At 72.8% G+C, this 56541-nt stretch carries 52 protein-coding genes and 1 pseudogene (2 of these 53 only partly in view); 25 read left to right on the top strand and 28 right to left on the bottom strand.

Features of this window, described 5'->3' with window-relative positions; genetic code table 11:
* The 6 genes from HD593_RS24370 to HD593_RS24345 all read left to right on the top strand — a co-directional run.
* A protein-coding gene (locus HD593_RS24370; protein ID WP_185104426.1) for a sugar ABC transporter substrate-binding protein crosses the window boundary here: on the top strand, window positions 1-766 show its 3' portion. The gene continues 488 nt to the left of window position 1, outside the view; only the last 766 of its 1254 coding nucleotides appear in the window; the start codon falls outside the window, past its left edge; it ends in the stop codon at window positions 764-766.
* Between the two features lie 11 nt (window positions 767-777).
* Entirely contained in the window at window positions 778-1713 is a 936-nt protein-coding gene (locus HD593_RS24365; protein WP_185104425.1) for a carbohydrate ABC transporter permease, read from the top strand.
* Complete coding sequence (locus HD593_RS24360; protein ID WP_185104424.1) at window positions 1710-2519, top strand: carbohydrate ABC transporter permease; 810 nt, start codon at window positions 1710-1712, stop codon at window positions 2517-2519. The genes HD593_RS24365 and HD593_RS24360 overlap by 4 nt, the downstream gene beginning before the upstream one ends.
* A 19-nt stretch (window positions 2520-2538) precedes the next feature.
* Window positions 2539-4446 carry a glycoside hydrolase family 127 protein gene (locus HD593_RS24355; RefSeq protein ID WP_185104423.1) on the top strand — a complete coding sequence of 636 codons (1908 nt, stop codon included), beginning with the start codon at window positions 2539-2541 and terminating at the stop codon, window positions 4444-4446.
* A 1-nt stretch (window position 4447) separates the two neighbouring features.
* Window positions 4448-6148, top strand: coding sequence for a carbohydrate-binding protein (locus HD593_RS24350; protein ID WP_185104422.1), 1701 nt, complete (start codon window positions 4448-4450; stop codon window positions 6146-6148).
* Between the two features lie 172 nt (window positions 6149-6320).
* Window positions 6321-8360: a DNA/RNA non-specific endonuclease gene (locus HD593_RS24345; protein WP_185104421.1), complete on the top strand. Its 2040-nt coding sequence runs from the start codon at window positions 6321-6323 to the stop codon at window positions 8358-8360.
* 282 nt (window positions 8361-8642) lie between these two features.
* Here HD593_RS24345 and HD593_RS24340 read toward each other — a convergent pair whose 3' ends face one another.
* The 4 genes from HD593_RS24340 to HD593_RS24325 form a co-directional block, all read right to left on the bottom strand.
* Complete coding sequence (locus tag HD593_RS24340; RefSeq protein ID WP_185104420.1) at window positions 8643-9212, bottom strand: dihydrofolate reductase family protein; 570 nt, start codon at window positions 9210-9212, stop codon at window positions 8643-8645.
* Window positions 9213-9328: 116 nt separating this feature from the next.
* A complete protein-coding gene (locus tag HD593_RS24335; protein ID WP_221524927.1) occupies window positions 9329-10261 on the bottom strand; it encodes an arginase family protein in 933 nt (310 codons plus the stop codon).
* Window positions 10262-10277: 16 nt separating this feature from the next.
* Entirely contained in the window at window positions 10278-13364 is a 3087-nt protein-coding gene (locus HD593_RS24330) for a tetratricopeptide repeat protein (RefSeq protein ID WP_185104419.1), read from the bottom strand.
* Window positions 13361-13789 (bottom strand): hypothetical protein, encoded by a 429-nt coding sequence (locus HD593_RS24325; protein WP_185104418.1) that lies wholly within the window; start codon window positions 13787-13789, stop codon window positions 13361-13363. The genes HD593_RS24330 and HD593_RS24325 overlap by 4 nt, the downstream gene beginning before the upstream one ends.
* Window positions 13790-14056: 267 nt before the next feature.
* Between HD593_RS24325 and HD593_RS24320 the strand changes: the two genes are divergently transcribed.
* Window positions 14057-14626 (top strand): class I SAM-dependent methyltransferase, encoded by a 570-nt coding sequence (locus HD593_RS24320; protein WP_312903671.1) that lies wholly within the window; start codon window positions 14057-14059, stop codon window positions 14624-14626.
* Window positions 14627-14658: 32 nt separating this feature from the next.
* Here the strand turns inward: HD593_RS24320 and HD593_RS24315 are convergent, their stop codons facing one another.
* Window positions 14659-14892, bottom strand: coding sequence for a hypothetical protein (locus HD593_RS24315; protein ID WP_185104417.1), 234 nt, complete (start codon window positions 14890-14892; stop codon window positions 14659-14661).
* On the opposite strand from HD593_RS24315, the pseudogene HD593_RS65155 reads away from it, so the two are divergent.
* Window positions 14881-14931, top strand: a pseudogene (locus tag HD593_RS65155) (hypothetical protein); the annotation flags it as partial. The gene HD593_RS24315 and the pseudogene HD593_RS65155 sit on opposite strands and share 12 nt — an antisense overlap.
* A 76-nt stretch (window positions 14932-15007) precedes the next feature.
* Complete coding sequence (locus HD593_RS61670) at window positions 15008-15196, top strand: hypothetical protein (RefSeq protein WP_246546703.1); 189 nt, start codon at window positions 15008-15010, stop codon at window positions 15194-15196.
* A gap of 327 nt (window positions 15197-15523) precedes the next feature.
* Here HD593_RS61670 and HD593_RS24305 read toward each other — a convergent pair whose 3' ends face one another.
* The 5 genes from HD593_RS24305 to HD593_RS24285 all read right to left on the bottom strand — a co-directional run bounded on the left by HD593_RS24305 (window position 15524) and on the right by HD593_RS24285 (window position 19485).
* Window positions 15524-16054 carry a DoxX family protein gene (locus HD593_RS24305; RefSeq protein ID WP_185104415.1) on the bottom strand — a complete coding sequence of 177 codons (531 nt, stop codon included), beginning with the start codon at window positions 16052-16054 and terminating at the stop codon, window positions 15524-15526.
* Window positions 16055-16266: 212 nt separating this feature from the next.
* Entirely contained in the window at window positions 16267-17622 is a 1356-nt protein-coding gene (locus HD593_RS24300; protein WP_312903669.1) for an RNA polymerase sigma factor, read from the bottom strand.
* Window positions 17619-17954: a YciI family protein gene (locus tag HD593_RS24295; protein WP_185104414.1), complete on the bottom strand. Its 336-nt coding sequence runs from the start codon at window positions 17952-17954 to the stop codon at window positions 17619-17621. Before HD593_RS24295 ends, HD593_RS24300 begins: the two co-directional genes overlap by 4 nt.
* A 107-nt stretch (window positions 17955-18061) precedes the next feature.
* Entirely contained in the window at window positions 18062-18919 is an 858-nt protein-coding gene (locus HD593_RS24290) for an MOSC domain-containing protein (protein ID WP_185104413.1), read from the bottom strand.
* Window positions 18920-19026: 107 nt separating this feature from the next.
* On the bottom strand, window positions 19027-19485 hold the full coding sequence (locus HD593_RS24285; protein WP_185104412.1) for a GNAT family N-acetyltransferase: 459 nt from the start codon (window positions 19483-19485) through the stop codon (window positions 19027-19029).
* A gap of 410 nt (window positions 19486-19895) precedes the next feature.
* Here HD593_RS24285 and HD593_RS24280 point away from each other — a divergent pair, with 410 nt between their 5' ends.
* On the top strand, window positions 19896-22628 hold the full coding sequence (locus HD593_RS24280) for a multicopper oxidase domain-containing protein (protein WP_185104411.1): 2733 nt from the start codon (window positions 19896-19898) through the stop codon (window positions 22626-22628).
* Between the two features lie 28 nt (window positions 22629-22656).
* On the opposite strand, the gene HD593_RS61665 is transcribed toward HD593_RS24280, so the two are convergent.
* Window positions 22657-22824 (bottom strand): hypothetical protein, encoded by a 168-nt coding sequence (locus HD593_RS61665; protein ID WP_246546702.1) that lies wholly within the window; start codon window positions 22822-22824, stop codon window positions 22657-22659.
* 325 nt (window positions 22825-23149) lie between these two features.
* Between HD593_RS61665 and HD593_RS24270 the strand changes: the two genes are divergently transcribed.
* Window positions 23150-23833 (top strand): CBS domain-containing protein, encoded by a 684-nt coding sequence (locus HD593_RS24270; protein WP_185104410.1) that lies wholly within the window; start codon window positions 23150-23152, stop codon window positions 23831-23833.
* 188 nt (window positions 23834-24021) lie between these two features.
* On the top strand, window positions 24022-24678 hold the full coding sequence (locus tag HD593_RS24265; protein ID WP_185104409.1) for a helix-turn-helix domain-containing protein: 657 nt from the start codon (window positions 24022-24024) through the stop codon (window positions 24676-24678).
* On the opposite strand, the gene HD593_RS24260 is transcribed toward HD593_RS24265, so the two are convergent.
* Window positions 24666-25325 (bottom strand): TetR/AcrR family transcriptional regulator, encoded by a 660-nt coding sequence (locus tag HD593_RS24260; protein ID WP_312903667.1) that lies wholly within the window; start codon window positions 25323-25325, stop codon window positions 24666-24668. The two genes, HD593_RS24265 and HD593_RS24260, sit on opposite strands and share 13 nt — an antisense overlap.
* Before the next feature lie 48 nt (window positions 25326-25373).
* On the opposite strand from HD593_RS24260, the gene HD593_RS24255 reads away from it, so the two are divergent.
* Window positions 25374-26327, top strand: coding sequence for a hypothetical protein (locus HD593_RS24255; RefSeq protein WP_185104407.1), 954 nt, complete (start codon window positions 25374-25376; stop codon window positions 26325-26327).
* A gap of 100 nt (window positions 26328-26427) precedes the next feature.
* On the opposite strand, the gene HD593_RS24250 is transcribed toward HD593_RS24255, so the two are convergent.
* On the bottom strand, window positions 26428-27768 hold the full coding sequence (locus HD593_RS24250) for a hypothetical protein (RefSeq protein ID WP_185104406.1): 1341 nt from the start codon (window positions 27766-27768) through the stop codon (window positions 26428-26430).
* Between the two features lie 320 nt (window positions 27769-28088).
* On the opposite strand from HD593_RS24250, the gene HD593_RS24245 reads away from it, so the two are divergent.
* Complete coding sequence (locus HD593_RS24245; RefSeq protein WP_246546700.1) at window positions 28089-29168, top strand: hypothetical protein; 1080 nt, start codon at window positions 28089-28091, stop codon at window positions 29166-29168.
* Between the two features lie 223 nt (window positions 29169-29391).
* Here HD593_RS24245 and HD593_RS24240 read toward each other — a convergent pair whose 3' ends face one another.
* From HD593_RS24240 to HD593_RS24220, 5 genes are read right to left on the bottom strand one after another with little or no spacing between them, the layout of a single operon-like run.
* Window positions 29392-31500: a beta-galactosidase gene (locus tag HD593_RS24240; RefSeq protein WP_221524926.1), complete on the bottom strand. Its 2109-nt coding sequence runs from the start codon at window positions 31498-31500 to the stop codon at window positions 29392-29394.
* A 26-nt stretch (window positions 31501-31526) separates the two neighbouring features.
* Window positions 31527-32429 carry a carbohydrate ABC transporter permease gene (locus tag HD593_RS24235; RefSeq protein WP_185104404.1) on the bottom strand — a complete coding sequence of 301 codons (903 nt, stop codon included), beginning with the start codon at window positions 32427-32429 and terminating at the stop codon, window positions 31527-31529.
* A complete protein-coding gene (locus tag HD593_RS24230) occupies window positions 32426-33310 on the bottom strand; it encodes a carbohydrate ABC transporter permease (RefSeq protein ID WP_312903665.1) in 885 nt (294 codons plus the stop codon). Before HD593_RS24230 ends, HD593_RS24235 begins: the two co-directional genes overlap by 4 nt.
* Window positions 33307-34668, bottom strand: a complete 1362-nt coding sequence (locus tag HD593_RS24225; protein WP_221524925.1) for an ABC transporter substrate-binding protein — start codon at window positions 34666-34668, stop codon at window positions 33307-33309. Before HD593_RS24225 ends, HD593_RS24230 begins: the two co-directional genes overlap by 4 nt.
* Complete coding sequence (locus HD593_RS24220) at window positions 34665-35690, bottom strand: LacI family DNA-binding transcriptional regulator (RefSeq protein ID WP_185104403.1); 1026 nt, start codon at window positions 35688-35690, stop codon at window positions 34665-34667. Before HD593_RS24220 ends, HD593_RS24225 begins: the two co-directional genes overlap by 4 nt.
* A 229-nt stretch (window positions 35691-35919) precedes the next feature.
* On the opposite strand from HD593_RS24220, the gene HD593_RS64460 reads away from it, so the two are divergent.
* Window positions 35920-36900 (top strand): helix-turn-helix domain-containing protein, encoded by a 981-nt coding sequence (locus tag HD593_RS64460; protein WP_185104402.1) that lies wholly within the window; start codon window positions 35920-35922, stop codon window positions 36898-36900.
* Here HD593_RS64460 and HD593_RS24210 read toward each other — a convergent pair.
* Together HD593_RS24210 and HD593_RS24205 are read right to left on the bottom strand one after the other, a co-directional pair.
* Window positions 36890-37075 carry a hypothetical protein gene (locus tag HD593_RS24210; RefSeq protein WP_185104401.1) on the bottom strand — a complete coding sequence of 62 codons (186 nt, stop codon included), beginning with the start codon at window positions 37073-37075 and terminating at the stop codon, window positions 36890-36892. The two genes, HD593_RS64460 and HD593_RS24210, sit on opposite strands and share 11 nt — an antisense overlap.
* Window positions 37076-37320: 245 nt before the next feature.
* Window positions 37321-37818 (bottom strand): MarR family winged helix-turn-helix transcriptional regulator, encoded by a 498-nt coding sequence (locus HD593_RS24205; protein WP_185104400.1) that lies wholly within the window; start codon window positions 37816-37818, stop codon window positions 37321-37323.
* A 69-nt stretch (window positions 37819-37887) separates the two neighbouring features.
* On the opposite strand from HD593_RS24205, the gene HD593_RS24200 reads away from it, so the two are divergent.
* The 4 genes from HD593_RS24200 (at window position 37888) to HD593_RS24185 (ending at window position 41900) form a co-directional block, all read left to right on the top strand.
* Entirely contained in the window at window positions 37888-39222 is a 1335-nt protein-coding gene (locus tag HD593_RS24200) for an FAD-dependent oxidoreductase (RefSeq protein WP_221524924.1), read from the top strand.
* A gap of 100 nt (window positions 39223-39322) precedes the next feature.
* On the top strand, window positions 39323-40177 hold the full coding sequence (locus HD593_RS24195) for an aldo/keto reductase (RefSeq protein ID WP_185104398.1): 855 nt from the start codon (window positions 39323-39325) through the stop codon (window positions 40175-40177).
* 107 nt (window positions 40178-40284) lie between these two features.
* A complete protein-coding gene (locus tag HD593_RS24190) occupies window positions 40285-40803 on the top strand; it encodes a SigE family RNA polymerase sigma factor (RefSeq protein ID WP_185104397.1) in 519 nt (172 codons plus the stop codon).
* Entirely contained in the window at window positions 40800-41900 is a 1101-nt protein-coding gene (locus HD593_RS24185; RefSeq protein ID WP_185104396.1) for a TolB-like translocation protein, read from the top strand. Before HD593_RS24190 ends, HD593_RS24185 begins: the two co-directional genes overlap by 4 nt.
* A 112-nt stretch (window positions 41901-42012) precedes the next feature.
* Here the strand turns inward: HD593_RS24185 and HD593_RS24180 are convergent, their stop codons facing one another.
* The 5 genes from HD593_RS24180 to HD593_RS24160 form a co-directional block, all read right to left on the bottom strand.
* On the bottom strand, window positions 42013-43167 hold the full coding sequence (locus HD593_RS24180; protein ID WP_185104395.1) for a tyrosine-type recombinase/integrase: 1155 nt from the start codon (window positions 43165-43167) through the stop codon (window positions 42013-42015).
* A 2-nt stretch (window positions 43168-43169) separates the two neighbouring features.
* Window positions 43170-43328, bottom strand: a complete 159-nt coding sequence (locus HD593_RS24175) for a hypothetical protein (RefSeq protein ID WP_185104394.1) — start codon at window positions 43326-43328, stop codon at window positions 43170-43172.
* Window positions 43329-43434: 106 nt separating this feature from the next.
* On the bottom strand, window positions 43435-44031 hold the full coding sequence (locus HD593_RS24170; RefSeq protein WP_185104393.1) for a DUF1707 SHOCT-like domain-containing protein: 597 nt from the start codon (window positions 44029-44031) through the stop codon (window positions 43435-43437).
* A 66-nt stretch (window positions 44032-44097) separates the two neighbouring features.
* Window positions 44098-44880, bottom strand: coding sequence for a glycerophosphodiester phosphodiesterase (locus HD593_RS24165; protein ID WP_185104392.1), 783 nt, complete (start codon window positions 44878-44880; stop codon window positions 44098-44100).
* Between the two features lie 81 nt (window positions 44881-44961).
* Window positions 44962-46161 carry an MFS transporter gene (locus HD593_RS24160; protein ID WP_185104391.1) on the bottom strand — a complete coding sequence of 400 codons (1200 nt, stop codon included), beginning with the start codon at window positions 46159-46161 and terminating at the stop codon, window positions 44962-44964.
* Window positions 46162-46233: 72 nt separating this feature from the next.
* On the opposite strand from HD593_RS24160, the gene HD593_RS24155 reads away from it, so the two are divergent.
* The 4 genes from HD593_RS24155 to HD593_RS24140 are packed head-to-tail and all read left to right on the top strand — an operon-like array spanning window position 46234 to window position 52153.
* The gene (locus tag HD593_RS24155) at window positions 46234-47205 is read left to right on the top strand and encodes a GlxA family transcriptional regulator (RefSeq protein ID WP_185104390.1); all 972 of its coding nucleotides are present in this window, start codon (window positions 46234-46236) and stop codon (window positions 47203-47205) included.
* 42 nt (window positions 47206-47247) lie between these two features.
* The gene (locus tag HD593_RS24150) at window positions 47248-48444 is read left to right on the top strand and encodes a carboxylate-amine ligase (RefSeq protein ID WP_312903663.1); all 1197 of its coding nucleotides are present in this window, start codon (window positions 47248-47250) and stop codon (window positions 48442-48444) included.
* 11 nt (window positions 48445-48455) lie between these two features.
* Complete coding sequence (locus HD593_RS24145; protein WP_185104389.1) at window positions 48456-50243, top strand: N-acetylglutaminylglutamine amidotransferase; 1788 nt, start codon at window positions 48456-48458, stop codon at window positions 50241-50243.
* Window positions 50240-52153 (top strand): S9 family peptidase, encoded by a 1914-nt coding sequence (locus HD593_RS24140; RefSeq protein ID WP_312903661.1) that lies wholly within the window; start codon window positions 50240-50242, stop codon window positions 52151-52153. Before HD593_RS24145 ends, HD593_RS24140 begins: the two co-directional genes overlap by 4 nt.
* Window positions 52154-52212: 59 nt before the next feature.
* Here the strand turns inward: HD593_RS24140 and HD593_RS24135 are convergent, their stop codons facing one another.
* The 3 genes from HD593_RS24135 to HD593_RS24125 form a co-directional block, all read right to left on the bottom strand.
* Window positions 52213-52902, bottom strand: a complete 690-nt coding sequence (locus HD593_RS24135) for a DUF899 domain-containing protein (protein WP_185104388.1) — start codon at window positions 52900-52902, stop codon at window positions 52213-52215.
* Window positions 52903-52985: 83 nt separating this feature from the next.
* A complete protein-coding gene (locus tag HD593_RS24130; RefSeq protein WP_185104387.1) occupies window positions 52986-53966 on the bottom strand; it encodes an LLM class flavin-dependent oxidoreductase in 981 nt (326 codons plus the stop codon).
* A gap of 36 nt (window positions 53967-54002) precedes the next feature.
* Window positions 54003-54944 (bottom strand): RNA polymerase sigma-70 factor, encoded by a 942-nt coding sequence (locus tag HD593_RS24125; protein ID WP_185104386.1) that lies wholly within the window; start codon window positions 54942-54944, stop codon window positions 54003-54005.
* 170 nt (window positions 54945-55114) lie between these two features.
* On the opposite strand from HD593_RS24125, the gene HD593_RS24120 reads away from it, so the two are divergent.
* Entirely contained in the window at window positions 55115-55960 is an 846-nt protein-coding gene (locus HD593_RS24120; RefSeq protein ID WP_185104385.1) for an SDR family NAD(P)-dependent oxidoreductase, read from the top strand.
* 56 nt (window positions 55961-56016) lie between these two features.
* A protein-coding gene (locus HD593_RS24115; protein WP_185104384.1) for a sulfite exporter TauE/SafE family protein crosses the window boundary here: on the top strand, window positions 56017-56541 show its 5' portion. The gene runs 261 nt beyond the window's last position; 525 of the gene's 786 nt are visible here — the first part of the coding sequence; it begins with the start codon at window positions 56017-56019; its stop codon lies beyond the right edge, outside the window.

Raw genomic sequence — 56541 nt, 5'->3', positions numbered from 1 at the left:
CGTGGATCCCGCGACGATCAAGGACTGGGCGTCGCTGAACGCGGCGCTGAAGAAGGTCAAGGCCGCGGGCAAGAAGCCGATCACGTTCGCCGCGATCGGCACCGAGGAGGGCTCGTTCCAGTTCCTGCCCTGGTTCTGGGGCGCCGGCGCGCAGCTCACCCAGCTCGACTCGCCCCAGGCCGTCGAGGCCCTGCAGCTGTGGAGCTCCTGGCTCAAGGACGGCCTCGCACCGAACTCGGTGATCAGCAACTCCCAGAACACCACCTGGGAGGAGTTCCTGACCGGCGACTTCGCCTTCGCCGAGAACGGCACCTGGCAGATCAACAGCGCCGCCAAGGCGGACTTCCCGACCGGCATCGTGCAGATCCCCGGCAAGGACGGCGGGACCGCCGCCACGCCCACGGGCGGCGAGTTCATCACCGTCCCGGTGCAGAAGGACACCAAGCGGTACGACGTCACCAAGAAGATCCTCGAGTGCATGACCACGCCCGAGGGCCTGGTCGAGACCGGCACGACCTTCGCGTACTACATCCCCTCCACCGCCGACGGCCAGCAGGCCATCCTGGCCAAGGAGCCGGACCTGAAGCCGTGGGTGGCGGCCGTCCAGTCGGCCAAGGGCCGTACCAGCGACAACCTCGGCACCAAGTACCCGAAGATCTCCGAGGCCCTGTGGACCGGCGTGCAGAAGGCGCTGAGCGGCGCGGCGAGCCCGGCCGACGCGCTCAAGGACGCCCAGGCGCAGGCCCAGCAGGCCATCGGCGACTGATCGGACTCTTCATGGCTTCGATTCGCACGGCCGGGGCGCTCTCGCGCCCCGCGCACCGGGCGGCGCGGCGGCCCCTCCGGTGGACGACGCTGGCCTTCCTGGCGCCGCTGATCGTCTACCTGCTGCTGTTCTACGCCTATCCGCTCTACCGCAACATCGAGCTCAGCCTGCACGACTACACGCCCCGCGCCTTCATCCAGGGCAACCCGGAGTTCACCGGCCTGGAGAACTACGCCACGATCCTGTCCGACGACGCGTTCCTGCACGCGCTGGGCAACACGGCGCTGTTCACCCTGGGCTCCATCGCCGTGCAGTACGCGCTCGGCCTGGCCCTGGCGGTCTTCTTCCATCGCAGTTTCCGGCTGTCGGCGGTGCTGCGCGCGATGTTCCTGGTGCCGTGGCTGCTGCCGCTGATCGTCTCGGCCTCGACCTGGTCGTGGATGCTCAACAGCGACAACGGGATCGTCAACGCGGCCCTGCAGGCGTTCGGGATCGGCCAGATCAACTGGCTGACCTCGCCGGACACCTCGCTGCTGGCGGTCACGATCGCCAACATCTGGCTCGGCGTCCCGTTCAACCTGGTCATCCTGTACGCCGGGCTGCAGAACATCCCGGCCACCCTGTACGAGGCCGCCGGGCTGGACGGCGCCAACGGCTGGCAGCGGTTCTGGCGCATCACGTTCCCGCTGCTGCGGCCGGTGTCGGCGATCACGCTGCTGCTCGGCCTGATCTACACGCTCAAGGTCGTCGACATCATCTGGATCATGACCAGGGGCGGCCCGGCCGACGCCTCCACGACCCTGGCGATCTGGTCCTACCGGGAGGCGTTCGGCACCGGGCAGCCCGACTTCTCCCCCGCGGCGGCGGTCGGCAACCTGCTCATCCTCATCGCCTTCGCCGCCGGGCTCGTGCACGTGCGCCTGCAGCGCGGGGAGGAGCGGACATGAGGACCTGGTGGAAGACCGCGCTCGGCATCGTCCTGGTGGCGGTGATGCTCTTCCCGGTCTACTGGATGGTCAACGTCTCGCTCACGAGGACGAGCGACATGCGGGCCGACCCGCCCCACTGGTTCCCCTGGAACCCCACGTTCGAGGGGTACGCCGCGGCGTTCGGCCAGCAACTGCCGGCCCTGGCCACCAGCCTGTTCATCGGGCTCGGCACGGTCGTGCTCACGCTGGCGGTGTCGCTGCCCGCCGGGTACGCGCTGGCCAAGCTGCGGCCGCGCGGCGGCCGGGCGATCGACTTCCTGCTGCTGGTCGCGCAGATGATCCCCGCGGTCGTCATGGCCATGGGCTTCTACGCGATCTACATCAGGCTGGGCCTGCTCAACACCGTTCCCGGGCTCATCGTGGCCGACTCGACGCTCGCCGTGCCGTTCGGGGTGCTGCTGTTCCGGGCGTTCATGGCGGGCATCCCGGGCGAGCTGCTGTCGGCGGCGCAGATCGACGGGGCGACGACGTGGCGGACGTTCCGCTCGATCATCCTGCCGCTGAGCCGCAACTCGGTGATCACCGTGTCGCTGTTCACGTTCCTGTGGGCGTGGTCGGACTTCATCTTCGCCTCCACGCTCAACCGCAACAGCGACGTCATCCCCATCACGCTCGGCATCTTCCGCTACATCGGCAACAACACCACCCAATGGAACTCGATCATGGCGACCGCCGTGATCGCGTCCATCCCCGCGGCCTTCCTGCTGATCCTCGCCCAGCGCTACATCGCCGCCGGGGTCACCGCGGGCGCCGTGAAGGACTGACAAGAAAGGTTCTCGCCCTATGAGCAGCCCCGTGCTGCCCTCCCACGGCCGGGTGCGCCCGCTCGGGCTCGCCCAGGTCTCCCTCACCGGCGGCTTCTGGCACGAGAGGCAGGCCGTGAATGCGTCGGCCACGCTCGCCCACTGCGAGTCGTGGATGGAGCGCCTCGGCTGGCTGGCCAACTTCGACCGGGTGGCGGACGGGACCACCAGCCCCGACCGGCCCGGCTGGCCGTTCTCCGACTCCGAGGTCTACAAGCTGATGGAGGCCCTCGCCTGGGAGACCGCCCGGACGGGCGATCAGGAGGCCGAGGCCGCGTTCAAGCGGCTCACCGCCCGCGTCGCCCGCGCCCAGGACCCGGACGGCTACCTCAACACCTGCTTCGGCCACGGCGACCAGCCGCCCCGCTACAGCGACCTCGAAGGCGGCCACGAGCTCTACAACACCGGCCACCTGCTGCAGGCCGCCGTCGCCCGGCTGCGCACGCACGGCGAGGACGACCTCGTACGCCTCGCGCGCCGGGCCGCCGACCACGTCTGCCGCACCTTCGGCCCCGGCGGGCGGGCCGGCATCTGCGGCCACCCCGAGATCGAGGTCGGCCTGGCCGAGTTCGGCCGCGCTCTCGGCGAGGAGCGCTACGTCGAGCAGGCCCGCCTGTTCCTCGACCGGCGCGGCCACGGGACGCTGCGCGACATCCCGCTCGGCCGCGCCTACTTCCAGGACGACCTGCCCATCAGGGAGGCGCGGGTGTGGCGGGGCCATGCCGTCCGCGCCCTCTACCTCACCGCGGCAGCCGTGGACGTGGCGGTCGAGCGCGGCGACGACGAGCTGCTGCACGCGGTGGAACGGCAGTGGGAGCGCTCGGTGGCGCGCCGTACGTACATCACCGGCGGGATGGGCTCGCGCCACCAGGACGAGGGCTTCGGCGAGGACTGGGAGCTGCCGCCGGACCGCGCCTACTGCGAGACCTGCGCCGGCGTCGCCTCGATCATGGTGTCCTGGCGGCTGCTGCTGGCCACCGGCGACGCGCGTTACGCCGACCTGATCGAGCGCACGCTCTACAACGTCGTCGCCGCCTCGCCGAGCCCCGACGGCCGCGCCTTCTTCTACGCCAACCCCCTCCACCAGCGCACGCCCGGCAGAGCCGCCGATCCGGACGAGGTGAGCCCGCGCGCCGAGGGCGGCACCCGCGCCGCCTGGTTCGACGTCTCCTGCTGCCCCACCAACGTCGCCCGCACCCTGGCCTCCCTGCACGGCTACCTCGCCACCAGCGACGACGACGGCCTGCAGCTCCACCAGTACGCCCCCTGCGCGATCGGCGCCGAGCTGCCGGACGGCCGGCGGGCCGCCGTGGAGGTCGAGACCGGCTACCCGCGGACCGGGACCGTCCGCGTGCGGATCACCGCCGACGCCACCGCGCCCTGGACGCTCACCCTGCGCGTCCCCGCCTGGGCCGCGGGAGCCACCCTGACCGACGAGGGCCGCACCCGCGAGGTCGCCCCGGGCCTGGCCGGGATCCGCCGGGCCTTCCGCGCGGGTGAGGTCATCACGCTCGACCTGCCGGTCGAGCCCCGCTTCACCTGGCCCGACCCGCGCATCGACGCGGTACGCGGCTGCGTCGCCGTCGAGCGCGGCCCCGAGGTGCTCTGCGCCGAATCGCGCGACCTGCCCGGCCCCGCCGCGCTCGACGCCCTCGTGATCGACACCCGCGCCGGGCTCAAGACAGGTGACGACGGGGCTCTCGCCCGCGCCCTGCTCCCCGCCCACCCCGGCAGGGCCTGGCCCTACCTCACCCATCGGGCGGACCCCGCCGGGGACGCCGGATGGATCGACCTCCCGCTGCGCCCCTACCGCTCCTGGGCGCAGCGGGGCCCGACGGGCATGCGGGTCTGGCTGCCCGTCTCCACCCCCCACCCAGAAGGAGAGTGACATGCGTCCACGCGTCCGAGCGCTGCTGTTAGCGCTCACAACCGCCACTGCCTCCGTGACCGTCGCCGCGTCCCCCGCCGCCGCGGCAGGCGCCACCCTGACCGTCAACGTCGCCCAGCCGTTCCGCCCCGTCACGCACGCCGCCTCCGGCGGCCTGTACGGGCTGGCGGAGAACTCCCGCCCGGCCGACTCCACCCTGCTGCCGATCAAGCCGAACTCGCTGACGCAGCCGGCACCCGGCGTCGGCCAGCGCCCCAACGGCCAGCCTCCCGGCGGCGACTCCCTGCTGGTCGCCCCGCAGGCCACCCGCGTCGGAGCCGGCCAGTTCATCCGGATGCCCGACATCTACCCCGACTTCCCCTACCGGTGGGTGAGCTGGGACGACTGGCTGGCCAAGGTCGACACCATGGTCAGGGCCAGGCTCAACGCCACCACGGTCACCAACGTGATCGGCTGGGAGCTGTGGAACGAGCCCGACTACACCTGGAACACCGCCGCCGCGGGCAACTTCAACGACGGCTGGGTGCGTACGTACCGGGCCGTCCGCGCCCTCGACCCGCAGACGCCGATCGTCGGCCCGAGCACCGCCGTCTACAACCGCTCCTGGATGCAGGCGTTCCTCATCCGCGCCCGCGACACCGGCACGCTGCCCGACATCATCTGCTGGCACGAGCTGCAGAACCCCGCCAGGATCGCCGCCGACCTGGCCGACTACCGCAACCTGGAGGCGTCGCTGGGCATCAGCCCGCGCCGCATCTCGATCAACGAGTACGCCGCCCCCGCCGAGGTGGACGTGCCCGGCCGGGTGGCCAGCTACGTCGCCAAGTTCGAGCGCGGCGGCGTCGAGTCCGCGCACCGCGCCTTCTGGTACGAGTACGGCACCATGAACGGCCTGGTCGTCAACAACAACCAGCCGACCGGCACGTGGTGGCTGTACAAGTGGTACGGCGACATGGCCGGCAACATGGTCACCACGACGCCGGGCGCCCAGACCGGCCTGGACGGCTTCGCCTCCTATGACCCCACCCGCAGGATCGTCAACGTCGTGTTCGGTGACGAGGCGGGCACCAACACGGTCAACCTGACCGGCCTCGGCGCGCTGGGCTCCAGCGTCCGCGTCACCCTCCTGTCCACCCCCTCCAGCGGGCGCTTCACCGCCGTGACCGCCCCCACCACCGTCTCCACCACCACCCGCACCGTCTCGGGCGGCCAGCTCAGCGTCTCCGTGCCGAACATGAGCGCCACCAGCGCGTACCAGCTCGTCGTCGAGCCCGTTTCTGGCGTTCCCGCCTACCAGCAGCGTTACGAGGCCGAGAACGCCTCGGTGTTCCGGGCCCAGCGGCTGACCGCTTCCAGCGCGTCCGGCGGCGGGTACGTCGGCCGCATCGACAACTCCGGCACCCCGCGTACCGACAGCTACGTGGACTTCGTGGTCAACGTGCCGGCGGCCCGCGCGTACACGATGACGATCGGCTACGCCAACGGCACCGGCGCGACCGCCACGCAGGGCCTGGCCTACAACGGCGGCGCCTGGGGCACGGTCAGCTACCCGCCGACCGCCGGGTGGGGCCAGTTCGGCGCCACGGTCAGCACCACCGTGACGCTCCGCGCGGGCTACAACGTGATCCGCCTGGCCAAGGGCTCGCCGTACTTCTCGGGTGGCACCGGGTACGCCGAGCTCGACTACATCCAGCTCACCTGACCCTGGCCGAGCCGGGATCCCCGGACCCGGGTGGGCTCCGCAGGCTCACCCGGGTCACACCCTCGGGAAATTTCCACAAATATGCAGGTCAGGAGGGGTCTAGCGGGACTTACCTGCTTCCCGTCAGGGGAATACGCCCCTTTGCCAGGACATCGGGGGATGGGGACAGGGCATGGTCACGGTCGAAGAAGCGCCCGCGGGGCTGCGGGAAGAGGTGGCGGCGCGGGTGACCGCCAGAAGCGAGCAGCGCCGGCGGACGATCTCGCTGCTCGCCGAGCCGGGCGGGATCGCCAGGGCCGACGAACCCGTACGGGTGGCCACCCGCATCGACCGGCTCAGCCACCACTATCGGGACCTCCCTCCGGTCGACCCCGCCGCGATGACCGCCGCGGACCCGGCGGCCGTCACAGCGGCGGCGGCGGTGCTGGAGCGGATCATCCAGACCGATGACCTGCTCCCCGTCGGCTACCTGGAAGGCGGGGCGGTGGCGGCACGAGCGGTCGGGCGGGTGGTCGTGCGTGACGCCCGCGGGCGGCTGGCCGGCTACGGCACCGGATCGCTGGTCTCGCCGGACCTGCTGCTCACCAACCACCACGTGCTCGGCGATGCCGGCACGGCCGGCCGCAGCAGCGTCGAGTTCGACTACCAGGACGGGGTCGACGGGCGGCCGCTGCCGCTGCAGGGGTTCTCCCTGGATCCGGGCCGGTTCTTCTTCGCCGACCGGGACCTGGACTTCGCGCTGGTGGCGGTGCGGGCCGCCCCGGGCGAGCTGGCCCGGTTCGGGTTCAATCCGCTGGTGGCGTCCGAGGGCAAGGTCATCATCGGCGACTTCGTCACGATCATCCAGCATCCGGGCGGGGCGAAGAAGCAGGTCGCCCTCCGGGAGAACCGGATCGTCGACATCCTGGAGTCGTTCCTGCACTACCAGACCGACACCGAGCCCGGCTCGTCCGGCTCCCCCGTCTTCAACGACCAGTGGGAGATCGTGGCCCTGCACCACGCGGGCGTCCGCGCGCCCGAGCACGACGAGTACGGCGGCTTCATCAACGAGGGGATCCGGGTCAGCAAGCTGCTGGCCTTCCTGCACGGCCGGCCGTTCCCGCCGGCCCAGCAGGCGGTGCTCGACCGGTTGTTCGTCGAACGCGTCAGCCTTCCGCCCGCTCCTGATGGCCAGTCGCTGACCAGCCAGTCGCTCACGGGCCAGTCGCTCACCGGGCAGTCGCTCACCGGGCAGGCCGAGCCGGTGGAGCAGGCGCCGATGACGCTCACTCTGACTCCCCCCTTCGACATCCGGCTCCGCTGGCCGGACGGTGCGACCGGCCCCGCCGCGGCGGCGCCGGAAGCGATCCAGATCGATCCGGACTATGCCACCCGCCGCGGCTACGACCCGGACTTCCTGCCGGGCGCGCACCGGGTGCCGCTGCCCGCCCTGCATCCCGAGCTCGTCCCGCTGGCGGCGATCAACCGGCACGCCGCCGGCGGACCGGCGTACGTGCTGGACTACCACCACTTCAGCGTGGTGATGAACCGGCAACGGCGGCTGGCCTTCTTCACCGCGGTCAACATCGACGGCGGAACCAGCCTGCGCATCCGCCGGGACCCCGACCGCTGGATTCACGACCCCCGCCTCCCCCACACCGAGCAGACCGGCGAGGAGGTCTACCGCGACAACCCCCTGGACCGCGGCCACCTGGTCCGCCGCCTGGACCCCGCGTGGGGAGCCAGCCACGCGGTGGCCAAATCCGGCAACGACGACACCTTCCACTTCACCAACTGCAGCCCGCAGCACAAGGACTTCAACCAGAACCAGACGACCTGGGCCGGCCTGGAGGACTACATCCTGGAGAACGCCGACACCCGCGACCTGAAGGCCACCGTCTTCACCGGCCCGGTCCTGGCGGCCGACGACGACCCCTACCGCGGTGTCCTGCTGCCCCGCCAGTACTGGAAGGTCGTGGCGATGGTCAAACAGAACGGCGCCCTGTCGGCCACCGGCTACCTGCTCAGCCAGGACCACCTCATCGACGGTTTGGAGGCCGTGCCAGGGGAGTTCTCCTACGGCGCCTACAAGACCTACCAGGTCCCGATCCGGCGCATCGAAGAGCTCACCCGGCTGTCGTTCGGCACCCTGGCCGAGTCCGACCCCTTGTCCAGCATGGAGGCGGCCACCACAGCCCGGGAGATCACCGACCTTCGCCTGCTCACCCTCTGACGCCACGCGCTGGTGATCAGCGGTCCGGCCGGCCCTGGTCACGAAGCTGCCTGACGCCGAACTCGCACGCCACCACGAGTCCGTCACCGTCGAGGGCGTCGAAGGTGGCGAGCTCGCCGGCACCGTGTATGTCGCGTCGGCTGGGATCTTGAGGCGACGCGTGATGCGCGGTTTCTCCTCGGTTTGATGGCGCTCCACCTGCCAGCCACATCCACGGCAGCGGCCAGTTGGAAACCTGTCTGGCCGCCGATGGTCACTTTGTGCGGATGTTCGGTGCGGCCGTCACCGGGAGGCGGGCCGGTGGCACAGCAGGACGTTCTGGGCGTCGAAGGTACGCGAATCGACGAGCTGGAGGCCGAGCCGCTGCTTGGATGCGGGGAACAGGGGCTTGCCGCCGCCGAGGAGAACCGGGTGCACGACGACCTGGTGTTCGTCGATCAGGCCGTGGGCGGTGAGCTCGGCGGCCAAGGTCGCGCCGCCCATCAAGATCAGATCCTTGCCGGGCTCGGACTTGAGCGCGGTGATCTGCTCGACGAGGTTCGTGCCGTTGATGACCCGTGCGCCGTGGCCGGGCTCGGTCAGCGTCCGGGAGACCACGATCTTGGGGGAGCTGCGCCAGATGGGAGCGAACTTCAGGTCGTGGGGGTGGTCGGAGATGGCCTCGACGTCGGGCCAGTAGCCGGCCATCATCTCCCAGACCGGACGGCCGTACAGGAAGGTGTCGGCCCGCTCCATCAGGCTGAAGGAGTAGGCCGACAGCTCCTCTCCCATGACGGGCCAGTCGAACTCGCCGTTCGGGCCCTCGATGTAGCCGTCCAGCGAGACGTGGACGAAGTGGATGATCTTCCGCATGGTCGGTGCTCCTCCGGTGGGGACCCTTCCTGGGTCCTTGCACCCTGTGGTCGGAGCGCCGCCCGCATCTTCGACATGGTCGAGCGAGATCTTCCGGACGTTCAGGGAAGGGCCGGTCAGCGCCCGGATTCGGCACGCAGGAACACGCACTCCATCGCCACCTGCGCCGCCAGGCTGCCGGTCAGCCCGGCATGGTCGTGAGGCGGGCTCACCGTGTTGACGTCGAAGGCGACGAAGTCCAGGCCCCGCAGCCCCCGCAGGATGCTCAGCCCCTCGCGCACCGTGATCCCGCCCCAGGACGGCGTGACCACCCCGGGCGCCACAGAAGGGTCGAAGACGTCCATGTCCCAGCACAGGTAGACCGGGACCCCGGCGAACCGGGCACGGATCCGCTCGACGAGCGCGGGCACGCCCATGGCCGTCAGCTCGTTCATCGTGACGACCTCGTAGCCGAGGTCGCGGGCCACGCCCACGATCCCGGGATGACCCCGGTAGCCGGTGTCCCGCATCCCCACGTGCAGGGACCCGGCGGGGTCGATCAGTCCCTCGGTGACGGCGTGGACGAAGGTGTTGGCGTTGTTGTACTCGTACGGATAGATGCCCTCGTACGCGTCGGTGTGCGCGTCGAAGTGCAGGACGGCGAAGTCGCCGCGATGCTCCTTGACGGCGCGGAGCTGGGGAAGCGTCACCGCGCCGTCACCACCGAACGTCAGCGGCACCGCACCCGCCGCGAGGATCCTCGACACCGCCGCCCGGATCGCCGGGAAGCTCTGCTCGACGTCGCCCGGCAGCACCTCGACGTCCCCCACGTCGATCACGCCCAGCTCCGTGAGGACGTTCACCCCGAACCCGTCGAGGTGCTCGGCGACGAGGGCGGAGTGCGCACGCACGTGCGCGGGCCCGGAACGCGCGCCGATCCGCGTGGGGTGATAGCCCATGTCGAACGGCACCCCCATCACCACGAACCCGCTCCCGGACAGGTCGTGGCCGGCGGGGACCCCGAAGAGCGTACCGACCGGCAGGACCGGCATGGCATCCGTAGGCGTCACCTCACCATGCTATCGATCAAGGCTCGGCCGCACGTGCCTCCTCCTCGGCCAGCCGGGCCCGCAGGTCCGCCGCCTCCTCACCGTGGCCCGCCTCCGCCAGCAGCTCGGCCAGCAGGTGGTAGGCACCCCATCGGACGATCGCCTGCATGTGGTCGTCCGGCATCGCCTCCAGGACCTGGTCGTAGATCTGGATGGCCTCCTCGACCGCCGCCAGCGCCTCCTCGGTCGTGACCCCGCTGGTGGCGCGGGTCCCCGCGAAGCCGAGCAGCCCGCTCGCCAGGTGGGCCAGGTACGTCCCCGGCTCCCGCTCCTCCAGGTCACGCCAGATGCCGAACGCCGCGTCGAAGGCGGCCCGCGCCCGCTCCAGGTCGGTGGCGGCACCGGCACGCACCATGGCGAACGTGTGCAGCGCGAGCGCCAGGCTCCCTCCGTGGGCGTGCGGGTCGTCCATCGCCAGGGCGCGGAAGAGCATCACCGCTTCCTCGGTCGGCCCCAGCCCTTCGGCGTGCCGCCCGATCTGGGAGAGCTTGAGGCCGAAGGCCATCAGCTGGCCGGCCAGGTCCTCGCCGTGCCTGGCCGGGTTGGCGTCCGCCAGCTCGCGCTGGATCTCCAGGGCCCGCTGCTCGTTGTCGATGCCCAGGCGCAGGCGTTCCTGGTCCTGCTGCGCCATCCCGAGGATCATCTGCGTACTGCTGAGGTTGTGCAGCGACATGGCCAGGCCCGCGCGGTGCGCCGCGGGGTTGGCGGCGGCCAGCCGGGTGTGGATGCGCACCGACTCCTCCGCCGCCGCCAGCGCCTCGGCGAACTCGCCCAGTTGCGCATGGCGGGTGCCGAGGTTGTTGAGCGCGAGGGCCAGCCCGGGCAGGTGGACGTCGGGGTTGGCCTCCGCCAGCCGCCGTTCCGCTGCGACCGCCTCGATCACGGGGGTCACCGCGTCGGTCCTCCGGCCCAGCTGCGAGAGGATGACGCCCCTGTTGTTCCGCACGTCGGCCAGCTCGGGCAGGTGCGTGGCGGGGTCCGCCTCGGCCAGGGCGGTGAGGATCTGCTCCGCCTGCTCCACGAGCCGCAGCGCCTCCTCGTTGCGGCCCAGGGCCGACAACGTCGTCGCCACCATCGACAGGGACGCGGCGACGCTCGCCGCGTACTCGTCCGGATGCTCGCCGGCCAGCCGGATGTCCAGGGTGAGCGCTTCCTCCGCGTGCTCGAAGGCACGGTGCGGGTCGCCCAGCGCCAGGTGGAGCCTGGCCGCGTTGTGCAGGGCGACGGCGAACGCGGGCAGGTGCCCGGGCTCCGCCGCCTCGGCCGCCTCGCGGTAGATCTCCACCGCCTCGGCCGTGCAGGCCAGCGCCTGCTCCGGCTCGCCCAGCGCCTCCAGCGCGACTCCCAGCAGGTCCAGCGTCCCGGCGAGCCTGGGCAGCTCCGCTCGCGACCCCTCGGCCACCGGCCGCCGGTGGATCTCCAGCGCCTCCCTGATGGGTTCCAGGGCTTCTCCGGTACGGCCGGCGTACGACAACCGCTGGGCGAGGTACGTCAGGAACTCCGCCCGCAGCCCCGGGTCGTCGACGACGGCCAGCCGCTCGTCCGTCACCCGCTTGACCACCGCCGCGGCCCCCACGTCGAGGTCGGCGTTCTGCTCCGCCGGAAGGCGCTTGGCCAGCGACTCCAGCAGGCCGAAGTCGGCCGACCCGGCGAGGGCGACCAGTGCGGCGTTGCCCGCGTCCAGCGCCAGGAAGGGATCCTCGCGCAGCAGCGGGAACAGGCAGTTCGGCCCCACATGCGGCCAGCGGGCGGCCGCGGAGGCCAGGAAGGTGACCGCCCGCGGCGTCCACGGCGGCGCCTGCTCCCGCGGAGGCAGCAACCGCCGATCGTCGGCCCACTCCCCCGGCCGGTGCACGAGCGTGGCGGTGGCCGGGGCGGCCCACGACCGGGCCGGGTAGTCGACGTGGTGCCCGGAGATGGTGAGCGCCAGGAAGTCCTCGGCCAGCCGGTCGGGGTAGAGCGGTTCGAGCACCGATCCGGGCCGCTCGGGCGGGTAGCAGTGGGCGTGATCGGCGAGCGTCCGCTCCGCGTCCAGCTCCACCGGCGGGTCCTGGAGCAACGCCCGCCCGGTCCCACGGTCGACGGAGCCCGTGAGGGCGGCGAGGAACACGGCGTAATGCATTGCCTGCGGAGTCGTGGTGAACGTGCGGCCCGCGGGAGAGAGCCGGTGCGCCTCCTCGCTGTGCAGCCGTGCCCAGTGCAGGTGCTCCCGGTCGAGCAGGTAGGCGGCGAGCGCCGCGAGGTCGGTCGGCCGCGGCGGCCGTACGCCCGTCGCCAGGGCGTCGACGGCCACCAGCGCCGCCATGTGCACGCCCAGGGTCAGGCCCAGGTCCGGCGCGCCCAGCCAGGGCACCCGGACGGCCTCCGGGTCTGTCAGGGTGTAGTGCCTGGCGAAGCTGTCACGGGCGGCGCGGAACATCTCCTCGCGCTCGCCGCCGCCTTCCAGAGCGGGCAGCGCCTGCGCCGAGGTGGTGGCCAGGTGCGTGGCCAGCGTCGCGCGGACCGCAGGCCAGGCGTCCAGCGTCCGCGCCACCAGCAGCACCCTGGTCCGCACCCCCGGCCTGTGCAGCAGCGCGTTGCTGAAGAGCCAGGTCAGATGGGTCAGCGGCCACTGGTCGGCGTAATCGACGACGAGCAGCAGGCCGGTGGCGCCGGTGAGGCTCAGGTCCTCCTGCCGGTCCGCGGGCAGGACGGTGCCGGGCCCGTGCAAGGCGGCGACGACCTTCCACCCCTGCGCCAGCGAGTCCTCCGCCAGCCTGGCGGCCAGCCGTGACTTGCCCTGCCCTCCCGGGCCGTGCAGCCACCTGACGCTCAGCTTCGGCGTGCTGTCGCGCCACTCGAGCAGCTGCCGCCGCTCCTCCTCGCGGCCCGTGAAGTCCACGACGGCGTGGCGGGCGTTGAGCATCCGGCTCGGCTGCTCGCGCAGCGCGGCCGAGTCCACCCGGGCCGGTGGACGCCAGTTCTCCAGCAGGTACAGCGGGCTGCCGTCGCCGAAGACATGCAGGTCGGCGCCGATGACGCCGTAGCCCACACCCGCGGTCACGGTGACGAACTGCTTGCTCACTCCGGAGCTGCCCGGTGGTTGATGATGTTGCCGAACATCACCCCTTGGGCGACCGATCCCTGTCCCTCCGCGGTGATGTGCTGCACCCAGCTCTGCTGCGCGGCCGGCAACCGTCCGCTCAGCTCCTCGATCACCCGGCGCAGCTCCGCCTCTGTTTCCGGATGCGCCTCGACCAGGTCCATCAGCCGTACCTGCCAGGCGGCGGCGATCCGCCGCCGGACCTCGTCCCGATCGCCCGGGTCGGCCGCCTCCACCTCGGCCGCGGCGCGTTCGAGCCGGGTCTCCGCCAGCTCGCGCTGCTCCTCGTCACCTCGGCCGAGCAGGGCTGCCGCCCTCGTCCTGGCGCTCTGCCACGCGTCGGTGGCCATGGCGGCGACCACGGTCGCGGCACCGGTCATCGCCAGCTCGGCGACGGCTTCCATCACGGGTTGCTCCCTGGAGATCGGCTGCCCTTCCTTCACGATAGGCAGCCGGATCGGGGGTGAACATGAGTAAGGGGTACTCAATCACCGCGGACGTACAGCGGCGTTTCGAGAAGTCGGAAAGGCCCAGCCGCTCGGCCTGCGGGACATGCCGCGGTGCCTTCCCGGCGCTCATCCCACAGCGAGCGGCGGGCGCTTCCCGCACCGCGAGTACGTTGGCGAGATGGACAGTGAGCAGTGGGACCATCGGTACGCGGCCAAGGACCTGGTGTGTCGGCCGGGCCGAACCGGTGGGTGGAGGAGGTGGCCACCGGCCTGCCGCCTGGCCGGGCGCTGGACCTGGCGGCGGGCGAAGGGCGCAACGCGCTGTGGCTGGCCGAGCGCGGCTGGAGCGTGACCGCCGTGGACTTCTCCGCCGTCGCCGTGGAGCGAGCACGATCCCTGGCCGCGCAACGGCTCGGCGAGCACGCCGGTCGCGTGCAGGTGGTCGAGGCGGACGTCCGCCACTACGCCGCCGCCCCTGCCGCCTTCGACCTGGTGATGGTGGTGTACCTGCAGGTGGAGGCGGTGCTCAGGCGGCAGGTCATGCGGTCCGCCGCCACCGCGGTCGCGCCCGGCGGGCTGCTCCTGGTGGCCGCGCACGACAGCGAGAACCTGGCGCACGGGACGGGCGGCCCTCAGGATCCGGCGGTCCTGTACCGCGCGGACGACGTGGCGGCCGACATCGAGGGTTGCGGGCTGCGGCTGGACCGGGCGGAGGCCAGGCTCCGCCCGGTCGAGGGCTCCCGGGACGCGATCGACGCGTTCCTGCTCGCCACGCGGGGCGCCGCCGCGTCCTGATCGCCGTGCGGCTTCTCAGGTGAAGGAACGGCTCAGAGGGCGGCGCACTGGGGCACCGAGACCACGTGCCAGGCGAACGAGGCGCCGGCCTGGCCTTCCACCGCGCCGGCCGAGCCTCTGCCGAGGGCCTCGGGCACGTCGAGGCGGTCGATCACGACCTGGTCGCGGCCGTACCTGCCGGCGCCGGAGGCGACGAGCCCGCCCGAGGTGATCGCCACCGTGCCCGCCGGGCAGGCCGCCTCCACGGACTGTTCGTGGGCCGCCATCGGTTCGGCGAGATCCTGGAGGGGGCGCCGGGGCTGTCGCGGAGTGTGCCGGTGCAGCGGCTGCGGTGGCTGGAAGGCGCCGGCGTGGTCACGCGCGGGCAACAGGGCCGGGGTCGTGGAGTACCGCCTGACCGACTGCGGGATGGAGCTGATCGAGGTCTGCATGGCGCTCGGGGCGTGGGGCGCCCGGTGGCGGGAGGTTCCGCCGGAGTATCTCGATCCGTACCTGGCCCTGTGGATGCTGTCGCGGCTGATCGATCCCGGGTCCCTGCCGCGGCGGCGGCACAGCGGGCCGGGGGCATGACGGTGATCGCGCCGCCGTGGCTGGTGAGGGAGCTCGCGGCATGGGGGCGGCTCAGCCCGTTCGCGGACATCCGCCCGGCCCGGGCCCCGGCAGGGCGAGCGCCCACGCTCGGATGAGGGTGTACGGCTGTCCCCGGCCCGCGGGCGATCGCGTGTCGGTCGAGCACCGAGGACGAAGCCCGTCGCCGTCGACGGTGCCCATGTCGCCGCCGCGAGGGGTACGCCCGGGCACATCGCGATCTCGCCTCCGCGGGACGAAACGGGGACGGCCCCGCACAGGCCGGTGCCCACCTCCGGTGTGCCGGAGGTGGGCGCGGGATCGTTCGCACTACTTCAGCCAGGCGGTGCGCTGGACGATGGGCAGGTTGCCGAGTCCGAGGGTGGTGCCGGCGCCGGTGAGGGCGAGGCCGATGAGGACGATCGCGTAGATGAGGTGGTCGTCCATGAAGGGGTTGGTGGTCAGGGGCAGCTCGGCGGCCCACATCAGGAGCAGCATCGCGGTGCCGGCGCCGGCGGCGATGCGGGTGCCGATGCCCAGGACGAGCGCCAGGCCGACGCCGGCCAGGCCGGCCATGAACAGCCAGTCCACCCAGACCTGCCCGGCCAGGCCGGTGAAGAAGCCGCCGAGGGCGTGCTCGCCGGTGCCCTTGAGGAAGCCGGTCGTGGGGCTGCCGCCGTTGATCCAGGCCTTGGCCGCCGGGGTGGCGAAGCCGAAGCCGAAGGTCTTGTCCAGGAAGGCCCAGAGGAAGACCCAGCCGATCGAGATCCGGGCGATGGCCCAGACGTAGTCGGCCGGGGTCTTGTGCTCCGCCCTGGCCACGCTGGTGTGCGTCACAGGCTGGTGGATGGTGGTGGCCATGGCGGGCCTGCCTTTCCTGTTCTGTCGTGTGTCCTTGCCGCACCTCCATCACACCGGTTGCGGCGGCCGGCGCTCAGTGCCGTACGGCCCGAGGCCGGAGGACCTTGGTCCTCGCGGCAGTTCCTCTGTCCACGGCCTTGCGGACCTGCTCATCCGAAACCGCGGGTCAAGCGAGGGTCCCGGCCTCCCCCGGTCGGTGGCCGAGGAAACGGTCATCCCTGGTGGGAGAGGTCGTCGGCGCGGTGGAGCAGGGCTCGGCGCTCCGGCTCGCTGCGGGCGAGCGCTGCGGCCTGACGGAACAGAGCGGCGGCGCGATCATGGTCGCCCTGGCGGGCCGTCAGGTCCGCCTCGGCGGCGACGGCGAGAGGATAGCCGTCCAGCCTGCCGCCCGTACGTGTCCGGGCCAGCAGCGCGAGCCCCGCCGCCGGGCCGTGGGCGTAGCCGTGGGCCACCGCGCGGTTCAGCTCCACCACGGGGGTCGGCTGAATCCGCGCGAGCTCGTCGTAGCAGGACGCGATCGCCTGCCAGTCCGTGGCCGCCGCCGACGGCGCCGTGGCATGGCAGGCGGCGATGCGCGCCTGCAGAGCGTACGGGCCGTCCTGCCTGATCGTGGCCAGAATGCCGAGGGCTTCGGTGATGGCGGCGTGGTCCCAGCGGGACCGGTCCTGCTGGTCGAGCGGGAGCAGGTCGCCGTCGGCGTCGCGGCGGGCGTCGTGGCGCGAGTGCTGCAGCAGGAAGAGGGCGAGCAGCGCGGACACCTCCTGCCGGTCCGGCATGAGCTGCCCGAGCAGCCGGGCCAGGCGGATCGCCTCCGCGGCGAACGCCGGCTCGCCGCCGGCCGTGTAGCCGCGGGTGAACAGCAGGTAGAGCACCGCCAGGACGCCGGGCAACCGCTCGGTCAGGGCTCTGCCGCTGGGCACGCGGTACGGGATGCCGGCGTCGGCGATCCGCGTCTTGGCCCGGGTCAGCCGGCGGGTCATGGTGGACTCGCTGACCAGGAAGGCGCGGGCGATGTCCGCCGTCGGCACCGCGCAGATCGTCCGCAGCGTGAGCGCCACCCGCGCCTCCATCGCCAGCGCGGGATGGCAACACGTGAAGATCAACCGCAGACGATCGTCCACGACCTCGCCCACCATCCCGTCCGCCATCTCGCCCACCGCGTCCACGTGGCCGGCGGGATGCGTGGCGGTGCGGGTGAGCACCGCCAGCTCGTCCAGCTTGCGGCGTTCCACTGAGGCACGCCGGAGCGTGTCGATCGCCCGGTTGCGCGCGACCGTCATGAGCCAGCCTCCAGGGTTGGCCGGTACGCCGTCGGCCGGCCACCGCTGCAGGGCCAGCGTCAACGCCTCCTGCGCGCAGTCCTCGGCCAGCGCCCAGTCACCGGTGACGCGGATCAGCGCGGCGACGATGCGGACGTAGGCGTCCGCGGCGGCGGCCTCGACCGCCGAGGCCGCCGCACCAGCCGAGACCGTCACGCCGGCCGAGGCCGCCGTACTGGCCGAGACCGTCACGCCAGCCGAGGCCGCCGCACCCGCTCCGGCGGGCCGGCGGCCTGGCGCCGGCGTCACCGTTGCGGCTCCGCGAACGGGCGCAGCTCCAGCCGCCCGGCCCGGGCCATGGGATGGGCGCGGGCGATCTCGATCGCCTCGTCCAGGTCCGCGCACTCCAGCAGGTCGAAGCCCACGATCACCTCCTGGGTCTCGGCGAAGGGACCGTCGCACAGCAGCAACTCACCGTCGCGCACCCGCACGGTGGTCGCCGCGGCCGCCGGCGCCAGCTCCGAGCCCTGGAGGCGCCGGCCGCGGGCGTCGTTCTCCGCCACCCACGCGTGGATGTCCGGCTCGTTCTCCTTGTCGGTGTCGGGCTGGGCATCGGTGCAGACGAACATCAGGTACTTCACCTGGGCTCCTTCGAACGGACGGCTTGCCGCCATGGTGATGAGTCACCCTGGTGACGAACGGGTACCCCGTTTCCGGACACACCGCGGGCGCCGGACACGGAAATCTTTCACGCGGATACCGCACCGGAGGTTTCCCGCAGCGGCTCCGGCGTGACCCAGGAGGTGACGCTCAACCGGTCGCCGACCGCGAGCTCACCCGGCCGTACGACGGCGAACTTGGCCCCGAACGCGACCCCACCGTCGGCCACACGCCGGTACGTGGCGAGCGTCCGCAGCGGCTCGGGCCCGGTCTCGCCGCCGGTGACCTGATCGACCGTCGTGACGGCGCATCGGATCGCCCGCTTGGCGTAGCCGAGCTCGCCGGTGCCGATGGCGAGGCGCCCGGCGCGGTCCTCCAGGTGGGGCTCGTCCCAGCCGTCGATCACGATGTTCGGGCGGAAGCGCTCCACGGGCAACGGCACGTCCATGCGCCGGTTCAGCTCGTCGAGGGAGGCCTGGGAGACGGCGAGGATCGCGCTGCTGTCGGCGTACGCGGAGGTACCCGGCGTCAGGCCGCCCGTCAGCCGATCATGTTCCGGCGGCACCCGGACCAGCCGGCACGGGCCGCCCAGCACCGCCGACAGCCACCCCGCGACCTCCTCGCCCTGGTCGATGCCGTGGTAAGGCCGCCCGAACAGCCGCACCGGCCGCCGGCGGGACGTCAGATCGACCTCGATCCGCAGCTCGGCGATGCCCGGAGCCCGCAGCGTGAGCCGCGAACCGTCGACGGACGGGCGGATGGTCGCCAGCAGCGGGTCGCGTCGCTGGCTGCGGAAGCCGCCGTCGTCGTCGATCACCATGAAGGCACGATCGTGTTCGAGGCCGGCCGCCACCAGCTTCGCGCGCGTCAGCTCGACGCCGGCGCAGCCCTTGACGGGGTAGGTGATCAGCCGCCTGACGACGCCGGTCGTCTCGTGCTCGCTCATGACGCAGAACGTACAAGCGCCAGATCGCCGCGCGGTAGGCCAAGCGGCTGAATCTCACACGATCTGGTCAGTTATCGGATCGGCCCGCAAGAGCAGAGGCCCCCGGCTCAGGCCGACGGATGGCCGTACTGCGCGATCCACAGCCCGGGGATCACCTCGAGCTCGCCGCGCAGGCCGAACCCGAGCCGTTCGTACAGCGCACGAGCCGGTGCGTTGTCCCTCCCGGTGGACACCACGATCCGGCGCTCCCCCGCTCTGGCCATGACCTCCTTGACCAGGGTCCGGCCGATCCCTTGTCGCAGCAGCTCAGGGTGGACGATCAGGCGGTTGATGTCCACCTCGGCGGGCGTCTCCTGCCACGCCACCGCCCCCGCCAGCCGGTCGCCCCCGGCCATCGCGGCCAGCCACAGGAGGGGCTGGGCGCGCAGCTCGTCCAGGCTCTCGTGCAAGGGCGGGATGCGGTCGTCCTTGATGAGTTCGGCCTCGATGGCGTAGGAGGCCTGCTGCAGGGCGAGCAGCTGCGAGCCGAGCGGATCGTCGGCCGGGGACACTTCGGCGATCAACATCGCCCCAGTATGGCGGGCGCCGTCCCGCGTCGAGGCCGGCGGCCAGTGCCATCGGTCCCTCGGGGTGAGGGCGTTCGCCGGTGTTCCGAGCCCGGTGGAAGGGGGCTGATCGAGCAACAGCGGACCCGTCGCCCGCCCATCGACGTCAACGCCGGGCGCGGCTTCGTCTTCGTCTCCCACATCGGGACCGTCCACCCGACCGGCTCGGCGGGCGTTGCGGCGCGTGCGAGTTCCGGACGATCTGCGGCGGCTCCCGATCGCGCGCCTACGCCTGCCTCGCTGCGAGAGGAACTGCTCGGTCGTCCAGCGCCGGGACCCGCTGTGAGGCGGGCAAAGGACGGCCGATCGGACGTGGCCGCAGGGACTTTGGTCCCTGCCGGGCAGGCGACGACGTGCGGGATCTTGAATCCATGTCCGGTGTGAACCCTGTGCCCAGCGACCGCCCCGATCTCCCGGCCGTGCCACCCGATGGCGCCGCGGAGGGCGCCAAGCTGGTCCAAACCGTGGCGACACAGCCGCTCGGCGCACCGCCGCGGCGTCCACGCGCGTCGTGGCACCTGCGGGCGAACGCGATCGTGGTCGCCTGGCTGGGCCTGACCGTGGCGGTCGCGCTGGCGGGCGAGCTGCTGCCGGCGCCGCGCTGGCTGCTGATCCACGTGTTCCTGCTGGGCGCGGTCAGCACCGCCATCCTCATCTGGAGCGAGCATTTCACCGTGGCGCTGCTGCGCGTGCGCACCCCATCGGGGCGCGGCAGCCTGTTGAGGCTCGCTGTGCTCAACGTGGCGACCGTGGCGGTGCTGGCCGGGGTCGCGCGCGGGCCGTGGCAGGTGGCCGCCGCCGGGGCGGCGCTGATGGTGGGGGTGGTGCTGTGGCACGCGGCCGTGCTCGTCCGGCTGGTGCGGCAGGCGCTGCCCGGCCGGTTCGGGCACGTGATCGGCTGGTACGTGTCCGCGGCCGCAGCGCTCGCCGCTGGCGGGGTCCTGGGCGGGCTGCTGGCCGCCCAGGCCGGGCATGGGGTGGTGCACGAGCGGCTGCACGCCGCGCACGCCGAGGTGAACCTGCTGGGCTGGGTCGGCCTGACCGTGCTCGGCACGTTGTTCACGCTGTGGCCGACGGTCCTGCGGACCCGCATGCCGGACGGGACTCGGCGGGCCTCCCGGGTGGGCTTGCGGCTGGCCGCGCCGGGTCTGGCGGTGGCCGTCGCCGGGTTGCTGGCGGGCTGGCGGTGGGTGGCGCTGGCAGGGCTGGTCACGTACGCGGCCGGGGGGCTGGCGGCGCTCGTGCCGCCGGCCGGCGCGCTGCGGCGCAGACGGCCGCACACCGGGGCGGCGTGGATGCTGGCGGCGGCGATCGGCTGGTTCGAGGTGGCGCTGGCCGCCGATCTGGTCATCGTGGCCACGCGTCCGGCGCACGAGGTCGCCGCAGCGCTGGATCCGCTGCTACCGCTGGTGCTGGCCGGGTTCGTCGGCCAGGTGCTGCTGGGGTCGCTGCTGCACCTGCTGCCCGCGGTGCTGGGCGGCGGTCCTGCCCGGTTCAAGCAGAACGCGGCGTTGCTGGAGCGCGGCTGGGTGTACCGGCTGGTGGCGCTCAACCTGGGGGTGCCGCTGCTGGCGCTGCCCGTGCCGCAGCCGGTGGCGTTGCTGGGCTGGGCGCTGGTGCTGGGCGCGGCCCTGGCGTTCGTCGCCCTGGCCGTGACCGCCCTGCTCCGGGCGCGCCGGGCCGGCGCTCCGCAGGCCGGCGGCGTGGTGAAGGACCGCGGGCGGCAGGCGGGGCCCGCCGTCGCCGGGGTGGTCGCCGGTTGCCTGCTGACGGCCGCCGCGGTCGTCGTCGCCACGACCGGCGGATCAGGGTCCGCGACCACCGTGGCCGCGACCGGTGCCCGCACGGTGGAGGTGACGCTGTCCGGGATGAGCATCCGTCCCGCCGTGATCCAGGCGCCCGCGGGCACGGTGCTGACGTTGCGCGTCACCAACGCCGACGCCCAGCGGCACGACCTGCGCCTGGCGACCGGCGAACGCACCCCGCTGCTGGCCTCGGGCCAGAGCGCCACGCTGACGCTGCAGCCGCTGGGCGAGGCGGTGGACGGCTGGTGCACCGTGGCCGGGCACCGCGCGGCCGGCATGACCATGCGCATCGTCCCGGCCGGCACCGCGGCGGCGGCCCAGCAGCCGCGAGGCACCGCGGCGTCCCAGCAGCCGCCGGACGCTGGCCACACTGGTCACGCCGGTCACGGCGCGAACGCCGCCCCGCAGGCAGGCGAACCCGCCCGCCTGGACCTGGCCGCCCCCATGTCAGCAGGCTGGAAACCCTACGACGCGACGCTCCAGCCCGCGCCCGGCGGCACGGAGCACCACGTCGAGATCCGCGCCGACGACACCATCGTGCAGGAGGTCGCGCCCGGGGTGCGGCAACGCGTGTGGACGTTCAACGGGACCATGCCGGGGCCGGTGCTGCGCGGCAAGGTCGGCGACGTGTTCGTCGTGACGTTCGTCAACGCCGGCAGCATGGGGCACGGCATCGACTTCCACGCCGGAGCCACCGCCCCCGACGGCCCGATGCGCACCATCCAGCCCGGGGAACGGCTGACGTACCGCTTCCGCGCCGACTTCGCCGGGGCGTGGCTGTATCACTGCTCGACCATGCCGATGAGCCAGCACCTCGCCAACGGCATGTACGGCGCCGTCATCATCGACCCGCCCGATCTGCCGAAGGTGGACCGCGAATACCTCCTGGTCCAGGGCGAGCTCTACCTCGGCGAACCCGGCGCCGACACCCAGGTCGCCAAGATCCGGCAGGCCGACCCCGACGGCTGGATGTTCAACGGCACCGCCGCCGGCTACGACCACGCCCCGCTGCAGGCAAGGGCCGGAGAACGGGTCCGGATCTGGGCCGTGGCCGCCGGACCCAGCTCGGGCACGGCCCTGCACGTGGTCGGGGCACCGTTCGACACCGTCTACAAGGAAGGCGCATACCTGCTCCGAACCGGCGACCCGGGCGGCGCCCAGGTACTCGACCTCGCCCCCGCGCAGGGCGGCTTCGCCGAGCTGGTCTTCCCGGAGGCGGGCACGTACCCGCTGGTGGACCACACCATGCGCCAGGCCGAAGCCGGCGCGCACGGCCTGTTCAAGGTGACCGGGCGATGAGAGCCGGGCTTCGGGGTCGTTCCGCCCGCTATCCGGGTCGGCCGGGCGTGACGCGGTCCCAGGCGGCGAGGGGCAGCATGATGACGGCCGCGGGGAACAGGCCGTGCTCCTCGTGATCGATGTGCCGGTGCAGCAGGTCCAACGCGCCCAGCACGGCGGGCCGGTGGGGCGCGGCCCGGTCGATCGCGCCGAGCACGCCGTGGATCCCGGCGTGCTCGGCGCACAGCCGCTCGCGCTCCCGCGCACTCGGCGATGTCCCAGTGCTCCTGGGACAGGCGGCCGATCAGCGGGAACTCCCGGCAGCCACGGTAGTTGCACACAGGTGGTCCTTTCAGAGGTGGTCACGGCTCGGAGACCACCCTCCTGCCAGGGGCGGCGTGGTGATCAGTGCCGAAGGTCCGTACACGCCGGCCTTCCGTCACCTCGCGGCGGCACCGCCGCCGAGGTCCGCGACCGGAGCCGGTGGGTCAACACCGACGGCGTCCGGGTAGGGGCCTGGTCAAGCACCTCAGGAGATCACCATGAGAAGCACCGTCGAGAACGTCATGACCACCGACGTCGCCGCCGTCAACCAGAACGCGTCCTTCCACACCGTCGCCGAGCTGCTCATCAGCCGCGGCGTCAGCGGGGTGCCCGTGCTGGACGACGACAACCGCGTGCTGGGCGTCGTGTCCGAGGCCGACCTGCTGGCCAAGGAGGAGTTCAAGGAGCGCTACTACGGCGACGGCTACCGGCCGCCGCTGCGCGCCCGCATCCGGCACACCGCCGGCAGCGAGGGCAGCGGCTACCGCAAGTCCCTCGGCGAGACCGCCGGCGCGCTCATGACCAGCCCCGCCCACGTCACCACCCCCGACGCCGCCATCGTGACGGCCGCCCGGCTGATGGACCGCCACGGCGTCAAGCGCCTGCCGGTCGTGGACCCCGACGGCCGCCTGGCCGGCATCGTCAGCCGCCGCGACCTCATCAAGGTCTTCCTCCGCCGCGACCAGGACATCGAGCAGGAGGTACGCGAGGCGCTGCACGGCAGAGCCGACGTGACCGTGACCGACGCCGTCGTCACGCTCACCGGCACCTACGCCGAGCGCAGCCACGCCGTCACCGCCGTCCGCCTGGCCGAGAACATCGACGGCGTCGTGGCCGTGCGCGACGAGCTCGCCTGGAAGCACGACGACATCGCCGACCTGCCCATGTGGGGCGGCGCATGACCGAGGACGGGCACCGGTCCGGGAGCGAGTCGTCCACCACGTAGCGCATGGGCAGCAGGGCCGGAGGTCTCCGGCGTAAGGGACGAACGGCCCTGACCGTGGCAGGTGGTGGCTGGGTAGCGTCACGGCTGTGGCCGCTCTCGATCCGGCGAAGTGGCGGGCACCATCTCGTACGGGAGGACACGCTCATGACCGGCAACGGCGATTTCGGACGTCGCATCCATCACCACCGCGACCGGCTCGGTCTCACGCTGGAGCAGGTCGCCGATCGCGCCGACATGTCGGCCGGTTACATCCAGTACCTGGAGACTCATCTGGGCACTCCTGACAGGGGCACGGTGACCCGGCTGGCCAGGGCTCTCGAAACCACGGCGCAGGACCTGCTCGGGGGTGGCCGCGATCGTCCCCCTGGGCAGGGTGCGGCGATGGACGAGCCGGTCCTTGAGGTGCTGGAGCCCGAGGAGTGCCTGCGGCTGGTCTCACCCGGCGGGATCGGCCGGGTGGCGTTCAACGGCTCGCACGGGCCCACGGTGCTGCCCGTCAACTACCGGCTCCACGACGGCGCGATCGTCTTCCGGACCGCCCGCGGCGGACCCATGGACGCCGACCTGCGTACCGGCCTCGAGGGGGTGGACATCAAGATCGCTTTCCAGGTGGACCGGATCGACGAGGTCCAGCGGGCGGGCTGGAGCGTGCTCGTTCAGGGAGCCGCCCACCATGTGCCCGAGGACGAGGTGGCCAAGGTGTCCGAGGCGGGTGTCACGCCGTGGGCGGGCTGCGAGCGCCACCTGTACATCCGCATCGTCCCGCAGCAGATGACCGGCCGCCGGATTCACGGGCTCTGAGCCGGCGTGGGGTGCCGCACGCCGCGGGACAGGCCCGTGACCAGCGGCAGGTAGACCTCGTCGACGATCTCGACGAGCACCTCGTCGGGGACGTTGGGCTCGCCCCTGGTGACGAACTCGTTGCGCAGCAGCCCCATCGCCACCGTCGCGACCCTGGCCGTGACCTGGATGCCCGCCCGCCTCAGCACGACCTGCCACATGCCCGCCCCGCCGTCCGCGCCGCCGTCCGTAGCGCTGCCCGTTGCGCTGCCAGTGGCGCTGTCCGTTGCGCTGTCCGTTGCGCTGTCCGTGGCGCGCGTGTGCAGGGCGGCCAGCAGCTCCGGGTCGTCGCCCGCGCCGGCCAGCAGGCCGCGCAGGATCTCGCCGAGCGGCGACGACCAGTGGCTGTTGGCGGCGCGCAGCAGGGCCAGGACGTCGCCGCGCAGGCTGCCGGTGTCGGGGATCACCGTCCGGTCGGCGGCCAGCCCGGCGTAGGCGGCGACGCCGAGCGCGGCGCGGTTGGGCCAGCGGCGGTAGAGGGCGTTCTTGTTGGTGCCCGCCCGCCGGGCCACCCGTTCCATGGTCAGTCCGGCATAGCCGGACTCGAGTAGCTCGTCCTGGGCCGCCTTGAGGATGGCCTGCTCCAGCTCTTGACCGCGACGCCTCACGCCCATCAGGGTACGGTACGTACCGTACCTTTTGGAAGGGATGAGATCATGCGTGGCAAGGGCATCGTCTATGACACCGGCATCGTGATCGGCGGCCACGACACCCGGCCGGCGTTCGACCTCGGCGCCGTCCGGCACGACCTCCAGGCGATCAGGCGTGACCTGCGCTGCACGGCCGTGAGGATCATCGGCTCGGACCCCGCCAGGCTGGAGGCGGCCGCCCGCGAGGCGGTCGCCGCCGGGCTGGAGGTGTGGTTCTCCCCGTTCACCGCCGACCTGACGCCGGCGGAGCTGATCGACCTGTTCGCCGACTGCGCCGGACGGGTCGAGGGCCCCGCCGCGGTGTTCGTGGCGGGGGCGGAGCACAGCCTGCTCAACCGGGGTTTCCTGCCCGGGGACACGATCGGGGACCGGATCGGGCTGCTGTCGGAGCCGGAGAGGCTGCGCGAGCACCTCGGACGGGTGCCCGCGCTGGTCAACGCGTTCCTGGAGGACGCCGTGACGGTGGTCAGGGAGCGGTTCTCCGGGAGGATCACGTACGCGGCCATCCCCTTCGAGTCCGTGGACTGGTCACCGTTCGACCTCGTCGGGGTGGACCTGTACCGGTCGGCGGAGATCGCCGGCCGGTACCGCGACGGGGTGCGCGCGCTGGTCGCGCGGAGCGGCAAGCCGGTGGCGATCACCGAGGTGGGATGCATGACGTTCCGTGGCGCCGGCGACCTGGGGGCGCGGGGCACGGAGGTGGTCGAGTACGACGGGCACCGGCCGGTGGGGCTGAGCAGGCCGCTGGCCCGCGACGAGGGCGAGCAGGCCGCCTACCTGCGGGAGGTGCTGGACGTGTGCGAGCAGGAGGGGGTGGACAGCGTGTTCGTCAACACGTTCGCGCAGTTCGACCTGCCCGGGGATCTCGACGCGGCCAGCTACGGCGTCGTCCGGGTGACCGGCGGGACGACGTGGGAGCCGAAGGAGGCCTTCCACCTGCTGGCCGAGCGCTACGGCTGATGGGAGCCGAAGGAGGCGTTCCGCCTGCCGGCCGAGCGCTACGGCTGGGCCGCCCGGTGGCGCGTGCCCGCCCCCGGGCGATCACGCGCAGGCCCGCCGGTCACTTCCTCTTCGTCTCGCTCAGGCTCACGTGGAGGTGGTCGTTGTGGTCGGTACGGAAGTCCTTCTCCCGGATGACCGTGTTGTCGATCCTGTCCCAGGTGCCGATGCCGAGATCGAGCTCCACCTGCTCCTTCTTGGCGTTCGTGAACGTGTACACGCCCTCCCTGAGCAGGGCGGCCGCCCACCCCTTCGCGAACCGGGCGTCTCCCTTGACCTTGCTGCCGGCGGCGTAGTAGATGCGCACGACGTTCTTGTTGTCGATCAGCCTGCCCAGCCGCGTCCTGGTCGTCTCCGCCCACTCCTTGACCTGGCGGAGCCCTTCCGCGCCGCCGTTCATCGCGGATTTCGTCGCGGTCACCAGCTTGCCGTAGTTCAGGCCGCCGGAGCCGGCCACGCCGGCCCGCACGCCGTCGAACTGGTAGAGGTGGAAGATGTCGAGGTCGTTGCCGGTCAGGTGGGTCTGGTGACCGAGGTTGCGCGCGTGCTCGCCGGAGACGTCGTTGATCTCCGGCAGCAGCGCCTTGTTCGCCGCGGCCGACAGCCAGCCGTGGGTGAACGACGAGCACCAGTCGTCCCCGCCGCCGTCCCCGGGACGCGACCCGAACCTGGCGAACCCGGCGGGCAGCCGCCACAGCGGGAACAGGTTCGCGGAGTCCATGCTCGTGGTCACCACGCCGCCGTCCTGGCCCCTGCCGTACAGGCTCACCCGGTAGGCGATCCGGGTCACCTGCGACGGCTTGCCGTTCACCTTGGAGGGGTGCTGCTCGTCGAAGGTCACCCGCACCTTGAGCCTGCCGCGGCCGACGCTCCTAACCCCTTCGCCGCCGCCGGAGGTCGGCGCCGCCTTGGTGACCGTCTGCAGCACCGTGCCGCGGGTCTTCTGGCTGGTGTTGAGCAGGTCCACCCGTACGCAGGTGAGCTCGATGCCGGCCGGCAGCGTGTAGTCGACGCCGAAGTACCGCTGCTGGGCGTTGGCCTCGTCCGGCCGGGGGATGCCGACCCTGTCGTCCCTGGCGGACTTCGCCGGCTCGGGATCGGGATGGCGGGGCACCCGGTCCCGGTTGATCGCGGTGACCTGGAAGGCGGGCTGGTCGGAGGCGGCGTCCGAGGCGTCGCAATCCTCGCCGGCGTCGGTCTCCTCGCCCGCATCGGGGTCCCGGACCTCCTCGGAGCCCTCCTCCACCTGCGGAACGAGGAGCTCGTCGGGGCTCGCCGGCGTGGCGGCCCAGGCGGCCGTTCCACCGGGCTGGAGCGTTCCCGCGGCGATCACCGCGACGGCGGTCACAGTGGCGGTCGCTGTGGCGGTCAGGAACCGGCGGGGGCCTAAGCGCCGGCTCATGGCGCGCTCCGCTCGGCGGGGCCGGTCAAGCTGGTCATGATTGCCTCCTCAACGGGGTGTCTGCCGTCTTTTGTACGGCTCCTCGCGTTGACCAGCCAGGACGGCACGTTGACCAGCGTTGTCCATGGTGATCGAGGAGGGTCCGGCTAGCATGGGCGGTGGCGGCCGTCCCCCGCCCAACCTCCGGCGATCCGCCCCGGCCGGGTCACCTCCAGGAGGCAAAGGGAGGCTCACCTCTCGGGCGGGGAAGCCGTTCGCCGATCGTGCGCCCGGCCGCACCTGTCGCCGGGGGGCTCGCGGAGGGCGCGCGGGAGACGTTCATGACCAAGCAAGCGGACTTCAAGCGGCTGGTACGCGCCCGCATGGCCAGGACCGGCGAGTCGTACACGATCGCGCGCCGGCAGCTGCTCGGCGACCCCGCCGCCGTGCGGATGGCGGAGGCGCTGCACGTCAGCAACGGCGACTGCACCGACCTGGCCGGGACGGGGCTGGCCCGGCACATCGTGTACTGGCGCGACTCGCTGCACGAGGGGCCGGTCCCCGCGCTGGGGCACGAGGAGCTGCGGCGGGTCAGGACCGCGTTCCTCATGGGGGCGGGCGCCGACGACCACGCCGAGGGCCTGCGCATGTTCGAGCGCCGGGACGCCGCGCTGGAGGCGCACCGCGACGGCGAGTACGTGCTGTGGTTCGAGGCGGACCTGTACGACCAGCTCCAGATCGTGCAGATCCTGTCCCGCCTGGCCGAGCTGGAGGTGCCGGCCGGGCGCATCACGCTGATCTGCATCGGCGAACATCCCGGCATCGCCCGCTTCGGCGGCCTCGGCGAGCTACGCCCCGACCAGCTCGCCGAACTGCCCGCGACCCGGGCCTGCGCCACCCTCACCCCCGCCGCCCTCGACCTGGCCACCCGCGCGTGGGCCGCCTTCCGCGCCCCCGCGCCGGACGGCCTGCCCGCCATCGCCGCCGCCCGCTCCGCCGAGCTGCGCTTCCTCGGCGAGGCCTTCGAACGGCTCAGCCGCGAGTACCCCTCCACCCGCGACGGCCTCTCCCTCACCGAACGCCGCGTCCTCGCCGCCGCCGCGCAGGACTCCACGGCCGGGGACGTCTTCGTCCGCGCCTCCGCCCGCGAGGCCCGCCCCTACCTCGGGGACACCTGGTACTTCGCGACGATGGACCGACTCGCCGCCGCCCCGCACCCGCTGCTGCGCACCCGTCCCTCCGGTACCCCGGCCGGACCCGCCACCGAGGTCGTCCTGACCGGCGACGGCGCCCGCGTGCTGGCGGGCGAGGCCGACCACGTGACGCTCAACGGCATCGACCGGTGGATCGGCGGCGTGCACCTGACCGGCCGGGACGTGCGGTGGAGGTGGGACGAGGGCAGGGAGTGCCTGACCGGGTAACGCTGGTCTCCGAGCGCGGGCCCCGGACGGAGAAGACGAGCCACGCGGTCGTCAGGTGCGGGGGGGGACGGTCAGGAGCGCGAGCAGTCCCAGCGGGTAGATCGAGTCGCCGGCGCGAGCGGGCACGACCCGGCGCAAGCGCGGGCGCACGCAACCGCCGCAGGCGCGCAGGCTGGCGGGTGGTGCGCCGGCGCTTGCGCCGGGCCTGGTGATGGTGGCGCGCCTACGCCTCGGCCAGCACGCGCACGTCCCACGGGCCGAGCCGCAGCTCCGTCCCGGCGGCGTGCTCGCTGCCGTCGAGGACGTCCCGGACGGCGACCGGGACGGGCACGGCCGTCTCCTCCCAGCTCCAGTTGTGCAGGAAGCGCACCCGCCGCCCGTCCCGCGCGGTCGCGCCGGTGGAGGTGACGCCGGCCGGGGCGGGGTGCCACGGGCCGGGGCCGGGTGTCAGCCACCGGAACAGGGCCTCGCCGAACGCGGGGTTCGGGAGGGTGCCGACGCAGGTGACGCGGCCGGCCCCGTGCGCGCGGGTGGTGACGGCGGCGAACCGGCCGAAGTGCGGATGCTGGTAGGTGGCCAGCACGTCGGCCCCCTCGGCCTGCAGCCCGTCGACCCACCGGGTACCGGCCCAGCCGCCGGCCACATGTCCGGCCCCCGCACCGGCGCTCTCCGGCGGCGTGAGCGGCGAGCCCTCCGCCGCCCGCACGGGCAGGTCCCCGTCGAGGTTGCTGAACTCGTCGTACCACGCCCCCGCCGCCTCAGCGAGCCGCGCCGGCTGGACGTCGCGCCGGGCGCGTGCCTCGTGGTCGGCGTACGCGGTGCGCGGCCCGAGCACGAGGTGACCGCCCGCGGCCGCGTACGCCTGGAGCCAGTCGAGGGTGGCGTCGTCGGCCACGTACAGCCCGGCGGCCACCAGCACCGGGTGCCGGCGCGCCACCGCCGAGGGCTCCTCGGCGACGGCCTGCCCGGCGTGCACCACGCGCGCCTGCAGGCCGGCGTCGAACGCCCCCCGGTAGAAGGCGTCGAAGACGGCCTCGTACGAGCGCCGGTCGGGCCCGCCGTCCGGCGCCTGGAGCGGCGGCTGCGCGGCGAGCGCCCACTTGCTGGGGTGGGAGTAGAGCAGGGCGACGTCCCCGTCCGGGGTCAGGCCCTCGACCAGGTCGCCGGCCCGCTCCAGCTCGGCGCCGATCCGGGCGATCTCCCGGTACGTGCGCCCGGGCCGGCCGCTGTGCGGCAGCACGCCGCCCCAGTACGTCTCGGCCCCGAACACGAGCGTCCGCCACTGCCAGTACTCGATCATGGACGCGCCGCGGGAGACGAGCGCCCAGGCGGCCTGCCGCCACTGCCCGTCGTAGGCGGGCTGGTTGACCCACGGCGCGCCGATGGCCTGGGCGTTGGTCTCGGTGACGAGGAACGGCTCCTGCCGGGAGGAGTACATCCGGTCGGCCACCCGGTAGAACGCCCACGTGTCGCGGGTGCGCCAGTCCTGCGTGGCGTGCGGCCTGGCGGGCAGGGCGAGCCCGTCCTGCATCGCGTAGTACGGGTTCCCGGCGGCCACGTCGAGGCCGGCGGTCAGCTCGTCGTCGGCGACGGCGGGCCGGTCGTAGGCGATGCAGGTGGTGACGAACTGCTCGGGTCGGGCGTACTCGCGCACGATGCCGGCCTGCCACGCGATGAACTCCGTCACCTGGTCGGCCTGGAAACGCCGCCAGGCCTGCTCGTACTGGGGCTGGGCGTTGCCGTCGGGGGTCCACAGGTCGGCCCAGGTGGACAGCCGGTGCGACCAGTAGACCAGGCCCCACTCCTCGTTCAGCGTCCGCACGTCGCCGTACTGCCGGCGCAGCCAGTCCACGAAACGCTGGAAGATGCCGTGGTTGTGCAGCAGGTGCAGGCCCGGCTCGTTGTCCACCTGGTAGCCGATGATCGACGGGTGGTCCGCGTACCGCTCGACGACCCTGCGGATGACGCGCTCGGCGTGGAAGAGGAACGCCGGGTGGGTGAAGTCCATCTCCTGGCGGGCACCCCAGCCGATGCGCCGCCCGGTCTCCCGCTCCCCGGCGATCTCCGGGTAGAGGCGGGTCAGCCACGGGGGCGCCGCGTACGTGGGCGTGCCGAGGATGACGCCGATGCCGCGCTCGTACGCGCCGTCGAGCGCGGGCTGCAGCCAGTCCAGGTCGAACCGGCCGTTCTCGGGCTCCCAGGTGGACCAGACCGACTCGCCGACCCTGATCACGGAGAAGCGGGCCTCGGCCATCAGGTCCAGGTCGGTCTTCAGCAGCTCGCTGGGATGGTACTCGGGATAGTAGGCGGCGCCGAAGAGCACTCGCGACACAGCGTTTCCTTTCGCGGAAGTCCCATTCATTGTTTGACCCCGCCGGCCGCCAGGCCGCTCTGCCAGTACCGCTGGAGCAGCAGGAACGCCACGACCAGCGGGATGATCGACAGGAGCGAGCCGGTGACGACGAGGGGGATGACGTCGCCGCTGCCGCCGGCGACCGTGGCCTGCCCGGCCCAGTTGGCCAGGCCCACGGTGACCGGGTACAGCGACGGGTTGCTGAGCATGATCAGCGGCAGGAAGTAGTTGTTCCAGGTGGCCACGAGCGTGAACAGCAGCACGGTGACGAACCCGGGCGCCAGCAGCCGCATGACCACCTGCCAGAAGATCCGCAGCTCGCCCGCGCCGTCGATGCGGGCGGCCTCCAGGATGTCGTCGGGCACGGCGTCCTCGGCGTAGACGCGCATGAGGTAGAGGCCGAACGGGTTCACCAGCGACGGCAGGATGATCGCCCAGGGCGTGTTGACCAGCCCGACCTGCGCGAAGATCAGGTACGTGGGGATGGCCAGCGCCGTGCTCGGCACCATGATCGCGCCGAGTACGAGGCCGAACAGCGCCCTGTTGCCGCGGAAGCCGAACTTGGCGAACCCGTAGCCGCCCAGCGCGCACAGCAGCGCGGCGCCGCCGGCGCTGACGACCGCGTAGAGCGCGGTGTTGAGCAGCCACCGGCCGTACACGCCGTCCTCGGCGGCGAACACGTCGCCGATGTTCCCGGCGAGCGCGAAGTCGTCGGCGAACCAGAGCCCGAAGCTGGAGAACAGGTCGCCGGTGGTCTTCGTGGCCGCCACCAGCAGCCAGAACAGCGGCAGCAGGAAGTAGACGAGGAACGCCAGCATGCCGAGGGTCAGCAGCGGGCTGCGCCGCCTGCCCGGCGCGGCGGGCGCGGTCACGGTGGTGGTCACGGTGGTGGTCACGGTGGTGGTCATGTCCGCCTCCGGGTGAGGGCGAGCTGGACGGTGTAGGAGACCGCGACGATGACCAGGCCGAGCAGGAACGACACCGCCGCCGCGTAGTTGAGGTCCTGGCTGGTGAAGGCCAGCGAGTAGGCGTACAGGTTGGGGGTGTAGGCGCTGTCGATGACGCTCGGCGCCAGGCGCTGCATGAGCTGCGGCTCGTTGAAGAGCTGGAAGCTGCCGATGACCGAGAAGATCAGCGCCATCAGCAGGGCGGGCCGCAGCGCCGGGAGCTTCACGCTCCACGCGGTCCGCCAGGCGCCGGCGCCGTCCACGGCCGCCGCCTCGTACAGCTCGGCGGGGACGGCCCGCAGCGCCGCGTACAGGATGATCATGTTGTAGCCGGCGAACTCCCAGGTCACGATGTTGGCCAGGGAGCCGAGCATGAGGTCGCCGCCGAGCAGGTCGGGGGCGGGCAGGCCGAGCGTGCCGGCGAGCTGGGCGATGGGGCCGAACTCGGGGCCGTACAGGTAGCCCCACATGAGCGCGGCGACGACGCTGGGCACCGCGTACGGCACGAAGATGCCCAGCCGGATGAAGCGCGACAGCCAGAGCATGCCGCTGTCCAGCGCGAGCGCGAACAGCAGCCCGAGCAGCAGCATGAGCGGCACCTGGAGGAGGAAGAACTCGGCCACCCGCAGCACGCCGCCGAGCAGCCGCTCGTCGGTCAGCGCGCGCACGTAGTTGTCGAGGCCGACGAACGTGGTGCCGCCGATGAGCTGCTCCCTGAACAGGCTCAGGTATCCGGCGTAGGCCAGCGGCACCACCAGCATGGCCACGAACACGATCATGAAGGGCGCGATGAACAGGTGTCCCGCGGCCTGCCTGCGCGGGGCGGTCCTGGTGCTGGTCACTGGGCGACCTTGAAGCCCTGGCTCTCGGCGTACGTGGTGATCCGCTGCTGCCACTGGTCGAGCGCGGCCGGGGTGTCGCTCTTGTCGGCCAGTGACTTGCCGACGGTCTCGTCCCAGTCGCTGACCGTCTGGTCCAGGAACGGCGGCCAGCCGAAGCCCTTGTCCACGGTGTCGCTGATCCCGGCGAAGACCTGGTTGACGGTCTGACCGCCGTAGAACTCGGGCTTCTGCTCGGCGAACGACGGGTCGTCCAGCAGCGCCTTGGTCGGCGGGAACAGGAACTGCTCGGTCGCCATCATCTTGGTCGACTCGGGGTCGGTGTTGAGGAACTCGGCGAACTTGGCCGCGGCGATCGGGTTCTTCGTGCTCTTGATGACGGCGCTGGTGGAGCCGCCCCAGTTGCCGGACTTGTTCTCGCCCGCCGCCCACTGCGGCAGGGGCGCGGCCCGCCACTTGCCGCTGGTCTCCTTGGCGTTGCTGGCCAGGAACACCGGCCCCCAGGCGGCGGTCAGCCAGGTGGCGTACTTGCCCTTGTTGAGCGCCTGGTACCACTGGTCGGTGAAGTCGGGGTCGGTGGCGATCACGCCTTCCTTGACGAGCCCGCCCCAGTACGTGCCGAGCTTCTTGGAGACCTCGTCGTTAACGCTAACATCGATGTCCTGCGCGCTCGCCATCTGGAACGGTTTACCACCCGCCTGCCACAGCAGGCCCATCCAGGCGCCGTTCTGGTTGGAGGCCAGGTTGGTCAGGTAGACGCCGGGGTCGGCGGCGTGCAGCTTGCGGGCGGCGGCGGCGAACTCGTCCCACGTCCTGGGCGGCTCGATGCCGTGCTTGTCGAAGATGTCCTTGCGGTAGAGCATGCCCATCGGGCCGGTGTCCTGCGGGATCGCCCAGACCTCGCCGTTCTTGCCCGTGACCTGGCCCCACGTCCAGTCCACGAACTTGTCCTTGAGCGCCTCGGCGCCGTAGGGGCGCAGGTCGAGCAGGCTGTCGATGATGGTGAAGGTCGGGATGTACTGGAACTCGATCTGCACGACGTCGGGGGCGCCGCTGCCGGCCTTCAGCGCGGTGCGCAGCTTGGTGTACTGGGGCTCGCCCTGCCCGGCGTTGACCACGTTGACCTTGATCGCCGGGTACTTCTTCTCGAACAGCGCCACCTCCTTGCCGATGTCCGGCACCCAGGTCCAGAACGTCAGCTCCGTGGGCGTCCGCATGGCCTGGTCGATGTCGGCCTGGCTGACGGCGGCGGCGGGCGGCTGATCGGCGGCCTGCCGGGCGCCGCCGCCACCGCTGCAGCCGGCGAGGAACAGGGTCGCGGCGGCCGCCGCGGCGAGCCACCGGGTGCGTGTCATGGTCATGTCTTCTCCTCGGGGGGTCGGGTGGACTGACGCTTGACGAGGTGCGTGGTCGGGAGATCGGGCGCGGACGTGCCGGGCCGGCCCTCGATGCGCTCGACGAGCAGCGCGAGGCCCTGGGCGACGGACGCCGCGAAGTCCTGCCGGATGGTGGTCAGGGGCGGCGACAGGTACGCGGCGGCCGGGATGTCGTCCATCCCGACGACGCTCACCTGCCCGGGCACCGCGCGGCCGGCCTCGGCCAGGGCGCGCAGCACGCCGATCGCCATGTCGTCGTTGGCCACGAACACCGCCGTGACCTCCGGATCCGCCGCGAGGACCCGGCCCGCGGCATAGCCGGAGGCCGGCGTCCAGTCGCCTTCGAGCATGGGCGGCTCGGGGGCGCCGGCCGCGGACAGCGCCGCGCGCCAGCCGCGCACGCGGTCCCGCGAGGCCCACCACCGCTCCGGGCCGGCGACGTGCCACACGGTGGCATGGCCGAGGCCGAGCAGGTGCGCGGTGGCCTCGCGGCCCGCGTCCACGTTGGACGGGCTGTTGATGATCACGTCGGGGCCGGCGAGCCCGGGCAGCGGCCCCAGGCTGAGCACCGGCACGCCGGGCTCGATGCGCAGTTCCTCGCCGACGTCGATCGGCTCGGACAGCACGATGCCGTCCACGCCCTGCTCCAGCAGGGACTCCACGGCCCTGGCCACGCCGCCGTCGTCGCCCTCGAGGGTGTTCACCACGCTGAACGCGTAGCCGATCGCCCTGGTCCGCCGCTCCAGCTCGATGAGCTGCGAGGCCGGGCCGTACAGGGCGCTGCCGAGCGAGACCACGCCGATGCGGTGGAAGCGGCCCAGGTTGAGCGCGCGGGCCGCGGTGTTGCGGCGGTAGCCGAGCTCGCGCGCCGCCGCGAGGACGCGCTCGCGGATCTCGTCGCTCACGTACGGCTCGCCGTTCATCACCCGCGAGACCGTCTTCTGCGACACCCCGGCCAGCCTGGCGACGTCCGTACTGCCGGGAGGCCTGCGGCGGGTCTCGGACATGCGCAGCTCCTCGCGTCTGACTACGTAGTCAGTGGCTAGTACTGTGCGTGCCCGGCGACACCCTTGTCAAGGGCACGCCCGCCCTCACCCGAGCGCGAACATGGCGGCGGAGCCCTTCGTTTCGCGATCGATCCGCAGTACTCTCACGGGCACGAAGGGTGTTCGAGCGGGTACGCGCGGCTCGTCTGCTCCGTGACGGGCGCCGCCCCCGCGGAGGGGGGTGGTGCCCGTGAGCGCACCGCGATCCACCGTGTCGGCCCTGGCCCGGTACGTCACCGATGACCCGCAGGAGGTCCGCGAGTGGCTGAGCCGGGTCTACGGCAGCCGCTTGCTGATGGGCTCGATCAGCGACGGCCCGGCCCGGCTGGCGGTGTCCACCGCGGATGCCGGGTCCTTCCAGACCACCGACCTGTCCATCCCGGGCTCCTTCTCCTGCCGTAACCAGAACATCGACACCGTCCGGGCCGGCGTCGTCGTGAGCGGCAGGGTCACGATCGACGACGGGGACGCCGTCAGCCACTACGGCCCCGGCGACGCGCTGATGGCCACCTTCCCCCGGGACAGCCTCGTCTCGCGCGCCGAGGACCTGCGCATCCGTACCGTGACGCTGCCCCTCGGCCTGCTCGCCGACGTCGCCGGCACCCGTGCGAACGGCTCCGCCGAACCGCCGCGGCTGCTGTCGCGCTCGGCACTCGGCCCCGCCGCCTCCCGGATGGTCGCCGACACGATCGCCCTCACCGACGGGCTGCTGACCGGCCCCGCGGCCGAGCATCCCCTCGTCGTCGGCAACGCGGCACGGCTGCTGGCGGCCGCCGTCCTGGCCGCGTTCCCCACCACCCTGACGCTGCAGGACGAGATTCCGGCCGACCGCGCCGACGGCACCCCTGCCGTGCTGCGCCTGGCCGTCGGCTACATCGACGCGCACTTCGCGGAGCCCGACCTGTCGCTGGCCGGCATCGCGGCGGCCGCCTGCGCCACTCCCCGGGCCGTGCAGTACGCCTTCCGCCGCCACCACGGCACCACGCCGATGGGGTACGTGCGCCGGCTGCGGCTGGCCGCGGCCCACGCCGACCTGCTGGCCGCCGATCCCGCCGGCGGCGCCACCGTCGGCGCCATCGCCGCCCGGTGGGGCTTCTACCATCCGGGCCGGTTCTCCGCCTACTACCGCAGCGTCTACGGCCGTCCGCCCCGCGCCACCCTCACCACCTGACCTCATCGGTCAGGGGCCATCCGGCCTCGCCCCAGTCCCGCTCGGCCCTCCGCAGGCGGATCGCGAGGAAGCCGGCGCTGAGGCGTTCGCGCTGCGCGGCGAGCTCGCCCCGGATCCGCCGCCCCTCGGCCGCGATGCGCCTGGAGTCGGCCCTGATCTCGCGTGCCCGGAGCATGGCCTTCTCCGCGGCGGCGCGCACCTGCGCCGCCTGCTCCGCGGGAGGGGGACCCGCAACGTGCCGAGCGGTCGGATCACAGCCCGCGGCCTGCATCGCACCTCGCCCTTCCCTCGCCAGGGACTCGCTGGAGCCACCTCCACGATCGCCTCGCCCGGCCGCGCCGGTCAGGTCACGCGGCGAACCGTTACGCCGCCGTTCGTCCGGAAAACGAAAGGCTCCGCCGATCGCGGTACGACGGGCCCTCAGCCGCGCGCCCGCCGCCGCCCCTGCTTCGCCGGCTCCGCGCGGACGCGTTCGAGGTGCCGTTCGTACAGCTCACGGGAACGGCTCAGGAAGAGCCGCACGCGTTCCAGCTCGGCGGCGCCGAACTCGGCCATCACCGCCTCCCCCTCGGTGGCGATGGGCCCGTACAGCTCCCACGCCTTCGTGGCGGCCTCCTCGGTGATCCGTACGACGACCTTGCGCCGGTCGGACGGGTCCGGCGAGCGGGTGAGGTAGCCCAGCTTCTCCAGCCTGTCGAGCATCGCGGTGACGCTGCCCGTGGTCAGGCCGAGCGCGGGGCCGAGGACGCTGGGCGTGACCGGGCCCTGGCTCCCGAGGATCTCCAGGCAGCGCAGGTCGGTGCGGTTCACGCCGAGGAAGTTCGCGGCGGCCTCGTCGTAGGCGTCCACCGCCGCCTGCATGTGCTGCATCTCCTGGGCGACGGCGGCTCTCAGCTCGTCCAGCTTTTCACTTGACATTCAAGCTTCTTGCCTCTCAAGATAAATATGTCTCGAACATCAAGATACATGACCTCCAAGGAGACTTCCATGCACGTCATCGTGATCGGCGCCGGGACCGGCGGCATGTGCCTGGCGCACGGCCTGCGGCGGGCCGGCGTGTCCGTCGCCGTCTACGAGCGCGACCGCACCAGGACCGACAACCTGTACGGCTACCGCGTCGGCATCGACTCCGCGGGCAACCGGGCACTGCGCGAGTGCCTGCCGCCCGAGCTGTTCGGCACCTTCCTCGCCACCTGCGCCCGCGCTCCCCGCTACTTCAACGTCCTGACCGAGAAGCGCCGCGTCACCGCCTCGTTCCCGCTGCGGCCCGACGACGACCCCGTCAACAGCGAGCGCTCGGTCTCCCGGATGACGCTGCGCCAGGTCCTGCTGACGGGGATGGAGGACGTGGTGCACTTCGGCAAGGAGTTCACCCGCTACGAGCAGCACGGCGACGGCACCGTCACCGCGCACTTCGCCGACGGCACCAGCGCGACGGGCGACCTGCTGGTGGCCGCCGACGGCACCGGCTCCCGCGTACGCCGCCAGTACCTGCCGCACGCCGGGATCAAGGACTCCGGCATCGTGGCCATCTCCGCCAAGGTGCCGGTCACCGAGGAGACCAGGGCCCTGCTCACGCCGGAGATGTTCCACGGCATCTCCTCGGTGTTCGCCCCCGGCGGCCTGTTCTGCATCTGGCACGTCATGGAGTTCAAGTGGGACCGGGACGGCGGGCTCAAGCACGGCGTGGGCGGCAACGAGCGGGAGCTGATCGAGCGCTGGCCCGGCCTGCTCTACGACAACACCCGCGACTACATCAACTGGGGCCTTTCGGCGGCGGCACGCAGGTTCCCCGCAGACGTCATGCGGATGGACGGCAAGGAGCTGGTCGAGGTGGCCCTCGGCATGACCGGAAGCTGGCACCCCGACCTGCGCAGGCTGTTCGCGCTGGCGGAGCCGGAGACCTGCTTCCCCGTCAACATCCGCACCTCCGTGCCCGTCGAGCCGTGGCGGAGCACGAACGTGACCCTGCTCGGCGACGCCATCCACACCATGACGCCCGGCCAGGGTGTCGGCGCCAACACCGCGCTGCGCGACGCCATGCTGCTGTGCCGGCAGCTCACCAGCGGCAAGCAGGTCCTGGACGCCGTGGCCGCGTACGAGCGGGAGATGATCCCGTACGGCTTCGCCCGCGTGAAGGACTCGCTGGCCCGCATGAACGGCGACGCCGCCATCCACAAGCCGGTCATCGGCCGCGCGGCGCTGGCGATGACGCGCGCCTTCTTCGGGGTGACCGGCCGGGTCCCGGCGCTGAAGCGCAAGTTCGTCGACGACCTGTACACCTATCGTGGCGCCGACGAGCACACCTCGGGCGGCATGTGACGATCCACCCACCGCCCCTCACCTGTTCCAATGGGTCGCGGCTGAGGCGGTTGACCTGGAGTGCGCTCCAGGAGCCAAGCTGGTCCCCATGCACAACACCATGACAACGCGCACCATCGGCGACCGGCGGGTAGGAGCCATCGGGCTCGGCGCCATGCCCATGTCGGTGGCCGGTCACATGCCGGACGAGGAGCAGTCGATCAGGACGATCCACGCCGCCCTCGACGCCGGCATCACCTTGATCGACACGGCCGACGCCTACACTCCGTCCCACGAGGATGTCGGCCACAACGAGCGGCTGGTGGCCCGGGCGCTGTCCCTGTGGGGCGGCGACGCCGACGCGGTGCTGGTCGCGACCAAGGGCGGGCACACCCGCACGCCCGCCGGCTGGGACGTGGACGGCAGCCCGGCGTACCTGCGGGCGGCCTGCGACCGCTCGCTGAAGGCGCTCGGGGTGGACAGCATCGGCCTCTACCAGCACCACCGGCCCGACCCGAAGGTGCCGTACGAGGAGACGATCGGGGCGCTGAAGGAGCTGCACGACGCGGGCAAGATCCGGTTCGCGGGCATCTCGAACGCGAACCCGGAGCAGATCAGGCTCGCCCACGCCATCCTGGGCGACCGCCTGGTGAGCGTGCAGAACGAGTACTCGCCGCGGTTCCGCTCCAGCGAGCCGGAGATCGACGTGTGCGCCGAGCTCGGGCTGGCCTTCCTGCCGTGGTCGCCGCTCGGCGGCATCGGCCGCACCGGCGAGCTGCGCGAGCTCAACGCCGCCTTCACCGAGATCGCCGCCGCCCACGGCGTCACCCCGCAGCAGGTCTGCCTGGCCTGGGAGCTGGCCCGCAGCCCGGTCGTCATCCCCATCCCGGGTGCCAGCCGCCCGGAGACGATCGTGGACTCCGCCGCCGCCGCGTCCCTGGAGCTGACCCCGGAGGAGCTCTCCCGCCTCGGGTGACGGCGCGCGGAAAAGGGGCCTGGCCGCCCGGCCAGGCCCCTTTTTCGCTGCCGGGTGCAACCTTTCGTCCGGTGGGTGGCGTTGGGAACGGGCGAGAGGAGATCACATTGGACCGTCACGACGGCTTCCGCGAGTTCGTGCTCGCCCGCCAGCAAGCGCTGATGCGGACGGCGTACCTGCTCACGGGAGACGCCCATCTCGCCGAGGACCTGCTGCAGAGCGTCCTGGTCAAGGTCGTGGGCCAGTGGGCCAGGCTGTCCAGGGACGGCAACCCCGAGGCGTACACCCGCAAGGCCCTGGTCAACCAGTACATCTCCTGGCGGCGCAGGCCGCGGCCCGAGCTGCCGAGCGCCGAGGTGCCCGAGCGGGGCACCTCCTGCGACGAGGCCGCGCTCGACCGCATCGTGCTGCGGCAGGCGCTGGCCAAGCTGGGCCCCAGGCAGCGCGCCGTGATCGTGCTGCGGTTCTGGGAGGACCTGACCGAGGCGCAGACGGCGGAGGTGCTGGGCTGCTCCATCGGCAACGTCAAGAGCCAGACCCACCACGCGCTGGCCAGGCTGCGGACGATCGCGCCCGAGCTGGCGCACCTGCTGAACGACCCCCAGATCGCGGAGGTGACCCGATGACGCGGCTGCGCGAGGCTCTCGACGGCATCGCCGCCGAAGCGCCCCTGGTGGACCTGCTGGACGCGGCCATCGCCGGGCACCGGCGCCGGCGGCGGACCGCCACGGCGCTGGCCGCCGCCGCGACGGCGGCCGTGGTGGGGGTGACAAGTGCCGCCGTGACGTTGCCGTGGCAGCGGAGCGCCGCCCCCGCCGTGCCGCAGCAGTCCGTCGTGGTGCCCGAGCTGCCCGAGGGCGGCGTGGGGGTGCTGAGCCACGCCTACCACACGCCGTGCAAGCGGGTGGCCGAGCCGCGTGGCATCGACTGCGACGACGTGGAGTGGCGGGTGGTCACGGGCGCGGGGAAGACGTACCGGGTGCCGCAGGCGCTCGTCAGCACCGCCGAGGACCACGACGCTCCCGTCGCGCTCAGCCGGGACGGGCGCACCTTCGCCTACTACAGCAGGCAGGCCCAGGGGCACGTGGTGCGCGACATGGTGACCGGGGCGGAGGTGACCGTGCCGCTGCCGGAGGAGGAGATCGAGATCGGCTCCATGCTGGCGGTGTCCGACGGCGGCCGTTACCTGGTCTTCGACCCGCGGGAGGGCACCAGGTACCCGGGGCGGCTCATCGACACCCGGACCGGGAAGCGGACGACGATCAACGGCAAGTACGAGCCGGTCACCATCAAGGACGGCGTGGTCCAGTGGATCCGCTACATCAAGACGGACCTGTGGTTCATGCCGGTCACCGGGGGCGGCAAGCCGGTGCGGTTCGACGGCAAGTTCATCGCCCCCAGCGAGCTCGCCCCGGACGGGCGCACGGTGGTCGCGCTCGACAGCGAGGACGTCCGGGACGCGGAGCCGGTGATCACCGTGCTCGACGTCAAGACCGGACGGACCGTGCGGCAGGTCGCGGTCACCGGGCTGCCCTCCGACCGCGGCATGGTCCACCCCACCGCCTGGCGCGACGCGCGCGAGGTCGAGGTCAGGTACTCCGGCAAGGGCGGCTGGGACCTCTACGCCGTGGACGTCGGGACGGGGAAGGCCCGGCTGCTGAAGAGGTATGGCAAGGTCCTGAGCCTGACCCTGCCCGGCGAGGCGGCGGGCGTCCTGCCCTGACCCGCCACCGCCGCAGGTGCCCTCGCGGGGCGCGGGGGCACCCGCGTGGGCGCCGGCGGGTCAGACCGCCCAGCGGGTCATCCTCGCTGGGCCGGTCACCTGGCCTGGCCGGTCAGCTCGCCTGGTCGCGCATCAGCTCCGTCACGGTGGTGGCGCGCAGCATGTGCGGCTCCAGCAGCTCCGCCCGCTCGCGCGGGACGCCGCCCGCCAGAGCCGCGTCGGTGAGCGCCTGCCCGAGCCACCGTACGTCCACCGGATGGCCGCCGGCCTGCCTGAGCAGCGGCTCACCTGCCGTACGAGCGTCCGCCAGGGCACGCAGCAGCGGGCGGGCCAGCGGCGGGACCGGGAAGGCCACCAGGTCGCCCCGTCCGTCGTGCACGGTCACGACAGCGGGCTCGCCGCCCGTCACCGACCGCAGGTCCTGCACGGTCAGCCCGGCCAGGGCGGACACGGGCGCGCCCGTCGCGTCCAGCAGCGCCACGGCCACGGCCTCGGCGGACCTGCCCTCGGCGGCCAGCCGGGCGGCACCCTGCCGCAGCAGCCGCCGCTCCCCGCGGCTCAGCAGTTCGCCGTCGCGGGCCGGCACCGGGCGCGGCCTGGCTGCGGCGAGGTCGTGCCGCACGACGCCGCTGCGCCAGGCGAAGGTGTAGAACGACCACAGCACGGCCCGCTTCCTGGACACGGTCGCCCTCGACAGCGGCCTGCCCGGGTTGCGCACGCCGATGGTCAGCTTCCCTGCGCGCGCGGCGTCGCAGTAGGCGTCCAGGTGGGCGCCGGTGACCGCGAGCAGCTCGATCGCCGGGTCCACGCTGCGCAGCCAGCGCACGAACGCGGCCACCACCTGCAGCCGGGTCTGCCGGGTGGCCGCGGACTGCTTGTCCAGCAGCCAGGCGGCCACCGTGCGCCGGGTGGCCGGGGCCAGGGAGTCCACCAGATCGACGTCGGCGCCCGACGCCTCGCCTCCGTCACCGGGACGGCGGCGCGGCCGCAACCCGCCGATCCGGCCCACGCTGAGCGCGGCCAGGTCCGTCTCGGCCCCTTCCGGAACGGCCTGCGCCACCCCGGTCTCACCTCGCTCCTCCACCATCGCCGCCAGGCGCCACTCGTCCGCGACCGGCGCCGTGCGCGGCCCGCCGGGCACAGCGCCCACACGAGGCCCCCTGCCCTGCTCCGTGCCGCCCTGCTCCGTGCTGCCCTGTTCCGTGCTGCCCTGTTCCGGGCCGGCGGCTGAGCTGGCGGCCGGAGTGGCGGCGTCTGTCCGGGGCATGCTCAGCACTCGACCGTCCCCATCCTCGCGGCCGCGACGGCAAGCCCGGCGTGACCGAGCGGCTCCGGCCGTGCCATGAACGTCATGGACGTCACCGACGTGTCGGCGGCCGGCGAGCAGGCGGGAACGCCGCGGCGGCCTGAGCCAGGCAGTGCAATCATGATCTCGATCTTCTCACGGCACGGCCCTCCGCCGCCTCCAATGTCGGGTTGTGACCGCGGATGTCATGAGGTGCGAGGTTTGCCGGTCAGCGGGGCTCGCCGCCCGTCAACGCTCCTGGAGGCGCCGCTGCTTGCGCCGTTCCCAGCTGTTGGGGTGCCGGATGACCACGCCGCCCGTGCCGCCGCTGCCGGTGAGGCGGACCAGCGGCGTCCTGGGGAGCCGCTGCGGCGTGGTCTTGTTCGTGAAGCCCCCGAGCCCCGAGTCCATCCGGGAGGTCTCGGCGGCCCACCCGTCGGGGATGATGATCGTGATGCCGCCCATCTGGCCCTGCGCCTCGATCTGGATCTCGGGCAGCCGGCAGTCGGTCTGGGTGAAGTCGAGCTTGACGGAGCCCATCCCGCCGTACACGGTGATGCGCCCGGGCACCTCCCAGCGCCCGGTACGGCTCTCACCGTGCATGCCGCCCTTGAGGACCAGCGGCTCCTGGTTCAGCGGGACGTCCGGCGGCAGGTCGGCGGTGAGAGGTGCCAGGTCGGCGTAGGTCCTGGCGTTCAGCGCCAGCTCCAGCCGCACGTCCAGCTCGCCCAGGTCGATCCGGCCCTCGGCCGCCGCCGTGTTCAGTCGTTCCACCACCGCTTCGCGCTCGTCGTGCGAGACGCGCAAGTCACCGTGGCGGACGGGTTCCGGAAGCCCAGCAGTCATGCCCCAATGATACGGAAATACAGGGATTCGGGCTGCCTGCTGGGGCCCGAAACCGAGGCGGTGTGCTCACTGGCACTTGCCTGCCAGCCAGGACCGCAGCTGGGACGGGTAGTCGGTGGCGATCCGCTTGGCGCCGCTCTGGAGCGCCGTCTGCCAGGCGTTCTGGTTCAGCGTCCACGAGGGTGGCGGCTCCTCCCACTTGGTGACGTCCGGCCAGATCGGGCGGCCGCTGAGGACCTGGGTCATGCCCGCGGCCGTCACCCGGCTCCTGAGCTCGGTGGTGATCGCGCTGTCGTGGGAGTACAGCATGATCTCCTGCGACTGATGGTTCTCCCTGACGGGGTCGAGGACCTCCGCCCAGGCCCGCGCCTTGATCGCGGCGTCCGTGCTGAACAGCGACTGCTTGGCCTCGGGCTTGATCTCCACCAGCCCGATCATCCCGGCCGACCTCATCGCGGCCAGCCATTCGCGGAAGGTGTAGACGGTCTCGCCCTGGAAGGGGCCGCGGGTGATGGTCCGGCCGTCGAGCTTGGTGTCGCCGGTCGCCCACCAGATCTCGGTGACGTTCTTCTTCGTGCCCGTCAGCCCCCAGGTGGAGGTGTTGTGCCACATGACGGCCTTGGTGCCGTTCCTGGTGAGCTGCAGGTCGGCCTCGACGCCCGCCGCGCCCCAGGCCTTGTGCTGGCGGATGGCGGTGGGGTTGTTGGGCTGGCGGATCTGGTCCCGTTCCCAGGCGTTGGCGCCGGTGGGGTAGCCGCCGTGCCCGAAGATCTGCGGGCACGCGGGCAGCGCGGCGGACGGCGAGGTGAGTAACGAGGTCAGCAGTAACGCGGCGAGAGGGAAGGGCACGGCACACCTTTCGATCTTGTGGTGTGCCCACGGTACGCCCCCGGTGATCGCCCCGCCACAGGTCGATCGCGCGGTGCCCGGCTACGCCGGCGCGCCCGCCGGGACCGGCCGGTCACCCGCCCGCCGGGGTTCCCCGCCCAGCCTCCTGACCGGCCTGATCAGCAGCAGGGCCGCCACCACCCCGGCCGCCACCAGGGCCGAGCCCAGCAGGAAGGCGCGCGGCTCGACCAGCGTGCTGACCGGACCGGCCAGCGCCTGCCCGGCCGCCATGCCCGCGACCGACCCGGCCACCTGGTAGGCGTTGACCCGGTTGAGCACGTCCGGCGCGACGCGCGTCTGCACGCTGGTCGACCACATCACCGACCAGAACGCCCACGCGCACCCCCCGAGCAGGTGCCCGGCCATCAGCAGCGGCAACGGCAGCCCGAGCGCGACCGTCAGCGGGACCGCCACGTATCCGCTCAGCGCCACCGCCCCGGCAGCCAGCGGCCTGCGCGGCCTGAACCTGATCGCCACCAGCCCGCCCAGCACGGTGCCGAGGCCGAGCGCCGCCATCACCCAGCCGTAGTCGGCCCCGATGACCTGCGACGACAGCGGCACGTACGGCCCGACCACGAGAACGCCCCAGAACACCCACACCAGGATGACCGACCACATCCAGCTCCTGGCCTTGAACTCCTCCCAGCCCCTGCGCAGGTCGCTCAGCACGTCGGAGGGTTCCGGCCTGGGCACGGCGACCCGGATCAGCAGCAGGCACACCCCGCTGACCAGGAACGTCGCGGCGTCCGCCGTGTAGACGAAGACCGGCCCGCCGGCGACGACGAGCACGCCCGCCAGCGCGGGGCCCGCGAGCTGGGTGACCGCCTCGGCGAGCTTCAGCGTCGCGTTGGCCCGCTGCGGATCCGCGGCGACCAGGGGGACCATGCCGTTCACGCCGGGTTCGAACATCCCGGCGGCCGCGCCCGACAGGACCGCCGTCACCAGCAGGAGGGCGTACGGCGGGGTGCCGTCCAGGAAGGCGACGGCCACGGCCCCCTGGGTGACGACCCTGACCACGTCCGCGCCGATCATCAGGCGCCTGGCGCCGATCCGGTCGGCGACGACCCCGCCGAACAGCATGACCAGCACGGCCGAGGCGGTCCAGAGCGCGAGCACGTAGCCGACGCCCGCGATCCCGTAGACCTTGCCGATCGCCAGCGCCGAGGCGACGGGCATCATGGCGTCACCGAGCAGCGAGATGGTGCGGGCGCCGAAGTAGAGGGTGAAGTTCCTCGTCCACATGAGCCCCAATTCTGGATTTTTCCAGATCACCCCACCGGTGTCCCAAATGACATCATTAGGTACATTCGCGCCATGCCCGTGGAATGCCAGGAACCGCCTCCGCCGCCCCTGCGCCCGCATCGGGTGGTCGCCCTGGTCGCCCCGGACCAGGAGCTCTACCCGGTCACCTCCGCCTCGGCCGTCTTCGGCTACCACGGCCCCGACATCCCCCAGCACTACAGCTTCAGGCTCTGCGCGGAGCGCCCCGGCTCCCTGCCCACCACCCTCGGCGTCCCCATCCAGGTGGACGACGGCCTCGAAGCCCTCGGCGACGCCGACACCGTGCTCATCGCGGGCTGGACCATCGCCCCCTCCCCCGCCGTGCTGCACGCGGTGTCCCGCGCCCACGCCCGGGGTGCCCGCATCATCGCCGTCTGCGCCGGCATCTTCATCCCCGCCGCCCTGGGCCTCCTGGACGGCCGCCGCGCCTCCGTCCACTGGGAGCTGTCCGGCGAGCTCGCCGCCCGCCACCCCCGCGTCGTCCTCGACGACACCGTCATCTACGTCGACCATGGCGACGTCGCCACCGCCGGAGCCTCGGCCGCGACCATCGACCTCTGCCTGCACCAGGTGCTCCAGCAGCACGGCGCCGCCCACGCCATGCGCATCGGCCGCCAGCTCGCCGCCGGCCCGCACCGCGAGGGCTGCCAGCGGCAGTACCCACCCCTGCCCACCGCCGGCCCCATGCCGGACTCGCTGGCACCCCTGCTCGAATGGCTCCTCGGCCGCCTGCCTGACCAGATCACCGTGGAGGACATGGCCGCCTTCTCGGGCGTCTCCGCGCGCACCCTCTCCCGCCAGTTCGCCGCCCAGCTCGGCGTGCCGCCCGCCCGCTGGCTGCTGGAACGCCGCCTGGCCGCCACCCGCGCGCTGCTGGAGGAGACCGACCTGCCCGTCGAGACCATCGCCACCCGCGTCGGCCTGTCCTCGGCGGTCAACCTCCGCCGCCGCTTCCACACCGCCCTGCGCACCACCCCTGCCGCCTACCGCCGCTCCTTCCGCTGACGTTTCCGCACGTGGAACCTGGCCGGCGCGGAGAATCAGCACGTGCATCAGGCCGTTCTCGGGGGAGTAGACAGGCCGGGGGTGATGGTCGTGCAGGGAGAGGACGAGGCGATCCGGGTGGGGGTGGAGGAGGAGTTCCACGTCGTCGACGTACGCACCCGCCGCCTGGCCTCGGGGGCCGAGTTGCTGCTGGAGGCGTTGCCTGGGAGCAGTTTCGCGCGGGAGCTGCAGCGTTCGACGGTGGAGTCCAACAGCAGGCCGTTCCGGCGGCTGGAGGATCTGGCGCGCGACCTGTGCGGGCTGCGCAGGCGGCTGATCCGGCAGGCCGACGAGGTGGGGCTGGGGATCAGCGCGGCGGGCAGCGCCCCGCTGGTCGAGATGGGGGAGGTGAAGGTCTCCCCCGAGCCGCGCTACGAGCAGATGCTGAACGACTACCAGCAGCTCACCCGGGAGCAGCTGATCTGCGGCACGCACGTGCACGCCGAGGTGCGCGACCCCGATCTGGCCGTCGTGGTGGCGCACCGGCTGACGCCGTGGCTGCCGCCGCTGCTTGCGCTGTCGTCCAGCTCGCCGTACTGGGACGGCGGCGACACCGGCTACGCCAGCTACCGCAGCCTGGTGTGGCAGCGCTGGCCCACCGCGGGCCCGATCGCCAAGTACGACTCCGCCGCCGCGTACGAGGCGATGATCAAGGAGTTGATCCGTTCCGGAGTGATCGCCGATCCCGGGATGATCTACTCCGACATCCGGCCGTCGCAGCACGTCCCCACGGTCGAGCTGCGCATCTGCGACTCCTGCCCGAGGGTCCGGGACGTGGTGCTGATCGCCGGGCTGTTCCGGGCGCTGGTGACCAGGGAGCTGGAGGCGGTGCGCCAGGGCGTGGAGCGGGACGTGCACCTGGAGGCCGTACGGGCGGCGACCTGGCAGGCGGCCCGCTCGGGGCTGGAGGGGGAGCTGATCGACCCGGTGGGCGGGGTGCCCCGGCCCGCGCCCGTGGTGATCCGGCGCCTGGTCGAGGGGCTGCGGCCGCAGCTGGAGGGCTCCGCCGACGCGAGGCTCGTCCCCGAGCTGGCCGAGGAGGCGCTGGCCAGGGGCAGCTCCGCGCGGCGCCAGCGGGACGCGTTCGCCCGGCGGGGACGGCTGGCCGACGTGGTGGACCTGCTGCTGGCCGAGACCAGGGACTGCCAGTGGGACCGGCCGGCGGACGGCCCCCCGCCCTACCGGTCCGCGGCGTCCTGAGGAGGCCGGGGATGTGCGGACTGAGCGGAGAGCTGCGCTTCGACGGCGCGGAGGCGGACATCGGCGCCGTCGGCCGGATGGCGGAGACGATGCATGAGCGCGGCCCTGACGGCTCCGGGCTCTGGTCGCAGGGGCCGGTCGCGCTGGGCCACCGCAGGCTGAAGATCATCGACCTGTCGGACAAGGCGGCCCAGCCGATGGTGGACGGCGAGCTGGGGCTGGCGGTGGTGTTCAACGGCTGCCTCTACAACTACGGCGAGCTGCGGGCCGAGCTGCGCGGCGCCGGCTACCGGTTCTTCTCCGCCTCCGACACCGAGGTGCTGCTGAAGGCCTTCCACCGGTGGGGGCCCGCCTGCGTCCGCCGGTTCAAGGGCATGTTCGCCTTCGCCGTGCACGAGCGTGACACGGGGCGGCTGATCCTGGGCAGGGACCGGCTCGGCGTCAAGCCGATGTACGTGTCCGAGAACGCCCGGCGGCTGCGCTTCGCCTCCTCGCTGCCCGCCCTGCTGGCGGCCGGCGAGGTGGACACCGGCATCGACCTGGTGGCGCTGCACCACTACATGACCTTCCACTCGCTGGTGCCCGGCGAGCGCACCATCCTGTCCGGGGTACGCAAGCTGCCGCCCGCCACCGTACGGGTGATCGAGCCGGACGGCGGCGGCACCGAGCACCGGTACTGGGAGCCGTCCCACACGCGGAGCGCCCTGCCGGAGCACGCCGGGCTGAGCGGCGCGGAGTGGTGCCGGGCCGTGCTGGACGCGCTGCGCGTGGCGGTGCGCCGCCGGATGGTCGCCGACGTGCCGGTCGGCGTCCTGCTGTCCGGCGGCCTGGACTCCAGCCTCATCGTGGCGCTGCTGGCGGAGCAGGGGCAGCAGGACCTGGCCACGTTCAGCATCGGCTTCGAGCCGGCCGGCGGCGAGCCGGGCGAGGAGTTCGCCTACTCCGACCTGGTGGCCCGGCGGTTCGGCACCGACCACCACCGCATCCGCATCCCGGACGCGCGCCTGCTGGAGGGGCTGCAGGGGGCGGTGCGGGCGATGAGCGAGCCGATGGTCAGCCACGACTGCGTCGCGTTCTACCTGCTGGCGCAGGAGGTCGCCCGGCACGTCAAGGTCGTGCAGTCGGGGCAGGGGGCCGACGAGGTGTTCGCCGGCTACAGCTGGTTCCCGCCCCTGGCCGGCGTGCCGCGCCAGGACGCGGGCGGCGTCTACGCGCGCGCGTTCTTCGACCGGCCCCACGACGGGCTGGCCGCGATCCTGTCGCCCGACCGGCTGCTGGAGCACGACGCCAGCGGCGACTTCGTCCGCGCCCACCTGGCCAGGCCGGGCGCGGAGACCGCGCTGGACGCCGTGCTGCGGCTGGAGACCACCGCCATGCTGGTGGACGACCCGGTCAAGCGGGTGGACAACATGACGATGGCGCACGGGCTGGAGGCGCGCACGCCGTTCCTCGACCACGAGCTGGTCGAGCTGGCCGCCGCCTGCCCGGCCGAGCTCAAGCTGGCCCACGGCGGCAAGGGCGTGCTCAAGGACGCCGCCCGGCGGCTGCTGCCGGCCGAGGTCGTCGACCGGCCGAAGGGGTACTTTCCCGTCCCCGCCGTCCGGCACGTGGACGGGACGCTGCTCGAACTCGTCCGCGACGCGCTGACCAGCAGGGCCGCCCGTGAACGGGGGCTGTTCCGCCGGGACTACGTGGATCGGCTGCTCGCCGATCCCGGGCGGGACAGGGCGACGACCGGCGTGAACACGTTGTGGCAGCTCGGGCTGCTGGAGCTGTGGCTGCAGACCCACGGCGCGTGACGCCGCGCCCCGCCGCCGCCCCGCCGCACGTGCCCGCGACCGCCCGCCCGGACGGCGGGCCGCCGCGCGTGTTCGCGTTCGGAGGGCTCGCCGGTGGCCGGCCGCACCTGCCCGCGGCCGAGAGCCTGACCGCGTGGAGCTGCCTCGCCCCCGCCCTGGCCCCCGGCAACAGCGCCGTGGCCTTCATCAGCGACCACGACGGCTCCCCGCGGGTGTGGATCCAGTCCCTCCAGGGCGACGCCGAGACGTGGGCCGTCGACACCGGGCCGCAGCCGGCGGTCGACGTGAGCTGGGCGCCGACGGGCACGCACCTGGCCGTGCTGGTGGCGCCGGGCGGCGGCGAGCACACCCAGGTGTGGACCGTGCAGCCGCACGGCGGCGACCTGCGCCTGCTGTCCGCCCCGGCCGGCGGCTCCGCCGGGGTGGTCCGCTGGACGGGCCGGGGCGAGACGCTGCTGATCACCGAGACCTCGTCCACCGGCCTGGCCCAGGCCGTCCTCATCGACGCGGTCACCGGCGGCCGCCAGGTCATCGCGGCCGGCCCGCTGCTGAGGCCGGTGGCGATCAGCCGGGACCACGTGACGATGCTGCTGCGGCGGGGCCCGCGCGGCCGCCGGCGCATGTTCGTGGCCGACCTGGCCGCCGAGGCGCTCGGCGCGCACGTCCCGAGCGGCGAACGGCCGCTGCTGCCCGGCCTGCCGGGAACCACCGACGACGGCGCCCTCTCCCCCGACGGCCGCATCGCCTACCTGGTGTCGGACGCCGGCCGCGACCGGGCCGCGCTGCTGGCCGTACGCGATGGAGCCGAGCCCGTCGTCCTGGCCGAGCGGCGGGACGCCGAGCTGGACCGGCTCGCGCTCAGCGCCGACGGCCGCCGCGCGCTGCTGGTCTGGAACGTGCACGGCCGCTCCGAGCTGGACGTCATGGAGCTGGAGAGCGGCGAGCTCCGGCACCTCCCGCCGCCGCCCGCCACCGTGATCACCTCGGCCCGGATCGGCTGGGACGGCACGCTGGCCGCCCTGGCCGCCGAGAGCCCGCGGGAGCCCTCGCACGTCCTGCTGTGCGACCTGGACCCGGGCGACCACTGGGCCGGCTACCTTCACGCCGCCGGTGCGGGCCCCCTGCCCACGGCGGCCGGCGCCGAGCTGGTGCGCTTCCGCGCCCGTGACGGCCTGGAACTGGCGGCCTGGCTCCACCGGCCACCGCACACGCGCGGCCCGGCACCGTACGTGCTGTTCCTGCACGGCGGCCCGGAAGACCAGGAACGTCCCACCTTCAACCCCCTCTACCAGAACCTGCTCGCCGCCGGGATCGGGGTGTTCGCCCCGAACGTGCGCGGCTCCGGCGGGTACGGCCGTGCCTTCCGCCAGGCCGACGACCGCGAACGGCGCTTCGACGCGGTCCACGACGTGGCCGACTGCGCGGCGGAGCTGGTCCGCCTCGGCGCCGCCGACCCGTCCCGGCTGGCCTGCATGGGCTGGTCGTACGGCGGCTATCTCACCCTCGCCACCCTCGTCGCCCACCCGCGCCTCTTCCGCGCCGGCGTCACCGTCAGCGGCATCGCCGACTTCGCCACCTTCTACGCCCGCGCCGAGCCCTGGATCGCCGCCGCCGCGGTCGGCGAGTACGGCCACCCGGACACCGACCGGGAGCTCCTGCACGCCCTGTCACCGCTGCACGCCCTCGACCGGCTGGCCGCGCCCCTCCTGGTCGTGCACGGAGCCCAGGACACCAACGTCCCGCTGCACGAGGCCGAGCAGGTCATCGAGGCGGCCACCGCCCTGGGCAGGCCCTGCGATCACCTCATCTTCCAGGACGAAGGCCACGAGATCCGGCGGATCGGCAACCGGATCAGCTACGTGACCAAGGTGACGGACTGGCTGGCACACCACCTGCGGGTCCCGCGTTGACGTGGACGGGTGGCCGGCAGGTCCGCCGGCCACCCGTGTCCCTGGACGGTGCCGTTTCCCTAGGCGGTGCCGGGCCCGTAGAGCGCGGCGATCTCCTTGGAGCCGGTCCACCGGCTGTAGGTGGGCGACTGCGGCCAGCCTTCCGGCGAGTCCTGCCACTCCTCCTGCCGCCCGTACGGCAGCAGGTCGATCAGCGCGAAGCTGTGGCTGAGCTGCTCGGTGCCCCGGCCGTTGGTGTGCCAGGTGCGGTACACGGTGTCGCCGTCGCGCAGGAACACGTTGACGGCGAAGCCGCCGCCGGGCGGTGCGCCGACGTCGGTCCCGAAGGGGCTGTTCGCGGTGGAGTACCAGGTCATCCGGTTGCCGACCCGCCGCTTGTAGGCCAGCGCCTCCTCGATCGGGCCCTGGGTGACGACGACGAACCGGGCGTCGTAGCCGTCCAGGAACTCCAGCCGGGTGTACTGCGAGGTGAACCCCGTGCAGCCGGGGCACTGCCACTCCTTGCCCTCGAACCACATGTGGTTGTAGACGATCAGCTGCCGTCTGCCCTCGAAGACGTCCGCCAGCCGGACGGGGCCGTTCTCTCCCTCCAGGGTGTAGTCCGGCATCCGCACCATGGGCAGGCGGCGGCGCTGGGCGGCGATGGCGTCGAGCTCCCGGGTGGCGGCCTTCTCCCGGGCGCGCAGTTCGTCGAGGTGGCGCTGCCAGGTCTCCGCGTCGACGACGGGCGGTAGTGCGTTCGTGCTCATGGGTCCCTCACTGATCGGGTTGCGCGTGTCATGGTGCGCAGAGGTAGACCCGTCCCGGCCGCGGAACTCATCGGTGGCCACCGTCAGCAGGTGAGTTTGGGGATGACCTGGTCGCCGAACAGCCGGATCGCGGCCAGCACCTCCTCCCGCGGCAGGCCGCCGATGTCGATCAGCACCAGGTGCGCGTCCAGCCCGAGCAGGTCCTGCTGCGCGTTGAGCCGGTCGGCGACCTCGCTGGGGTCGCCGCAGATCGCCGCGCCCTCCATCAACGTGTCGAGGTCGATCGCCCTGCCGTCGCCCCGCCACGGGCTGGCGAACGCGGCGTACGCCTCCAGGTAGGGCCGCCACCGCTCGCGCGCGCCGCGCTCGGCGACGAACACGTGGCTGGGCAGCGCGACCCGGCCGGGATGGTCGCGCCGGTAGCCGGTGACGACGTCCAGGTGGACGGCGGGGTCGCGCAGGGTGCTGGGCAGCATGAGCGGCATGCCCAGCTCGGCGGCGAAGTCGGCGGACGCCGCCGAGCCGCTGCCGACCCACAACGTCGGGTGCGGCCGCTGGACCGGGCGCGGGGTGGTGGTCACGCCCTCCAGCGGGCTGCGGAACGTGCCCCGCCAGGTGACGTTCTCCTCCTGCAGCAGTTTCAGCAGCAGGCGCAGGTACTCGTGGAAGCGCGGCCGCAGGTCCGATGGGGCGATGCCGAAGGCGACGTCGGTCTCCTTCGACACCCCGCGGGCCACGATGAGCTCGGCACGCCCGCTGGACAGCACGTCGAGGGTGGCGAGCTCCTCCGCGACGCGCACCGGGTCGTGGTGGGCCAGCAGGGTGACGCCGGTGGACAGCCGCAGGGTGCTGGTGCGGGCCGCGATGGCGGCGAGCAGCAGCTCCGGCGCGGAGACGATGTAGCGGGTGAAGTGGTGCTCGCCGATGGCGACGCCGGTGAATCCGGCCTGCTCGGCCGCGACGGCCTGGTCGACGATGGCGCGGACGCGATCCGGCTCGGAAGAGGCTCGCCCGGTGCGTGGGTCCGGCAGGTGATCCCCGAGGATCAGCAGGTAGACATCCACAAGTCTGGACTCTACCCACCGAATCGCCGCTCGCGTTCACCGCAGCGCCAGCGGCACCTCCGAGGCGAGGCCGGTCAGCTTCCGCGGGTTGCGGACGTAGTAGAGGCCGGTGATGCGGGCGTCCTCGATCCTGACCGCGACGACGCCGTCGACCTCACCGTTCACGCGGAGCACCAGTGCCGGGTTGCCGTTGACCACGGTGGGCTCGCCGCTGAGGGTGACCTGGGCCTTGCCGATCCCGCCGACGATGAAGCGGGCCACCTTGCCGGCGCCGACGATCGGCCGCGGCGCGGCCTGCTTGATGCCGCCGCCGTCACTGATCAGCACGACCTCGGGGGCGAGCACGTCCAGCAGCCCCTGCAGGTCCCCGGTCTCGAACGCGCGCTGGAACGACTCCAGCGCCGCCCTGGCCACGCCCGGCGGAACGACCTCGCGCGGGCGGCGGGCATCGACGTGCCGCCGGGCGCGGTGCGCGATCTGCCGGACGGCCGCCGGGCTCTTGCCCACGGCCGCGGCGATCTCCTCGTAGCCGACGTCGAACACCTCGCGCAGCACGAACACGGCCCGCTCGGTCGGCGACAGCGTCTCCAGGACGAGCATGAGCGCCATCGACACGCTTTCGGCGAGCTCGGCGTTCTCGGCCACGTCCGGCGTGGTGAGCAGCGGCTCCGGCAGCCAGGGGCCGACGTACTCCTCCCTGCGGCGCTTCACCGAGCGCAGCCGGTCCAGCGCCCGCCTGGTCGCGATCCTGACCAGGTAGGCGCGCGGGTCGAGCACCTGCTCCACCTCGACCTTCATCCACCCCAGCCAGGTCTCCTGAAGGACGTCCTCGGCGTCCGCCACCGAGCCGAGCATCTCGTAGGCGACGGTGAACAGCAGGTTGCGGTGGGTGACGAACGCCTCGGTGGCGGCGTCCACCCGCCCGCCGCCGGCCGGTGCCCCGCCCGTGGCCGCCGTCGGCTCGCCGCGCTCGTTCATGTCCCGCTCCTGCCTGTCCGCTACCAAGTGTGCTCCATTCACGAGTCGCCGCCCGCCGCCGCGATGTGACATCCGTGACGGGTGGCACATGTCACACCGCCGCACTGTCACAGGAGCCGGGGTCCGCGTCGCCTCATGGGTGTCAAGACGCATCCGTAGGGAGAGACATCATGAGCAAGGTCTGGTTCGTCACCGGTTCGTCGCGCGGCCTGGGCCGCCAGTTCGTGCAGGCCGCGCTCTCGCGCGGCGACAGGGTGGCCGCGGCCGCCCGCTCCATCGCGAGCCTGGACGACCTGGTGGCCGCCCACGGCGACGCGGTGCTCCCGCTCGCGATGGACGTGACCGACAGGGCCGCCGTCTTCGATGGCGTCAAGCGGGCCCGGGAGCACTTCGGCCGCCTGGACGTCATCGTGAACAACGCCGGCTTCGCCCAGATCGGCGCGGTCGAGGAGCTGACCGAGCAGCAGCTGCGCGACCAGATGGAGACCAACCTGTTCGGCGCGGTGTGGGTGGTCCAGGCCGCGCTGCCGTACCTGCGCGAGCAGCGCTCGGGCCACATCGTGCAGCTGTCCTCGGCGGCCGGGGTGATCGCCATGCCGCTCGGCGGCGCGTACCACGCCTCCAAGTGGGCGCTGGAGGGCTTGAACGAGGCGCTCGCCGGCGAGGTCGCCGGGTTCGGCGTCAAGGTGACCATCGTCGAGCCCGGCGGCTTCGCCACCCGCGACGGCAAGAACCCCGACCCGCTCGCCAACGGCCACATGGCACAGCCCGACCCGGCCTACGACGACCTCCGCCGCCGCCTGGGCGCGGTCGCGGGCAAGCAGCCCGCCGGCGACCCGGCCGCCGCCGCGCAGGCGCTCCTCAAGCTCGCCGACCTGGACAACCCGCCGCTGCGGGTGCTGTTCGGCCAGGGCTTCTACCCGATGATCCAGCAGGCCTACGCCGACCGGCTCAAGACGTGGGACGACTGGCAGGACCTGTCGGCGGAGGCGCACGGCCGGGGACAGGACGCGTAGCCTCCGCCGTGCCATGATCGGGACCACCTGGAGAACGGAGCGCGCGCGGTGAACCGATGAGCTGGTGGCAGGCGTCGCTCGGCTTCGCATCCGGGCTGCTGATCGCGCTGGTGACCGCGCCCGTGGGGGTGTCGGGAGCCGTGTTCCTCCTGCCGGTCCAGCTCAGCGTGCTCAACGTGCCGAGCCCGGCGGTGACCCCCACCAACCTGCTGTTCAACGTGGTGGCCACCCCCGGCGCGCTCCTGCGCTATCGCGAGCGGGGGCGGCTCGGCGGCCCGCTGACCCGCCTGCTGGTGGCCGGCACCCTGCCGGGCGTGGTCATCGGCGCGCTGGTGCGCGTGTTCCTGCTGCCGGGCACGCAGGTGTTCCGCCTGCTGGTCGCCTGCCTGCTCCTGCCGCTGGGGCTGTGGCTGTGGGTACGCACGCTGCGCCCGCGCCACCGCCCCGCCCCGTCCGGCGGCCCCGGCCACCGTGCCATCGCCGCGCTCGCGTTCGCCGTCGGCGTCGCCGGCGGGATCTACGGCATCGGCGGCGGGTCGATCCTGGGCCCGATCCTGGCCGGCCGCGGCCTGCCGGTCTCC

Source organism: Nonomuraea rubra, from assembly GCF_014207985.1.
GTDB classification, from domain to species: Bacteria; Actinomycetota; Actinomycetes; order Streptosporangiales; family Streptosporangiaceae; genus Nonomuraea; species Nonomuraea rubra.
This window is presented reverse-complemented; position numbering and strand designations above follow the sequence as displayed.

What these genes read in the sequence shown, in the direction of transcription:
- HD593_RS24365 (WP_185104425.1), top strand. Translation starts at nt 778, where the DNA reads ATGGCTTCGATTCGCACGGCCGGGGCGCTCTCGCGCCCCGCGCACCGG.
- HD593_RS24360 (WP_185104424.1), top strand. Translation starts at nt 1,710, where the DNA reads ATGAGGACCTGGTGGAAGACCGCGCTCGGCATCGTCCTGGTGGCGGTG.
- HD593_RS24355 (WP_185104423.1), top strand. Translation starts at nt 2,539, where the DNA reads ATGAGCAGCCCCGTGCTGCCCTCCCACGGCCGGGTGCGCCCGCTCGGG.
- HD593_RS24350 (WP_185104422.1), top strand. Translation starts at nt 4,448, where the DNA reads ATGCGTCCACGCGTCCGAGCGCTGCTGTTAGCGCTCACAACCGCCACT.
- HD593_RS24345 (WP_185104421.1), top strand. Translation starts at nt 6,321, where the DNA reads ATGGTCACGGTCGAAGAAGCGCCCGCGGGGCTGCGGGAAGAGGTGGCG.
- HD593_RS24340 (WP_185104420.1), bottom strand. Translation starts at nt 9,212, where the DNA reads ATGCGGAAGATCATCCACTTCGTCCACGTCTCGCTGGACGGCTACATC.
- HD593_RS24315 (WP_185104417.1), bottom strand. Translation starts at nt 14,892, where the DNA reads ATGGCGGCCCACGAACAGTCCGTGGAGGCGGCCTGCCCGGCGGGCACG.
- HD593_RS24305 (WP_185104415.1), bottom strand. Translation starts at nt 16,054, where the DNA reads ATGGCCACCACCATCCACCAGCCTGTGACGCACACCAGCGTGGCCAGG.
- HD593_RS24290 (WP_185104413.1), bottom strand. Translation starts at nt 18,919, where the DNA reads ATGAGCGAGCACGAGACGACCGGCGTCGTCAGGCGGCTGATCACCTAC.
- HD593_RS24285 (WP_185104412.1), bottom strand. Translation starts at nt 19,485, where the DNA reads ATGTTGATCGCCGAAGTGTCCCCGGCCGACGATCCGCTCGGCTCGCAG.
- HD593_RS24280 (WP_185104411.1), top strand. Translation starts at nt 19,896, where the DNA reads ATGTCCGGTGTGAACCCTGTGCCCAGCGACCGCCCCGATCTCCCGGCC.
- HD593_RS24270 (WP_185104410.1), top strand. Translation starts at nt 23,150, where the DNA reads ATGAGAAGCACCGTCGAGAACGTCATGACCACCGACGTCGCCGCCGTC.
- HD593_RS24265 (WP_185104409.1), top strand. Translation starts at nt 24,022, where the DNA reads ATGACCGGCAACGGCGATTTCGGACGTCGCATCCATCACCACCGCGAC.
- HD593_RS24255 (WP_185104407.1), top strand. Translation starts at nt 25,374, where the DNA reads ATGCGTGGCAAGGGCATCGTCTATGACACCGGCATCGTGATCGGCGGC.
- HD593_RS24250 (WP_185104406.1), bottom strand. Translation starts at nt 27,768, where the DNA reads ATGAGCCGGCGCTTAGGCCCCCGCCGGTTCCTGACCGCCACAGCGACC.
- HD593_RS24245 (WP_246546700.1), top strand. Translation starts at nt 28,089, where the DNA reads ATGACCAAGCAAGCGGACTTCAAGCGGCTGGTACGCGCCCGCATGGCC.
- HD593_RS24235 (WP_185104404.1), bottom strand. Translation starts at nt 32,429, where the DNA reads ATGACCACCACCGTGACCACCACCGTGACCACCACCGTGACCGCGCCC.
- HD593_RS24225 (WP_221524925.1), bottom strand. Translation starts at nt 34,668, where the DNA reads ATGACCATGACACGCACCCGGTGGCTCGCCGCGGCGGCCGCCGCGACC.
- HD593_RS24220 (WP_185104403.1), bottom strand. Translation starts at nt 35,690, where the DNA reads ATGTCCGAGACCCGCCGCAGGCCTCCCGGCAGTACGGACGTCGCCAGG.
- HD593_RS24210 (WP_185104401.1), bottom strand. Translation starts at nt 37,075, where the DNA reads ATGCTCCGGGCACGCGAGATCAGGGCCGACTCCAGGCGCATCGCGGCC.
- HD593_RS24205 (WP_185104400.1), bottom strand. Translation starts at nt 37,818, where the DNA reads ATGTCAAGTGAAAAGCTGGACGAGCTGAGAGCCGCCGTCGCCCAGGAG.
- HD593_RS24200 (WP_221524924.1), top strand. Translation starts at nt 37,888, where the DNA reads ATGCACGTCATCGTGATCGGCGCCGGGACCGGCGGCATGTGCCTGGCG.
- HD593_RS24195 (WP_185104398.1), top strand. Translation starts at nt 39,323, where the DNA reads ATGACAACGCGCACCATCGGCGACCGGCGGGTAGGAGCCATCGGGCTC.
- HD593_RS24185 (WP_185104396.1), top strand. Translation starts at nt 40,800, where the DNA reads ATGACGCGGCTGCGCGAGGCTCTCGACGGCATCGCCGCCGAAGCGCCC.
- HD593_RS24180 (WP_185104395.1), bottom strand. Translation starts at nt 43,167, where the DNA reads ATGCCCCGGACAGACGCCGCCACTCCGGCCGCCAGCTCAGCCGCCGGC.
- HD593_RS24175 (WP_185104394.1), bottom strand. Translation starts at nt 43,328, where the DNA reads ATGATTGCACTGCCTGGCTCAGGCCGCCGCGGCGTTCCCGCCTGCTCG.
- HD593_RS24170 (WP_185104393.1), bottom strand. Translation starts at nt 44,031, where the DNA reads ATGACTGCTGGGCTTCCGGAACCCGTCCGCCACGGTGACTTGCGCGTC.
- HD593_RS24160 (WP_185104391.1), bottom strand. Translation starts at nt 46,161, where the DNA reads ATGTGGACGAGGAACTTCACCCTCTACTTCGGCGCCCGCACCATCTCG.
- HD593_RS24155 (WP_185104390.1), top strand. Translation starts at nt 46,234, where the DNA reads ATGCCCGTGGAATGCCAGGAACCGCCTCCGCCGCCCCTGCGCCCGCAT.
- HD593_RS24145 (WP_185104389.1), top strand. Translation starts at nt 48,456, where the DNA reads ATGTGCGGACTGAGCGGAGAGCTGCGCTTCGACGGCGCGGAGGCGGAC.
- HD593_RS24135 (WP_185104388.1), bottom strand. Translation starts at nt 52,902, where the DNA reads ATGAGCACGAACGCACTACCGCCCGTCGTCGACGCGGAGACCTGGCAG.
- HD593_RS24125 (WP_185104386.1), bottom strand. Translation starts at nt 54,944, where the DNA reads ATGAACGAGCGCGGCGAGCCGACGGCGGCCACGGGCGGGGCACCGGCC.
- HD593_RS24120 (WP_185104385.1), top strand. Translation starts at nt 55,115, where the DNA reads ATGAGCAAGGTCTGGTTCGTCACCGGTTCGTCGCGCGGCCTGGGCCGC.